At 65.0% G+C, this 52,332-nt stretch carries 50 protein-coding genes, 1 pseudogene and 1 riboswitch; of the genes and pseudogenes, 23 read left to right on the top strand and 28 right to left on the bottom strand.

Translation table 11 applies throughout. The annotated features are described in order from the left end of the window. Positions 1-239: hypothetical protein (locus PVW46_RS04400; RefSeq protein WP_274574863.1), on the top strand; the 239-nt coding region annotated here is incomplete at its 5' end. Between the two features lie 353 nt (positions 240-592). Here the strand turns inward: PVW46_RS04400 and PVW46_RS04405 are convergent. The 4 genes from PVW46_RS04405 to PVW46_RS04420 all read right to left on the bottom strand — a co-directional run bounded on the left by PVW46_RS04405 (position 593) and on the right by PVW46_RS04420 (position 5,013). Further along, the gene (locus PVW46_RS04405; protein ID WP_052244739.1) at positions 593-1,066 is read right to left on the bottom strand and encodes a RidA family protein; all 474 of its coding nucleotides are present in this window, start codon (positions 1,064-1,066) and stop codon (positions 593-595) included. Beyond that, positions 1,063-2,970, bottom strand: a complete 1,908-nt coding sequence (locus tag PVW46_RS04410; protein ID WP_069210658.1) for a TRAP transporter permease — start codon at positions 2,968-2,970, stop codon at positions 1,063-1,065. The genes PVW46_RS04405 and PVW46_RS04410 overlap by 4 nt, the downstream gene beginning before the upstream one ends. A gap of 3 nt (positions 2,971-2,973) precedes the next feature. Then, positions 2,974-3,987, bottom strand: a complete 1,014-nt coding sequence (locus PVW46_RS04415) for a TAXI family TRAP transporter solute-binding subunit (protein WP_157903762.1) — start codon at positions 3,985-3,987, stop codon at positions 2,974-2,976. 123 nt (positions 3,988-4,110) lie between these two features. Then, positions 4,111-5,013 (bottom strand): LysR family transcriptional regulator, encoded by a 903-nt coding sequence (locus PVW46_RS04420; RefSeq protein WP_069210659.1) that lies wholly within the window; start codon positions 5,011-5,013, stop codon positions 4,111-4,113. Positions 5,014-5,113: 100 nt separating this feature from the next. Between PVW46_RS04420 and PVW46_RS04425 the strand changes: the two genes are divergently transcribed. Then, complete coding sequence (locus PVW46_RS04425; RefSeq protein ID WP_069210660.1) at positions 5,114-6,100, top strand: membrane dipeptidase; 987 nt, start codon at positions 5,114-5,116, stop codon at positions 6,098-6,100. Continuing rightward, positions 6,097-6,657, top strand: coding sequence for a HutD/Ves family protein (locus PVW46_RS04430; protein WP_083242416.1), 561 nt, complete (start codon positions 6,097-6,099; stop codon positions 6,655-6,657). The genes PVW46_RS04425 and PVW46_RS04430 overlap by 4 nt, the downstream gene beginning before the upstream one ends. Before the next feature lie 92 nt (positions 6,658-6,749). On the opposite strand, the gene PVW46_RS04435 is transcribed toward PVW46_RS04430, so the two are convergent. The 4 genes from PVW46_RS04435 to PVW46_RS04450 all read right to left on the bottom strand — a co-directional run bounded on the left by PVW46_RS04435 (position 6,750) and on the right by PVW46_RS04450 (position 9,230). Then, positions 6,750-6,992, bottom strand: a complete 243-nt coding sequence (locus PVW46_RS04435; protein ID WP_069210662.1) for a DUF2798 domain-containing protein — start codon at positions 6,990-6,992, stop codon at positions 6,750-6,752. A 4-nt stretch (positions 6,993-6,996) separates the two neighbouring features. Next, positions 6,997-7,536 (bottom strand): NADPH-dependent FMN reductase, encoded by a 540-nt coding sequence (locus PVW46_RS04440; RefSeq protein ID WP_069210663.1) that lies wholly within the window; start codon positions 7,534-7,536, stop codon positions 6,997-6,999. Between the two features lie 133 nt (positions 7,537-7,669). Further along, positions 7,670-8,302 (bottom strand): isochorismatase family protein, encoded by a 633-nt coding sequence (locus PVW46_RS04445; protein ID WP_069210664.1) that lies wholly within the window; start codon positions 8,300-8,302, stop codon positions 7,670-7,672. Between the two features lie 61 nt (positions 8,303-8,363). Then, positions 8,364-9,230, bottom strand: coding sequence for a pirin family protein (locus tag PVW46_RS04450; RefSeq protein ID WP_069210665.1), 867 nt, complete (start codon positions 9,228-9,230; stop codon positions 8,364-8,366). 114 nt (positions 9,231-9,344) lie between these two features. On the opposite strand from PVW46_RS04450, the gene PVW46_RS04455 reads away from it, so the two are divergent. Continuing rightward, positions 9,345-10,253: a LysR substrate-binding domain-containing protein gene (locus PVW46_RS04455; protein WP_069210666.1), complete on the top strand. Its 909-nt coding sequence runs from the start codon at positions 9,345-9,347 to the stop codon at positions 10,251-10,253. A gap of 147 nt (positions 10,254-10,400) precedes the next feature. Continuing rightward, positions 10,401-12,650, top strand: coding sequence for a molybdopterin-dependent oxidoreductase (locus tag PVW46_RS04460; protein WP_069210667.1), 2,250 nt, complete (start codon positions 10,401-10,403; stop codon positions 12,648-12,650). Positions 12,651-12,728: 78 nt separating this feature from the next. On the opposite strand, the gene PVW46_RS04465 is transcribed toward PVW46_RS04460, so the two are convergent. The 4 genes from PVW46_RS04465 to PVW46_RS04480 are packed head-to-tail and all read right to left on the bottom strand — an operon-like array spanning position 12,729 to position 16,129. Then, positions 12,729-13,493, bottom strand: a complete 765-nt coding sequence (locus PVW46_RS04465) for an ABC transporter ATP-binding protein (RefSeq protein ID WP_274574887.1) — start codon at positions 13,491-13,493, stop codon at positions 12,729-12,731. Next, positions 13,483-14,490, bottom strand: a complete 1,008-nt coding sequence (locus tag PVW46_RS04470; RefSeq protein WP_274574889.1) for a FecCD family ABC transporter permease — start codon at positions 14,488-14,490, stop codon at positions 13,483-13,485. The genes PVW46_RS04465 and PVW46_RS04470 overlap by 11 nt, the downstream gene beginning before the upstream one ends. After that, positions 14,491-15,423, bottom strand: coding sequence for an ABC transporter substrate-binding protein (locus tag PVW46_RS04475; RefSeq protein ID WP_069210668.1), 933 nt, complete (start codon positions 15,421-15,423; stop codon positions 14,491-14,493). Further along, positions 15,410-16,129 (bottom strand): (2Fe-2S) ferredoxin domain-containing protein, encoded by a 720-nt coding sequence (locus PVW46_RS04480; protein ID WP_069210669.1) that lies wholly within the window; start codon positions 16,127-16,129, stop codon positions 15,410-15,412. Before PVW46_RS04480 ends, PVW46_RS04475 begins: the two co-directional genes overlap by 14 nt. Before the next feature lie 91 nt (positions 16,130-16,220). After that, positions 16,221-16,432, bottom strand: a riboswitch (cobalamin riboswitch). A 208-nt stretch (positions 16,433-16,640) separates the two neighbouring features. Between PVW46_RS04480 and PVW46_RS04485 the strand changes: the two genes are divergently transcribed. The 4 genes from PVW46_RS04485 to PVW46_RS04500 all read left to right on the top strand — a co-directional run bounded on the left by PVW46_RS04485 (position 16,641) and on the right by PVW46_RS04500 (position 19,737). Next, positions 16,641-17,831 (top strand): benzoate/H(+) symporter BenE family transporter, encoded by a 1,191-nt coding sequence (locus tag PVW46_RS04485; RefSeq protein ID WP_069210670.1) that lies wholly within the window; start codon positions 16,641-16,643, stop codon positions 17,829-17,831. Positions 17,832-18,193: 362 nt separating this feature from the next. After that, positions 18,194-18,736 carry a phage tail protein gene (locus tag PVW46_RS04490; RefSeq protein ID WP_069210671.1) on the top strand — a complete coding sequence of 181 codons (543 nt, stop codon included), beginning with the start codon at positions 18,194-18,196 and terminating at the stop codon, positions 18,734-18,736. A gap of 27 nt (positions 18,737-18,763) precedes the next feature. Next, on the top strand, positions 18,764-19,249 hold the full coding sequence (locus PVW46_RS04495; RefSeq protein ID WP_069210672.1) for a DUF6916 family protein: 486 nt from the start codon (positions 18,764-18,766) through the stop codon (positions 19,247-19,249). Positions 19,250-19,251: 2 nt separating this feature from the next. Further along, positions 19,252-19,737, top strand: coding sequence for a GNAT family N-acetyltransferase (locus PVW46_RS04500; RefSeq protein WP_069210673.1), 486 nt, complete (start codon positions 19,252-19,254; stop codon positions 19,735-19,737). Here PVW46_RS04500 and PVW46_RS04505 read toward each other — a convergent pair. Beyond that, complete coding sequence (locus tag PVW46_RS04505; RefSeq protein WP_069210674.1) at positions 19,734-20,030, bottom strand: DUF6916 family protein; 297 nt, start codon at positions 20,028-20,030, stop codon at positions 19,734-19,736. The genes PVW46_RS04500 and PVW46_RS04505 overlap by 4 nt on opposite strands. Before the next feature lie 151 nt (positions 20,031-20,181). Here PVW46_RS04505 and PVW46_RS04510 point away from each other — a divergent pair, with 151 nt between their 5' ends. Together PVW46_RS04510 and PVW46_RS04515 are read left to right on the top strand one after the other, a co-directional pair. After that, entirely contained in the window at positions 20,182-21,243 is a 1,062-nt protein-coding gene (locus tag PVW46_RS04510) for a Hint domain-containing protein (RefSeq protein WP_069210675.1), read from the top strand. A 108-nt stretch (positions 21,244-21,351) separates the two neighbouring features. Continuing rightward, positions 21,352-23,184 carry a tetratricopeptide repeat-containing sulfotransferase family protein gene (locus tag PVW46_RS04515; protein ID WP_069210676.1) on the top strand — a complete coding sequence of 611 codons (1,833 nt, stop codon included), beginning with the start codon at positions 21,352-21,354 and terminating at the stop codon, positions 23,182-23,184. A gap of 11 nt (positions 23,185-23,195) precedes the next feature. On the opposite strand, the gene PVW46_RS04520 is transcribed toward PVW46_RS04515, so the two are convergent. From PVW46_RS04520 to PVW46_RS04540, 5 genes are all read right to left on the bottom strand, one after another. After that, positions 23,196-24,710 (bottom strand): sugar ABC transporter ATP-binding protein, encoded by a 1,515-nt coding sequence (locus PVW46_RS04520; protein ID WP_043145104.1) that lies wholly within the window; start codon positions 24,708-24,710, stop codon positions 23,196-23,198. After that, a complete protein-coding gene (locus PVW46_RS04525) occupies positions 24,707-25,708 on the bottom strand; it encodes an ABC transporter permease (protein WP_069210677.1) in 1,002 nt (333 codons plus the stop codon). Before PVW46_RS04525 ends, PVW46_RS04520 begins: the two co-directional genes overlap by 4 nt. A gap of 12 nt (positions 25,709-25,720) precedes the next feature. After that, on the bottom strand, positions 25,721-26,695 hold the full coding sequence (locus PVW46_RS04530) for an ABC transporter permease (protein WP_043145107.1): 975 nt from the start codon (positions 26,693-26,695) through the stop codon (positions 25,721-25,723). A gap of 82 nt (positions 26,696-26,777) precedes the next feature. Beyond that, the gene (locus PVW46_RS04535; protein ID WP_069210678.1) at positions 26,778-27,575 is read right to left on the bottom strand and encodes an SDR family NAD(P)-dependent oxidoreductase; all 798 of its coding nucleotides are present in this window, start codon (positions 27,573-27,575) and stop codon (positions 26,778-26,780) included. Positions 27,576-27,652: 77 nt separating this feature from the next. Then, positions 27,653-28,603 carry a sugar ABC transporter substrate-binding protein gene (locus PVW46_RS04540; RefSeq protein ID WP_043145336.1) on the bottom strand — a complete coding sequence of 317 codons (951 nt, stop codon included), beginning with the start codon at positions 28,601-28,603 and terminating at the stop codon, positions 27,653-27,655. A 293-nt stretch (positions 28,604-28,896) separates the two neighbouring features. Between PVW46_RS04540 and PVW46_RS04545 the strand changes: the two genes are divergently transcribed. From PVW46_RS04545 to PVW46_RS04585, 9 genes are all read left to right on the top strand, one after another. Further along, complete coding sequence (locus PVW46_RS04545) at positions 28,897-30,630, top strand: ABC transporter substrate-binding protein (protein ID WP_083242417.1); 1,734 nt, start codon at positions 28,897-28,899, stop codon at positions 30,628-30,630. Positions 30,631-30,663: 33 nt separating this feature from the next. Continuing rightward, positions 30,664-31,473, top strand: coding sequence for an SDR family NAD(P)-dependent oxidoreductase (locus tag PVW46_RS04550; protein ID WP_069210680.1), 810 nt, complete (start codon positions 30,664-30,666; stop codon positions 31,471-31,473). Between the two features lie 67 nt (positions 31,474-31,540). Further along, positions 31,541-32,839, top strand: a complete 1,299-nt coding sequence (locus PVW46_RS04555; RefSeq protein WP_043145113.1) for a M24 family metallopeptidase — start codon at positions 31,541-31,543, stop codon at positions 32,837-32,839. Positions 32,840-32,913: 74 nt separating this feature from the next. Next, positions 32,914-33,909: a thiamine pyrophosphate-dependent dehydrogenase E1 component subunit alpha gene (locus PVW46_RS04560; RefSeq protein WP_069210681.1), complete on the top strand. Its 996-nt coding sequence runs from the start codon at positions 32,914-32,916 to the stop codon at positions 33,907-33,909. Between the two features lie 12 nt (positions 33,910-33,921). Further along, a complete protein-coding gene (locus PVW46_RS04565; RefSeq protein ID WP_069210682.1) occupies positions 33,922-34,917 on the top strand; it encodes an alpha-ketoacid dehydrogenase subunit beta in 996 nt (331 codons plus the stop codon). After that, positions 34,907-36,196, top strand: coding sequence for a biotin/lipoyl-containing protein (locus PVW46_RS04570; RefSeq protein ID WP_274574915.1), 1,290 nt, complete (start codon positions 34,907-34,909; stop codon positions 36,194-36,196). The genes PVW46_RS04565 and PVW46_RS04570 overlap by 11 nt, the downstream gene beginning before the upstream one ends. Positions 36,197-36,211: 15 nt before the next feature. Beyond that, entirely contained in the window at positions 36,212-37,642 is a 1,431-nt protein-coding gene (locus PVW46_RS04575; RefSeq protein WP_069211702.1) for an NAD-dependent succinate-semialdehyde dehydrogenase, read from the top strand. Between the two features lie 10 nt (positions 37,643-37,652). Continuing rightward, a complete protein-coding gene (locus PVW46_RS04580) occupies positions 37,653-38,531 on the top strand; it encodes a 2-oxo acid dehydrogenase subunit E2 (RefSeq protein WP_069211689.1) in 879 nt (292 codons plus the stop codon). 172 nt (positions 38,532-38,703) lie between these two features. Next, complete coding sequence (locus tag PVW46_RS04585; RefSeq protein WP_069211688.1) at positions 38,704-39,099, top strand: hypothetical protein; 396 nt, start codon at positions 38,704-38,706, stop codon at positions 39,097-39,099. A 26-nt stretch (positions 39,100-39,125) separates the two neighbouring features. On the opposite strand, the gene PVW46_RS04590 is transcribed toward PVW46_RS04585, so the two are convergent. Next, complete coding sequence (locus PVW46_RS04590; protein ID WP_069211687.1) at positions 39,126-41,837, bottom strand: calcium-binding protein; 2,712 nt, start codon at positions 41,835-41,837, stop codon at positions 39,126-39,128. A 242-nt stretch (positions 41,838-42,079) separates the two neighbouring features. Between PVW46_RS04590 and PVW46_RS04595 the strand changes: the two genes are divergently transcribed. Both PVW46_RS04595 and PVW46_RS04600 read left to right on the top strand, forming a co-directional pair. Further along, on the top strand, positions 42,080-42,454 hold the full coding sequence (locus PVW46_RS04595; RefSeq protein WP_069211686.1) for a hypothetical protein: 375 nt from the start codon (positions 42,080-42,082) through the stop codon (positions 42,452-42,454). Beyond that, a complete protein-coding gene (locus PVW46_RS04600; protein ID WP_069211685.1) occupies positions 42,451-43,308 on the top strand; it encodes an alpha/beta fold hydrolase in 858 nt (285 codons plus the stop codon). The genes PVW46_RS04595 and PVW46_RS04600 overlap by 4 nt, the downstream gene beginning before the upstream one ends. On the opposite strand, the gene PVW46_RS04605 is transcribed toward PVW46_RS04600, so the two are convergent. The 5 genes from PVW46_RS04605 to PVW46_RS04625 are packed head-to-tail and all read right to left on the bottom strand — an operon-like array spanning position 43,309 to position 47,502. Then, positions 43,309-44,211 carry a LysR family transcriptional regulator gene (locus PVW46_RS04605; RefSeq protein ID WP_069211684.1) on the bottom strand — a complete coding sequence of 301 codons (903 nt, stop codon included), beginning with the start codon at positions 44,209-44,211 and terminating at the stop codon, positions 43,309-43,311. A gap of 55 nt (positions 44,212-44,266) precedes the next feature. After that, positions 44,267-45,445 (bottom strand): muconate/chloromuconate family cycloisomerase, encoded by a 1,179-nt coding sequence (locus tag PVW46_RS04610; protein ID WP_069211683.1) that lies wholly within the window; start codon positions 45,443-45,445, stop codon positions 44,267-44,269. Positions 45,446-45,505: 60 nt separating this feature from the next. Continuing rightward, positions 45,506-46,375, bottom strand: a complete 870-nt coding sequence (locus tag PVW46_RS04615; RefSeq protein WP_069211682.1) for a dioxygenase family protein — start codon at positions 46,373-46,375, stop codon at positions 45,506-45,508. A gap of 39 nt (positions 46,376-46,414) precedes the next feature. Then, positions 46,415-46,936, bottom strand: coding sequence for a flavin reductase family protein (locus PVW46_RS04620; RefSeq protein ID WP_069211681.1), 522 nt, complete (start codon positions 46,934-46,936; stop codon positions 46,415-46,417). Further along, the gene (locus PVW46_RS04625; protein WP_069211680.1) at positions 46,933-47,502 is read right to left on the bottom strand and encodes an FAD synthetase family protein; all 570 of its coding nucleotides are present in this window, start codon (positions 47,500-47,502) and stop codon (positions 46,933-46,935) included. Before PVW46_RS04625 ends, PVW46_RS04620 begins: the two co-directional genes overlap by 4 nt. Before the next feature lie 218 nt (positions 47,503-47,720). On the opposite strand from PVW46_RS04625, the gene PVW46_RS04630 reads away from it, so the two are divergent. After that, positions 47,721-49,289, top strand: coding sequence for a 4-hydroxyphenylacetate 3-hydroxylase N-terminal domain-containing protein (locus PVW46_RS04630; protein WP_069211679.1), 1,569 nt, complete (start codon positions 47,721-47,723; stop codon positions 49,287-49,289). A gap of 33 nt (positions 49,290-49,322) precedes the next feature. Here the strand turns inward: PVW46_RS04630 and PVW46_RS04635 are convergent, their stop codons facing one another. From PVW46_RS04635 to PVW46_RS04650, 4 genes and pseudogenes are all read right to left on the bottom strand, one after another. Beyond that, complete coding sequence (locus tag PVW46_RS04635; protein ID WP_069211678.1) at positions 49,323-50,210, bottom strand: NAD(P)-dependent oxidoreductase; 888 nt, start codon at positions 50,208-50,210, stop codon at positions 49,323-49,325. Further along, the gene (locus PVW46_RS04640) at positions 50,203-50,862 is read right to left on the bottom strand and encodes a dienelactone hydrolase family protein (RefSeq protein WP_069211677.1); all 660 of its coding nucleotides are present in this window, start codon (positions 50,860-50,862) and stop codon (positions 50,203-50,205) included. Before PVW46_RS04640 ends, PVW46_RS04635 begins: the two co-directional genes overlap by 8 nt. Before the next feature lie 55 nt (positions 50,863-50,917). Continuing rightward, positions 50,918-51,892 (bottom strand): TAXI family TRAP transporter solute-binding subunit, encoded by a 975-nt coding sequence (locus tag PVW46_RS04645; protein WP_069211676.1) that lies wholly within the window; start codon positions 51,890-51,892, stop codon positions 50,918-50,920. Beyond that, positions 51,889-52,332 (bottom strand): annotated as a pseudogene (locus PVW46_RS04650) (C4-dicarboxylate ABC transporter permease); the annotation flags it as partial. The gene PVW46_RS04645 and the pseudogene PVW46_RS04650, both read right to left, overlap by 4 nt.

Here is a 52,332-nt window from a genome sequence, read left to right on the forward strand (position 1 = left end):
CAACCAAATCAATGGGTCCTGACCCTAGACTCGATCCGAACTGCCGAAACAGCCGAATTAATGTGCGAGCCATTCCCTCCGCCACTAACAATTTTATAATTGATGTGAAATTTGGGAAGTCCGTGGCCGAGGCCGCCACTCTGCCCGTCATCCCATCTGCGCTTGAAAACGGCGTGAAGCAACATGCACCGCGTCCGACGCGCTGGCATGTGCGCGCGGATCAAGTCTGGATGCTGTAATTTTGCATCTGGTGACGATGTCGCTGCCCGACAGGGGCGCGCCGGGTTCGACTTGCCGGTTGGCGACGGAGCCGGGATCTTTCACACCGCTGGTTCCGCAGGGATCCATCGGCTGTCTGCCGATTTGACCCGCGAAGGAGTGTTGCTGCTTTTCGGAGGGGCCGGCAGACCGTTCCAAAACCGCTTGGGCCCTGATGGTCTTCGAAAGACACCAGACATCACGATATGGACCAACGACGTCTATCGATTATACCGCACGATCTTTGACCCCGAACCGGACGGCTTTGTTGGGTGGGCGCGGGCAATTAGAGGCACCTCCCGCGCCAGTCCCTGCGGGCAAGCATGATCGGTGTCTATGGGCCCCGAGCCTTGTCCCCCGGCTCGACAGCTTTCAGGGCAACCGTCGCCTCCAGCATCACCGGCGCATTTCGTGGCAGGCGGCTGACGCCCAGGACCGTCCTGGGGTGCCGTCCCGCCTGCCCCAGCGCGGCAATGATCCTCTCGGATGCGGCATCGGCCACGGTGGAGATGTCGAAACCGTCATCCCCGACGGCAACATAGACCTGCAAGCGCAGCACGCGGTCGACCTCCTCGTCGGGTCGGCGCTCCTTTGCAAGCCAGGCCAGAACCTGCCCGGCCGCGAGCCGTGCACTTTCGCAAGCGGTCTCCATGTCGATCGCTTCTCCGCACCGGCCCGCCGCATGGATCGTCCTGGGATCGGTCTTCGGGATCTGGCTGGCCAGCAGGATGACACGACCGTGCCGTGCGGCCATGACGTATTGGTATTCGGTCCCGATGGGGTCAGGCAGAACGACGTTTTGACTCATTGGGAAAGGCTTTCTTTCATGTGCAGGCTGCGACGCTGGAGGCCATAGACCCCGGCCAGCAGGACTAGCCCCGTGAGTGATGTCCATCCGCCCGGGTGCACCATCAGGATTGCCGTGCCGACCAGCCCTGCCCGCCCGACGAGCGACAGCCGCGCGCCGAACAGCCAGCCGATCACGACCGCCGAGAGGGCGCCGACCGCCAGGACAGAGCGGCCCAGGGTGTAGATCAGGTCCAGCGACCCCTCGGGGGTCAGGAGCACCGTGTTCGAAACGAACATGAACGGCACGATGTAGATCGGCAGGCCGATCAGGAAGGCGGTCCAACCGACCCGGCTGGCCTTTTCACCGGCTATCGGCGCCGCGGCATAGGCGGCCACGGCCAGCGGTGGCGTGATCTGGCCAAGGACGGCGTAGTAGAAGACGAACATATGCGCGGCCAGCGGATCGGCCCCCAGTTTCGTCAGGGCAGGCGCGACCAGCGTGGCCTGCACGATATAGGCCGCTGTCGTCGGCATCCCCATGCCAAAGATGAAGGCCGCGATCATCGCCAGAACCAGGGCAACATCCAGCGACCCGCCGGCAAACCCTGTCACCACCGAGCTGAACTTGAACCCAAGCCCCGAGATCTGGACGATCCCGACGATGATCCCGGCCGAGGCGCAGGCGACGGCGACCACGGCCGCGCCTTCGACCCCCAGGCGGACACCGGCAACCAACTGGCGCCAGCCGATAAAGGTGGAGGGCCGCAAATAGGGCACGACAATCGCCGCCAGGACCCCGAAAAACGCGCTGTATCCCGGCGAATAGCCCTGCAACATCAGGGTGACCAACAAGACGACCGGGATCAGGAAGGTCCAGCCCGAGGCCAGCACGCGGCGGGTCGACCCTGCCTCGGCCTTGGCCAGAGGCTTCAGGTCCAGCTTGAGAGAGGCCAGGTGCACGGCCAGCAGCAAGGCGACGTAGAACAGCACCGCAGGCAACAGCGCGGCGGCAACCACCTCGAGATAGGGAATGCCCAGGATCGCGGCCATGAGAAAGGCGGCGGCCCCCATGATCGGCGGCGTGATCTGGCCCCCGGTGGAGGCGATGGCCTCGACCGCGCCAGCGAACCGCCGAGGGTAGCCCAGCTTGAGCATCATCGGGATGGTCAGCGAACCTGTCGTGGCCACGTTGGCCACGGAACTGCCGGACATCATGCCCATGAGGCCGCTGGCCACGACGGCGATCTTGGCCGGTCCACCCCGCGTCTGCCCGGTCATGGCTCGCGTGATGGTGATGAAGAAATCACCGCCACCAGCAACTTGAAGCACGGCGCCGAACATCACGAAAAGAAAGATATATTCCGCCGACACGCCAAGGGCCGTGCCGAAGATGCCCTCGAAGCTGAAGTACATCTGGTCGACGAATTCGCTCAACCCGACGCCGCCATGCGCCAGCGGACGCAGCCAGCTCACGAACCTCAGGTCCGGGCCGACGAAGGCATAGGCGATGAAGATCAGGCAAAGCCAGACGATGGCCATGCCAAGCGCGCGCCGCGTCGCTTCCAGCACGACGACCAGGGCGCTGAGCGCCACGAACACTTCGACCGGCGTGGCGTCCTGTGTCCAGGGAGGCCGGACCACGATCGACGGTTCGAACAGGACAGCGTAGCCCAGCGAGACCACCGCCAAGCCCCCCAGGACCACATCGACGAAGACCCCCGCCCGGTGTCGGGCGGCGGGCATCAGCAAGAGGATCACGATGACCGCCATCAAGGCATGAGCGGCCCGCAACACCAGGTTCGGCGCCAGCCAGAACGGCGAGGCCGCGGCAAGGTGAAATGCAATCATGACCAGGGCCAGGACGGTGATCGCACCGTTCCTGTAGCCTTTCCCCTGATCCGGACCTGCCGCGACCTCCGTCATGTGTCAGGCTCCCAGCGACGATTCAGAGTAAGGGATGCCCATCTCTTCGAAATAGGCCTTGGCGCCGGGATGCAGCGGGATGATCATGCCGCGGCCCACCGTTTCCTTGGAGATATTCCCAAGAAGCGAGTGCACCGCCTTGAAATCATCGAGGTTTTCCCAAAGCTGCTTGACGATGGCATAGGCCGTGTCGTCCGGCATGTCCGCCGAGGCGAAAAGGATCGTGTTGGTGCCCACCGTCTCGGCCGGCACATCCTGCCCTTCGAACAGTCCTGCGGGCAGGGTCACGCGCTCGAACCCGGCGCCGCTGTCTGCCATGAACTTGTCCAGAACCGCCGAGTCGAAGGACAGCGCCCGCATCTTGCGCACGGTTTCGTTCTGCATCACCGTCGGATGCGGCCAGAGCGACAGCCACATGACCGCGTCCAGCTGGCCATTGCGCAGCGCCTCGTGGGACTCGCTCCAGCTGAGCGGGTGCAGCTTGCCGCCGTCAGCCTCGATGTCGTCGGTGGTCATGCCGGCTGCGGCCAGCAGGTTTTCAAAGGCAAGCCACGAGGTCTGCCCCGGCTGACCGGCGCTGACCTGCTTGCCGCGCAGATCGTCGAGCGAGCGAATGTCGCTGTCGGCATCCACCCAGATCTGGATGGCACTTTGCATGATGTTCATCAGGCCGCGCGCGTTCTGCACCGGACGGTCCGGAGTGGCCGGGTCGCGGCCTTCCCATGCGTCCAGGGCGTTGTTGGCCGAGGTGATGCCAAGATCCGCCTTGCCATCCCGCACCCGCAGGAGGTTCGGGCCGGAGCCACCGGGCTGGACATCGATGATCGACGAGGGAAAGACCCGGGACAGGATGTCGGCCACGCCGGTGCCGACGATGCCAAAGACGCCGCCCGAAGGGCCGCCGCCGATGGTCAGGAAATCCGGCGCCTGGGCAGCAGCCAGCCGCGGCATCGCGGCAAGAGGCAGCGCGGCGGCAGCCGTGGCAAGCAATCTGCGGCGGGTGAGTGTGTCGGTCATTTTGGTCTCCATCATCACAAGCACGGGATCGCCCGTGCGGCCGAAGGTATTGGACACAGGAGACGCGGAGGCGCCGCTTCAATCAATTAAAAACTTATGTCCTCAACTTCAGGATTCCTGAAGTCAGCTGGGAATGATCCGATCTTCGCGCTTGGCGCGCTCGATCCCCTCGATCACTGCCTTCTCGAAGGCACTGGCGACCGGGACCATTTCAGACTGGGCGCGGGTCATGATCTCGACGTGGCGGCGGGCTGTCGGATCGGCCAGCGCGACAAAGACAAGTCCCGGCCCCAGCCCCTCGATCGCGAGCCGCGGCAGGACCGTCACGCCAACCCCTGCCCTGACCATGCCCAGAACGGAGGCCGTGTTGCGGATGCGCAGGTTTGCCGCCTCGTCGATGGCCCGGAAGGCCGCGTTTTCGATCACGTCGCCGGATGCGTTCGAGATGACAGGCACCTTGGCCAATTCTTCCCAGGACAGCGGTGCCTTCGCGGCCGCAAGCGGATGATCGACCGCGCAGATCACTCCGAAGGGTTCCGAGAACAGGACGACCCGCCTCAGCGCACCTGTCGGCCCCCGGCAGGATCCTATGCCAATGTCGATGCGCCCCAACTCGACCTCGCGCTGGACCGTGCCGGAATCCATGTCCCGCACCTGGATCACCACGTCCGGGCGGTCGTGAACGAAGGTTTGCACCACGTCCGGCAGGATCGCCGTCGTCACCGAGGGAACCGCGCCGACCCTTACGATACCGCTGCGGGCCTGCGTCATCTGCACGATGGAATCGATGCAGCGGTCGAATTGCGCCGTCCCCGCACGGGCCTCGGTCAGGACCAGCTGCCCCAGCGTCGTGAGACGGTTCTTGCGGTCGCTTTCGAACAGCGGCGCCCCCAGATGGTCCGTCAGTTGCTTGAGCGACATGGACACCGCCGAGGGCGTACGCCCCAACCGGTTCGCGGCATCATTCAGGTTCCCATGCTCGGCGACGGCGACAAAACAGCGAAGCATTTCGATCTTGATGGCCATAGAGTTTCAACGATTCTTAAGTTGGGTTCAGATAATTGAGTGTGACTGAAGTCACTCTGGCGCGCCATAGTTGCATGACCTTTGCAGACTAGAGAGTTCCATGCCCCAGACTTACCGGATCGACTGCCTCCAATACGCCAATTGGTCTCCGAAAATCTTTGACCAGATGCGCGAGGGCGGCCTGGACGCAGTGCATGTCACCATTGCCTACCACGAGGATTTCCGCGCCACCGCCGCGAACATCGCGGACTGGAACCTGCGCTTTCAGCGTCACAGCGACCTGATTTTCAAGGGACGCACCGGGGATGACGTGCGTCGGGCCCGGGAAACGGGGCGCACGGCGATTTTCCTTGGCCTTCAGACCCCTGCCCCCATCGAGGCCGACATCGGCCTGGTCGAGATCCTGCACGACCTGGGGGTGCGTTTCATGCAGCTCAGTTACAACAACCAATCACTGCTGGCGACGGGCTGTTACGAGGCTGACGACCCCGGCATCACCCGGATGGGCCGGCAGGTCATCAAGGAAATGAACCGGACCGGACTGGTGGTGGACATGTCGCATTCCGCCGACCGTTCGACGCTGGAAGCGATCGAGATTTCGGACCGCCCCATCGCGATCACCCATGCCAACCCCTCGGCATGGCATCCCGCCAAGCGCAACAAGTCCGACGATGTGCTGCGGGCGCTGGCGCAAAGTGGCGGCATGCTGGGCTTTTCACTCTACCCCCATCACCTGAAGGGTGGCAGCGACTGCACGCTCGACGATTTCTGCAAAATGGTGGCGCGCACCGCGGACCTCATGGGTCCTGAACACATCGGGATTGGCAGCGACCTGTGCCAGGATCAACCGGACAGTGTGGTGGAATGGATGCGCGTGGGCCGCTGGACCCGCGAAATGGACTATGGCGAAGGATCTGCCTCTGCTGCCGGCTTCCCGCCGCAACCGGAGTGGTTCCGGGACAATCGGGACTTTGCCAACCTCGAGACGGGCCTGCGCCGCGTCGGTTTTTCGGACGAGGACATCTCTGGTGTCATCGGTGGGAACTGGCTCCGGTTCTACGACGAGAGTTTCGGGCCCGCCACATGAGCCAGGCTCTACAGCTCATCGGTCCCGACCACTGGACCGAAATGGCATGGCGCAACGGAGGTGGCACCACCTCCGAGATTTGCGCGGAAACCCGCGACGGCGCCCTGCTCTGGCGTCTGAGTACGGCCATCGTCGAACGCGATGGCCCGTATTCGGTCTTTCCCGGCCTTACGCGGATCAGCACCGTGATCGAAGGCCAGGGCACCAGGATCACGGAAGCTGGCGCGGACAATTGGCGCGAGATTGCGCCGCTCGTCCCGAGCCGCATCGACGGAGACCGGCAAATCGAAGGGCGTCTGGTGAACGGCCCAGTCCGCTATCTGAACCTGTTCTTCGACCCTGCGCGTCTTGCGGCGCAGGTCTCGGTCATGCGGCTGAACGGCGGCGCCAGGACGGGAAGCTCCCCAAGCGCGATATTCTGTGTGGCCGGTGACTGTGCAATTGCCACGTCCCCAAGCACCTCGATCAGCGCGATGACCCTTGTGAGGGACATTCCGGCGGAGACACATCTCACCGGAGAGGCAACCCTGGTATCTGTGGTCCTGCAGCCCACCTGAACTTTTCCGGCCGATGGCATTGAGTGGAGAGGCGCGCGGGCCGCAGGAACGCCAGGCCGGAAGGGTTGCCTGACCCTTCCGGCCTTCATGCGTCACGGCCAAACACTTGCTGCCTTATCCGCCAGTTTGCCCGACAGAAAGCGCAGCTTGTCTCCGAACACCATGTCCAGCGAGAACGCGATCGGCAAGGCGATCAGGATGCTTTGCCCCCAAACCTGCAGCCACTGGATCGAGAGTCCGAATTCCAGCAGGCTGAACACGCCCGATAGCGCGGCGGACATGAAGGTCGACATGACCAGAGAGCCTGAAAGGCGTTGAAGGCGCTGACGATACATCTTTTCAAGCGACCTCCTGCAGGGCCAGCGCCTCGGCTGCGGCGGTCAGGTCTTTCAGGGCGTCCTTCTCGGTGATGTGCCCGGTCGCGGCATCAAAGACGTCATGAAAACTGGGCACCGAAACGGCCGCGCGCAGGTCTGCCCCGAAGAACCCGGCAGACCCTTTCGCGGACGCCAGCACACTGCCCGCACCGCCGGGACCCGGCGAGGTCGACAGGAAAACCGCCGGCTTGTCCTGGTACACTTTCTGATCGATGCGGCTCGCCCAGTCGAAGAGGTTCTTGTAGGCGGCGGAATAGGATCCGTTGTGTTCCGCGAAGGAGACGATGACCCCCTCGGCGGACCCGATCTTGTCGAAGAACGCCCGCGCCGCCGGGGGCAGACCGATTTCCTGCTCGAGATCCGTACTGAAGATCGGCAGATCGTAGTCCCGCAGGTCCAGGACCTCGATCTCGGCCCCCGGGACCAGTGTTGCGGTGAACTGCGCCAGGGCCTTGTTGATGGATTTCTTGCTGGTGCTGGCACCAAATGCGATGATTTTCATGGATGGTTTTCCTTCTATGTCAGAGTATTGCGTGGATTTTGTCATGTCGAAGCGGCGCCCGCCCGGCATTTTCAGCGCGGGAGGGTGCCGCCCCGGACGGCCTGCCGGGAACGGCCAACGGCCTTGGCAGAGGTCAGGCGGCCTTGTCGGTGGACACGACACTTCTGCGCACCTGGCCGACCAGCATTGCCCAGTCCATGTCGAGCGCGCCGTAGACCTCGGCTGCAACCGGACGGGCATTGTCGGCGAGGATCTCGACCATCAGGCTTGCCCCGTCGGCGACGACCACACCGGCCTGCGACAGGCGCAGCAGCCCGGTCTCGCGCTTGGTCTGGCTGAACGTCCCCGAGGCATCCATTGCGACATAGGCATTGTAGCCCTTGCGCTGCGCTGTCATCGCCGGGAAAGCCGCGCAGACCTCCAGCGAGACGCCGGCAAAGATGAGGTTCTGCCGCCCGGTCGCCTCGATCGCCGCGGCCACGCGCGGATCATCCCAGGCATTGACCGAGGTGCGGTCGATGAACTCATGGCCCGGCAGCGCGGCGACCAGCTCGGGGAAGGCCGGGCCCCAAAGCATCTCCGCAGAGGTCGTGGTGGTAACAATCGGCAGGCCCAGGGCCTTGGCAGCCTTGGCCAGCCCGACGACGTTGTGCTTGAGCTCGGCGACCGAGTAGTCGCGGACGCCGGTCATCAGGCCGACCTGGTGATCCACCAGAACGAGGGCCGTGTTGTCCTGTGTCATCGGTTCTGGATTGGCATAAGTCATTACATTTTCCTTTTATCTGAGGGTGTTGTGTGGTGTTTGTGATTCCACAGGCCGCTGCGCTTCAGTCGATGGAGCCCAGTTCACCGGCCTCATGGGCGGCGATCACCTGTGCCAGCTGATCGGCATCGCGCATCGCGAACGGACCCTTTTGCACGAAGGGTTCGCGCAGGGGTGTTCCGCCAAGCAACACGGCCTGTCCGCCTTCACCGCTGAGCAAGTGGATCTCCTCGGCGCCGTGGATGGCCAGCGCCGTGTCGCTGCTCAGCCGGTGGCGGACCCCGTCAAGCTCCGCCTCGACCTCGCCACTGATAACATGCAGCCAGGCGGCCTCTCCGGGATCGGCGCGATGGGTGAAACTGCCGCCCGCCCGCAGGGCGATATCGAGAATGGTGAAGGGCAAGGCGGGCGGGGTGGCCCCGACCACGCCGTTGCTTTGGCCGGTCATCACCCGCACCCGATGGCCGGGGCCTTCGATCACCGGCATCTCCGTGGCGGCGACATGGCGCGCATCGGGTGCGTCCAGCTTCTGCGCCGACGGCAGGTTGACGAAGATCTGCAGGGCGTGGGTACGCGACCCCGGCGTGGGCGCCTCGTCGTGTACGGCACCGCGGGCGGCCTTCAGCCAGTATAGATCGCCCGGGGCCAGGTCGATGTCGTTGCCCAGCGAATCCCGGTTGCGAAAGCTGCCGGTGCTGTCCTCGAAGAGCACGCTGACCGCCGAAAGCCCGGCATGGGCATGGGGCGCGAAGGTCGGTGCGGTCATGGTGAAGTGGTCGACCATGATCAGCGGGTCCATCAGCCCGTCAAGCTGGCGGTGGATGAAGCTGAGCGCCTCGAAGCCCTCGCCCCGGGTCATCTTCTCCCCGTGCTGGACCGCGATGATCGCGGTGCCCGGTTCTTGGGATTGAAGTCTGTGTTGCAGGGTCATATTCGCCTCCTTTGCTGAACATGAACCTACTTTCGGAACGAACGTCCGAAAATCCGTTGATCTTGGAACCCTTCGTTCTGTATTTGGAACGAAAGCCGTGATCAAAAAGGCCGGATGATGGACCTCAATCAAGCCTACTACCTGGTGCAAGTCGTTGAGAAACAGGGGTTCTCGGCAGCGGCGCGGACCTTGGGCATTCCCAAGTCGCGGATCAGCCGGCAGGTCAAGAGCCTCGAAGAAACGCTGGGCACGCGGCTTCTGAACCGGGACTCGCGGCAGATGTCCCTGACGGAGGCGGGCGAGGCCTACTACCGTCATGCTAGGATGGCGCTGGAATGCATGCTCGCCGCCGAGGCAGCGGTCCGCAAGGACAAGGATGCGTTGGAGGGCACCGTCACCCTGTCCAGTTCGGTTGGCGTCGCGCAATTCGCGCTTAGCCGCATCCTGCCGCGTTTCCTTGACGAGAACCCGCGTGTCGTCCTGCGGCTACAGGCCTCGAACGACTTTGCGGACATGATCGGCGATGGCATCGACCTGGCCATTCGGGGACATGTCAGGTTGCTGCCGGACTCCGGGTTGATCCAACGGCGCATCGCGGACGTCCCCTGGCACCTGTTCGGCTCCCCGGGCCTTGCGCAGCAGCTCGGACGCGGGGCATCACCGACGGACCTCGAAGGCCAGCCCGGTCTGGCGCTTGGCTGGCGGCCCGGGGGCAGCAGCTGGTCGCTGCAGGGGCCTGGCGGCAGCAGTGCCTCTGTTCCCTTCGCGGCGCGGATGCGCAGCGATGACATGGTCAGCCTGAAGGAGGCCGCCGCGGCGGGGCTGGGGGTGGTGGCCCTGCCCGCCTATGTCTGCGCCGAGGAAGTCGCGGCGGGTCGGTTGTGCCGCCTCTTGCCGGACTGGGTCGCCGGACTGCCCGAGATCAGCCTGCTGATGCACGAACGCCGGGGCAACCCGCCTCAGGTCGACGCCCTCGCCGACTTTCTGCGCCGCGAATTGCCGGCGGTCATGGAGGATAGGTGACCCTTTTGCGCCCGCCGGTCTCGCCAAAGGCATTCCGGAGCGGGTACAGGCGGCCCTGTGAATGTGGCAGGATGCCGGGAATCTTCGCCCGTATCAGTCTGTACTTTCCGGGCGGTCGAGGACCCGGCACCAATATGGAGAAGGCAAATGGCCGACAAAACCGCGCCATCGACAAAGGTAACCTCCAGCCATTGGGGTGCCTTCGAGGTCGACGTGGAAGGTGACCGGATCGTTGCGACCCGGCCGTTCTCCCAGGATCCGCATCCCTCGCGAATCCCCGACAGCCTCCCGGCCGCGGTCCATCACAAGACTCGCGTCGCCCGCCCCTCGATCCGGCGTGGCTGGCTGGAGGCGCGGGAACGCGGTGGACGGGGCGCGCAGGAGTTTGTCGAACTCCCCTGGGATGAAGCGCTGGACATCGCGGCAGCAGAGATCGACCGCGTCCGCCACCAACACGGAAACGAGTCGATTTTCGGTGGCTCCTACGGTTGGGGATCGGCCGGACGCTTTCACCACGCCCAAAGCCAGGTGCACAGGTTTCTGAATTGCATCGGCGGATATGTCGCCTCCTTTGGCAGCTACTCGACCGGATGTGCGCAATCCATCATGCCGCATGTGCTGGGCGTGAATTTCCTGCAGTTGCTCTATGAGCATCAGGACGGATGGCAGACGATCCACGACAACACCGAGACCCTGGTGATGTTCGGCGGGATCAACCCGAAGAATTCGCAAGTCAGCATGGGCGGCATCACCGAGCACGAGACCGCCGGCTGGTTCGATCGGTTGGCGACCAGAGGCACGCGTTGCATCAACATAGGACCGCAACGCACCGATGCGCCCGAAGGCTGCGAATGGCTGCCCGTCCGGCCCGGATCGGACACCGCGCTGATGCTGGCGTTGGCCCATGTGCTCGAGGAAGAGGGGCTTGTCGATCGTGCCTTCCTGGCCAGCCATACGGTCGGTTACGAACGGTTCCGGCCCTACCTGATGGGCGATACGGACGGTGTGCCCAAGACCCCGGACTGGGCGGCGCCCCTGTGCGGCGTGGGCGCCGACACGATCCGGGCGCTCGCGCGGCGCATGGCTTCGACCCGGACGCTGATCACCGTGGCATGGTCGCTGCAGCGCGCCGAACATGGCGAACAGCCCTACTGGATGTCTGTTGTCCTGGCCGCAATGCTGGGCCAGATCGGCCTGCCGGGCGGTGGCGTGGGCTATGGCTACGGGGCGATTGGCGGCGTTGGCAAGTCGCTCCTTGGGCTGCGCGGCATGACCTTCCCGCAACTGTCGAACCCGGTCGAGGACACAATCCCGGTGGCGCGCATCGGCGACATGCTTCGCAATCCCGGGCGCCCCTATGATTTCAACGGGCAACGCAAGACCTATCCCGACATCCGCCTGGTTTACTGGGCGGGCGGCAATCCCTACCATCACCACCAGGATCTCAACGCCCTGCACGAGGCCTGGCAGCGGCCCGAGACAATCATCGTGAACGAACCCTGGTGGACAGCGACCGCCAAACGCGCCGACATCGTCTTTCCCGCCACCACCCCCTACGAACGCGAGGACATCGGCCGCACCAATATGGACGACTATCTGTTCCACATGCCACGGCTGATCCCGCCCGTAGGCCAAGCGCGCGACGATTACGACATATTCAGCGGGCTTGCAGAGCGCTGCGGCGTGGGCCACCAGTTCACCGAAGGCCGCAGCGCCGATGACTGGATCGCAACGCTCTACGCCGAGTACCGGGACGCGGCGGCGAATGTTGGTATCGACGTGCCTGATCTGGACGCGCTGCGAGAGCGCAACTGGATAAAGCTGCCAATCAAGGCCGAGGGACCGAACCGCACGTTCTTTGCCCCGTTCCGCGAAGATCCCGATGCGTTCCGCCTGGGCACTCCGTCTGGCCGGATCGAGATTTTCTCGGCAACAATCGACAGTTTCGGATACGACGATTGTCCCGGTCACCCGGTCTGGTTGCCGCCAACGGAATGGCTGGGCACCGCCAGCACGGCGGCACCCCTGCACCTGGTTTCGCCCCAACCGGGGGACAAGCTTCACAGCCAGCTTGAAGCCGCGCTTGCCGATGTCGAGGGTGCCCGCCCCGAAACACTGGTCATCCATCCGGACGATGCCGCGGCACGCGAGATCACCACGGGCGATCTGCTGCGGGTCTTCAACGCACGCGGCGCGTGCCGCGCCCGGGCGTCTGTATCAAGCGACATCAATCCGGGGGTCGTGGCCCTGCCGACAGGGGCATGGTTCGGGGCCCCGGGCGGCAACATCGACCCTGACGGCAACCCCAATGTGCTGACGCTGGATGTGGGCACCTCCCGCCTTGGACAGGGATGCAGCGCCCATTCTGCCCTGGTGCAGGTCGCGCGTCTGTCGTGATCGCGGACAAGGGCCCGGACTGGCAAGATACCGTGGACGGGCAAAGCGGTTTGCCCGCCCTCTGGTCCCGCCGAAGGGTCAGACCGGCCCGGTGACGTCCAGCGACGTGCCGCGAAACTGAGCATCCACCCTGTAGTGGGTCATGAGCATGTCGCGGCTCAACAGGGTCGCAGGCGCTCCGCTGGCCACGATCCTGCCGGACTGCATCAGGTAGACCTTGTGGCAATAGCGCATCGCAAGCGTCAGGTCATGCAGGCACATCAGCACGGTCCGCCCCCGGCGCCGGACCTCGTCCAGCAGCACCAGCTGATAGTGCAGGTCCAGGTGATTGGTCGGTTCGTCCAGCACGTAGACCTGCGGATCGCAGGCCAGGAGCTGGGCAAAGTAGCAGCGCTGCAGCTCTCCGCCGGACAGCCGCTCGGCGGATTGGTCCGCCTTGTCGGTCAAGCCGACGATCCCCAGCGCCTCGTCGAGGCGCCTCCGGATTTCGCCCCGTCCCAGGCCTTTCGCCTCAAGCCCGATTTCCACGATGTCCCGGGGCGTCAATCCCGCCAGCAACCCCGCGCTTTGCACAAGGGCGCCCAGCACCTGCGCCCATTCCACGTGGCTATGGCAGTCCATCTCCCTGCCAAAGGCCTCAATCCGCCCCGAAGCTGGCCGCGTGGCCCGGTAGAGCGTGCGTAATAGCGTTGTCTTGCCGGCGCCGTTCGGTCCCAGCAAGCCGTGGATTTCCCCTTTGGGCACGCTCAGGGATGCGTCCTGTACAACGCCCCTGCCCTCGACAGAGACGCTGAGGTTCCGGATGCAAAGGGCAGCATCCCGGCAAACAGGGTCATGCAACACGACGGATCCCCCGCAGGATAAGGATGAAGGGCGGTGCCGCGAACAGCGCCAGCAACACCCCAAGCGGCAGTTCCTCGGGCGCCAGAAGCACCCGGCACAGCAGATCGACGGCGATCAGGACCACCGCGCCAAGGGCCATCGTCAGGGGCAGCAGCACCCGGTGCCGGGCACCGGTCAGCAGCCGCGCCATATGCGGCACGATCAGGCCCACGAAACCGACGATGCCCGCCACCGATACCGCCAGCCCGGTCAAGAGCACCGTCGCCACGAAGATCAACAACCGGATGCGGCCGATGCGAAACCCAAGCGCCTGCGCCCGTTCCTCGCCCAGCAGGGTCGCGTCCAGCGCGTTTGCGTTGCGCAGCGCGACCGCCCCAACCACGACAAGACTCAGGCCCAGCATCGGCACCTCATGCCAGTGCGTGCCCGCCGCCGTCCCCATCAGCCAGCCCATCGCGTTGCGGGTGGCGTGCGGATCACCGACATAGAGGAAAAAGGCCGTCAGCGACTGGAACATCAGCGACACGGCGACACCTGCAAGGATCACCACCAGAGGGTCGGGCATCCTGCCGCGTCTCTGCGACAGGCCAATGGTCATGACAAAAGCCAGCGCCGCCCCGAGAAAGGCGATGAGCGGCACGCCAAGCCGGTCGGTCATGCCCGTGGGCAGCCAGATGATCGCCGCCACCGCAGCGGCCGAGGCGCCCGACGACAGCCCCATCAAGTAAGGGTCCGCCATCGGATTGCGCAGGGCCGTCTGCATCAACGCCCCTGCCAGGGCCAGCCCGGCCCCGATCAGCCCCACCGCCAGGACGCGAGGGATTCGCCACTGCCAGACGATCAGGGACAGTCCGCGCGGGGCGGTCTCATCCCGCATCAGGATGGCAAACCGGTCGGCCCAGGAGATCTGGGCCGTGCCCCAAAGGACACCGGCCAGGGCCACGAACAGCAGCCCCCCAAGGGTCGCGACCAACAGGATCGGAAATCGGGCGGGCACTTAGTCCAATGCCTTGAGCTGCGCATTCACACGCTCGACCCCATCGGCGAAGCGCATGCCAAGCAGGGTCTCCGAGAAGGGCACGACCACGTAGCGACCGTTCCTGACCGCCGACAGCTCTGCCAGTACCGGATCGTTTTCCAGGTAGGCCCGTTTGTCCGCAGCGGTGGACCAATCCGCCTCGATCAGCAGGATCACCTCGGGATCGGCGGCGACGACGCGTTCCCACGAAAGGTCGATCCAGGTGCCCTGAACCTCGGAACTGATGCTGTGCAGGCCGGCGGTACGGGCCAGCAGCGCCGGGCCGCCGCAACAGCCGATGGAATAGGGCGTATCCGTCCCGCTGTCATAGATGAACGCGGTCCGACCGCCGCCCGCCGGGTCATTCTGAACCGCGTCGATGCGCGCCCGGGTTTCGGCGATCAGCGCGTCGGCACGGTCCGCCACGCCAAAGATGTCACCGATCACCTCGATGTCGCGCAGGATCGGGGCCTGTGTCAGGGGAACGTCCTTCGGATGCGCATCCTTGCAGGAGGCATCGGCCAGGTAGGTGCCCACCCCAAGGTCATGCCACTTTTGCGCGGCACCCAGGTTGTCCTCGGAAAAGGCGGACCCGAATCCCGCGAACAGGAAGTCAGGCTCTTGCGCAAGGACGACCTCGGCGGCGGGGTATTTCTCTGCCAGCACGGGCACGCTGTCATAGGCCGCTCGCCATTGCTCGGGGATGGCGTCGTCCATGTAGGCGGTTCCGACTATCCGATCCTGCAGGCCAAGCGCCAGCATGACCTCGGTGGCCTGCTGGTTGAGCGTGATCGCCCGGCTGGGGGGCGCGTCATAGGTAAAGGACGCGCCGCAGCTTTCGACAGTCACCGGGTCCGCCACAGCAGCTCCGGCGGCCATTGCAAGGACGAAACTGAGTTTAAACGGGTTCATGGGTATCTCCGGTCCTGTGAATCAAAAGATGTCGGGGGAGTGCGCCGGCGCCGATCGCCTTGGTGACGACCGCGCGGACATCGGCCACGTCGGTCACCCGGTACCAATGGCCTTCGGGGTAGTGCACGATCACCGGGCCGGCGTTGCAGGGAAACAGGCAACCGGTCGTCGTCACGAGGCAGTCGGCGCTGACGCCCGCCCGGCGCAGTTCGTCCTTGAGAACATCGGCCAGATGAGGCGCGTCCTTGAGGTGGCAACGCGGACCGGCACAGACCAGCAGGTGATGGCGAAACTCCGGCGGCGCATCCCAGCCCTTGCCCAACTCGCCGTCCGGCAAAGGGGCGATGCGCGATGCCGGGACCCGCGCCCGCGCGGCATTCCGCACCAAGCCGGCGTCTTCCTCTGCCGGGCGCGCAAAAAACAGCTCGGGCGCCGCTTCGCCGCGCTTGTGCAACCAGCTTGCCGCCGCCCCGGGCAGCCACCGTTCCAGGCTTTGTGAAAACGGCAAGCCGATGGGCCGCAGCTGAATCCGGTTGGCGCCCTCGGCGGCCAGGGCGTCCAGCACCCGCCAGAGGTTCTGCCCCTCGCCTTCGAGACGCAGGGCGACCGCATGGCACGGGGCTTCCTGAACCAGAGCATCGGCCAGCTTGCGGAACCGGGTGGCGCTGACGTAACTCGCTGAAATCAGGAATACATATGCGTCCATGCCCAGCCCTCGTTCAGAGGAAACAGGCAAGCGCACGGGACCGGGCACTGTGGAACTGTCATCTTGTCCTCCTCGGGCCCGCCGCCCGATTGGTTGCGATCAATTGATGGCAGGTCTCCTGACTCGCGGATCAAAGCGCGCCGTCCCTTCCCGGATCGCAGTCGATCCAGTGGATTGACGGGTTGCTCACCGCTTACAGTTGCGGGGGCAGTCACGGAATTGAGAGAGGTCTCTCGCACCGTGTTCCCTTTTCAGCCGCTCCGGGGTTGACCCGAACGCAGCACCATCGCCGCAACTCGTGACATGGAAAACCATCACTGTCCAGAACCTTCGCCGCCCCGTCGCGGAAACCGGCCGGCAGTCATGTCCCTGCGCACGGCAGGGTCGCCGTCGCTGTCACGGGGACGATTTTCGCGGTGAACCGCCCTGCGTTCCGAAGATGTCTGATCTGGAGGTTCGCGCCATCCTCGGTCAAGTAGGGAGCGCGAGTCAGGCAGCAGTGGACCCTTTCATGATCAAGGATTTTTCGTTTTCGGCGCTCAACATGGGGGTGTTGGCCACCTTCGTCGGCTACGCCGCCTCCTTTGCGATCGTTCTGGCCGGGCTGACGGCAATGGGCGCCTCGGAGACCCAGGCCGCGACCGGCCTGTTCTTTGCGACCATCGGCATGGGGATCTGCAGTATCTGGCTGCCCATCGTCACGCGCACCCCCGCCGCGGTTGCCTGGTCGACACCCGGCGCCGCCTTTCTTGCGGCAACGGCGATGCTGGCCGGAGGGTTCGGCGAGGCGGTAGGTGCCCTGATCATCTGCGCCCTGCTGATCGTCCTGACAGGGGTCATCCCCGGCCTGGGGCGCGCCGTCGCGGCAATCCCCAAGCCGATTGCAAGCGCGCTGCTGGCGGGGGTCCTGCTGAAGCTCTGTCTTGCGCCGGCGCTTGCGCTCGGGAACCTGCCTCTGCTGGTCCTGCCCATCGTCGTGGCCTGGGTCGTGGGCCTGGCCTGGAATCGCCTGGCCGCGATGCCGCTTGCGGTGGCGGCCTTTGTCCTGGTGCTGTTCCTGGGGGTCGACCCGTCAGCACATCCCGACGCGTCTGCGATCACCTGGGGCCCGGTGCTCGATATCGTGCCGCCCAGCTTTTCCCCGCTCTCGGCAATCTCTGTGGCCTTGCCGCTCTACCTGATCACGATGGCGGGGCAGAATATTCCGGGCTTCGCGGTGCTCGAACTGAACGGCTATGGCGTCAACCGCCCCTTCCTGCTGCGCAGCACCGGCATCGTCAGCCTGCTCATCGCCCCTTTCGGCGCGATCCCGGTCAACATGTCGGCGATCACCGCCTCGATGATGGCCGGAGAGGACGCCGGGCGCGACCCGTCCGGCCGTTACTGGGCGGCCATTATCTCGGGTGTCTGCTATGTCGCGCTCGCCTTTGCCGCGACAGGTGTCACCGCGATGGCCAGCATTGCGCCGACAGAGGTCATCACCGCCGTTGCCGGTCTGGCGCTGATACCCGCCTTTGTTGCCGCGACAACCGCCGCGTTTTCCCGCGCGGACCAGCTGGAGGCCCCTGCCCTGACCTTCCTGATCGCTGGCAGCGGCATGTCGATGTTGGGGATCAGCGGCGCATTCTGGGGGGTCCTTGCAGGCGTCGCCATCTGGGGTTTGAAGGCGTTTTTGCAGCGAGAGCCGGCCGTCAAGCAGTAACCGGGAAGGCATAACCGCCCCGACGACGACCTTGGCCCGTGTTTCGGCACGAAACACGCACCTGCCATAGAGACCAACCAGACGGTCGGCTCGACCGAGGTCCTGAACGTATGAACATGTCGTTTCCCCCTTGCCCGCCCCCGGGCAAGGGGCGGAGCGTCGGTTGGCCGCCAGTGCCCTGGCCGGCACTTGCCAAATCGCGCAAGCGAGAACGAGCGACCATCGGGGCCACAAGCGAAACAATACGTGTGACCAGGACCGGTGACAAAACGCATAGTTGTGTTAAAGCTTTACACAGGGTTGCGTTAGCCCCTAATGTTTCAACCAATTATAATCACCATCGAAAAACAGGGACATATCTCATGGCAGACCCATTCCTCGGACAGGTCACGATTTTCGCGGGTAACTTCGCTCCGCGCGGCTGGGCGTTTTGCGACGGGCAGCTTATGCCCATCAGCCAGTACAGCGCGCTTTTTTCAATCCTGGGCACGATCTACGGCGGTGATGGCCGCACGACCTTCGCCTTGCCCGACCTCCGCGGCCGGATGCCGATCGGACCGCGTCACGGCCCCGGGCTTTCCGACTATCGCGAGGGCCAGAAGGGCGGCGCCGAAACCCGGACGCTGAACATAACGAACATGCCGTCGCACAACCACGCCGCTACGGCGCAGATGCGGGCCGAGAGCCGCAACGGATCGGTTCCCGATCCGTCGGGCAACATCCTGGCCGCGGGCACGAACATCTTCCGGCCCAACTCCCCGTCCGAAGATGTCGTCATGGATGCGGCCTCCGTGAACGTCACGGTACAGAACAACGGTGGCCAACAACCGTTCAACATCATGAACCCCTATCTTGCGATCAACTACATCATCGCGCTGGTGGGCATCTTCCCCTCGCGCAGCTAAGCCCGCCAGAACAGAAAGGAGAACGCCATGAGTGTTCTGTTGACAGTGTCGCGCCGGGCCGTGCTTGCGGGCAAGGCGGCACTTGCGGGGCTGGCCGCCCTGCCGGGGGCCGCATTTGCACGCGGAGAGGCCGCCGGACCCGAGGCGCTGAACGGCGCACCGGCGGCAGCGACCACCGGCGCGCTGCGCCCGCCACGCTGGCACGACGCCACCGCCGAAGAACTGATGCCGCTGGTCGGTGACAGGTTCCGGATCTCCACGCCCCAGCACGGCAACCTGGTGTTGCGGCTCAAGGCCGTCGAAGCAGGTCGCTCGGGCATGGACCGCCCAAGACATCTGCCGCGCCGTGAAAGCGTGACGGTTGTCTTCGACAGCCCGGACAGCGCGCCGCTGGTGGCCGATGGCGACGGGCTGCACCGGGTCTGGCACCCGCGCATGGGCGCCGCCGATCTCTACATGACGGCTGTGCCGCGCCGTTCGGGCGGCGCCGACATCGAGATTGTGCTGAACTGAACGTGGACACGCAAAGTCCGCGATTGCGCCCGGTCCGCGACGCGGACCGGGCTTTCCTACTGGCTCTCTACGCGGAGACGAGGGAAGACCTGGCCGCCCTGCCCTTGCCGCCTGAGGCTCAGACCCAGATGCTGGAAATGCAGTTCGACGCACAGGGTCAGTCCTATGCACGGGCCTTTCCCGGTCACGACTGGGACATCATCCTGCATCAGGACAGGCCCGTCGGGCAGATTCGGGTTTTGCGCGGGACGGACGAAATCCGCACCATCGACCTGTCTCTGCTGATCGACTTCCGTGGCCAGGGCATCGGCAGCGACCTCCTGCGCAATCTACAGCAGGAAGCCCGAACCGCCGACCTGCCCCTGAGACTGAGCGTCGAACACGGGAACGCCCGCGCGCGGGTCCTTTATGACCGGTTGGGTTTTGTTCCCGTCGACGACCTCGGAGCGCATCTCGAGATGCGCTGGACCCCGCAGACCGGACCCTAGCTGAAGTTGATCTCGTAGCGGGTCTCGTCCCCGACCTGCGCAAAAGGAGACATGAAGAGGGCCGTCTCTCCGAGACCGGGCAATGCCATCGGCCAGGCCCCCTGTTCCAGGATCGGGGTGACAGGCCCGACAAGCGTCAGCGTGAATGGCGCGCGCATCCCCTCCTCGGGGGCATCGCCCTTGGGATCGATCCGCGTGATGCGCAGTTCCATCGGACCTTCCGGGGTTGTCACCGTGACCGGCTCTCCGATCAACGGCTCGAAACTCTCAGGCGTCAGCGTGGCAATGTCCATATCGGGGCGGCTCCGGGGTCAAAGGCGAATGCTCTCCTGTTCTTGCAACCTTGTGGGGGCTTTTCAAGCGCCCCCGAACCGCATAAGAATACGCGAGCGGAAGACCATATAATCTCTTTTAGATTGTTGCTCGAAACAGAAGGTGGATCTGATGGCGGTATTCGATTTCAATGACGGCGGCGCGTTAGTCAACTCGAACGGGGCAACCCCCAGCATCACCTTCGACGAGGAAGGGATCACCTTTGTCCTCAGTTCGGCGGCTGGGAACCCGGGCACGGAAACCGTGGCCTACTCTCCCGACACGATCGAGCAGCTGAGTATCTCCGATTTCACCACGGGCGGTGCCTTTACGCTGAACATCGCGGGGACGGAGCCGAACCAGTATTTCTCGGGCAACGGGCTCCAGTTCACGATCGGCACCTACCTGTCCGGGACCTGGAACATCACCTTCGTCGCGGTCGATCCGAACAATGGCAACGCGCTCCTGCCCGGCAGCAACTACGTCGTCACCAACGCGACGACCTCTGGTCAGGTCATCACCGTTCCGGACAGCGGGGCGGTCTATTCCCAAATCCGCTTCACCGCCAGCAACCCCGGCACCAACACAATCACCATCGACAACCTGACCGCCAACCTGCTTTGTTTCCTCGAAGGCACGCGGATCGCGACCCCCGAGGGCGAAAAAGCGGTTCAGGATCTGCGTGCGGGTGACCGCGTGCTGACCGCCGGGGGCGGGATCAGCACCGTGCAATGGCTGGGCGAACAGCCGGTCGAGACCACGCTGTCCAACCCGTCCAAGGTCAACCCGATCCGCATCCGCGCCGGTGCCCTGGCCGAAAACGTGCCGGCCCGCGACCTGCTGGTGTCGCCCGATCACGCCATCGGCATCGACGGCTACCTGGTGAATGCTTCGGCGCTCATCAACGGCAGCAGCATCACGCGCGAAGCGCAGATGCCGTCCGGCGGCTTCACCTATTTCCACGTCGAAACCGGTACGCATGAACTGCTGCTGGCAGAGGGCTGTGCGGCGGAAAGCTATGTCGACTTCATAGGCCGCGAAGGCTTTGTCAACGGCACCGAGCGGGCCGAGGCGCCGGCGATCCCGGAAATGGCCGCGCCGCGCATTTCGGCCGCGCGCCACTTGCCGCCGGCGATCCGCGATGCCCTGGCCAGGCGCGCCGAGGCACTTGGCCTGGCCTCCCGCGCTGCCTGAGCCGACCGGGACAAGCCCGGCTTGCGACGACGTGACCGACGGCCCGCGGAGTGATCTCCCCGGGCCGTTTTTCCTTGCCCCGCCCCTGACAGAAAGCCCAACCGCCCCATGACCCGGACCGCAGCGCCCACCGATGCCGCCGCCCTGGAGGCCGTCAACGCCGAACTGGCCCGCATCACCCGACACCAGAACGCCGGGCGCTACACCGAGGCCGGCACGGCACTGGACGCGCTGCTGGAGCAATACCCGGGCCATCCCCGGCTGATCCATCTCAAGGCCCTGAACCTCGCGCAATCCGGAGACCCCGAAGCGGGGATGGCACTGTTGCAAGACGTGGTTGCACATCAACCTGACGACGCGGTGGCCCTGGTCGACCTGGGGACCTTGCTGGCCCAGGCAGGCCGCATGGAAGAGGCCCGCGAACAGTTCGAGGCCGCCGTCGAAGCGGCGCCGAACTATGCCCTTGCCCAGGCAAATCTTGGTGCGGCGCTTGTTCTGGCCAAGGACTATGCCCGCGCGATCCCCCGCCTGGAACGCGCCATCGCGCTGGACGGCTCGGTGCTGGACCTGCATCTGAACCTTGCGCAGGCCTACCTGCGCACCGGCAACATCCAGCATTCGGTGGATGCGCTGTTTCGGGCGCTTGCCGTCGATCCCAACGCCATCGCGGTGCATGTGAACCTCGCGGCAGCGCTCTATCGCCGTGAGCGCCACGAAACCGCAGAGCACCATGCAAGACGCGCCATCGAACTGGGGCCGCGCACCGGAGAGGCCTGGCTGCACCTTGGCAATATCCTCGCTGCCTCGGGCCGCATGGACAAGGCCGCCGATGCGCTGATGACTGCCGCCGCTCTGCCGGGCATGGCGCTGTCTGCCCTGGCGCGGCTGGTGCACCTGCGCAAGACCCGCGCGGACAGCCCCGAATGGACGAACCTGCTGAAACTCGCCGAACAGGCCGACAGCCTGGCCGACGAGGCACGGGCCACGCTGGAATTCGCCCTGGGCAAGGGATTTGACGACCTTGGAGAACATGGCACCGCCTTTGCGCATTACGCCGAGGGCAACCGCCTGACCCGCAGGGCCCACCCTTATGACAGCCGCCCCCATACCGAACGTGCGGTGCGGATGCGCGGCCTTGTGACCCCCGCTCTGCTGGACCGCCACAAGAACGCCGGGCTGCGCGGTGTCGCCCCGATCTTTGTTTGCGGGATGCCCCGCTCCGGCACGACGCTGATGGAACAGATGCTGTCCCGCCACCCGGAGGTGCAAGCCGGAGGAGAGATGCTGGCCGCGCAACGGTCTTTCCAGTCCAGTCCGCGCGTGCGCGCCGTGCTGGAGGAACGCGAACCGGACGACAGCCTGCAGGATGACGATTTCACCAGCCTGGGTGAGGAATACCAGGCCTTCCTGCACCGCGAGGGCCTGCGCCGCTCCCGCGTGACGGACAAGTTGCCGGGAAATCAGCTCTATGTCGGCCTGTTGGCACTGGCGCTGCCCGAGGCAAGATTCCTGCTGATGCGGCGGCACCCGCTGGATTGCCTGCTGTCGAACTGGGTCCAGAACTTCGGTACCAACCAGCCGGTCTCGACCGACCTCGCGGACCTGGCAGAGGCCTACCGTCAATTCGACCTGAACGCCAAGCACTGGGCCGCCGTGTTGCCCGATCGCGTCCGCGAAGTGTCCTACGAGGCACTGGTGGCCGATCCCGAAGGCATGGCGCGGGAGGTGCTGGACTTCCTCGGACTGGACTGGTCACCAGAGGTTCTGGATCACACCAGCTCGTCGCGGCAGGTCAACACCGCTTCCGTGGCGCAGGTCCGCGAACCGGTCTATGGCACGTCGGTTGCCCGCTGGCGTCGCTACGGGGCGCATCTGCGCCCGCTGGCAGCGGCCCTTGGCGATCTCCTGTCGGAGGAAGAGCGCGCCGCCTGCGGGCTGTGAGCGGGTGGCCCTCAGGCCACCTGACCTTCGGACCCGATGCCGGAAATCGCCTGGATCAGGTTGTCTTCCGTCACCTCGTCCGAGGTGAAGGTCCGCATGATCCGGCCCGAGTACATGGCGACAATCCGGTCGCTGACGTGCAGCACCTCGGGCATTTCCGAAGATATGACGATCACCGCATACCCCTGCGCCGCCAGTTCGCGGATCAGGTTGTGGATCTCGGACTTGCTACCCACGTCGATCCCCCGTGTCGGTTCATCCACGATCAGCACGTTTGGATGCATCGACAGCCATTTGCCGATCACGATCTTCTGCTGGTTGCCTCCGGACAGGTTGCCCACGGTCTGCTTCCAGCCCGGCGTCCGGATGTCCAGCTTGTCCCGGTACTGATCGAAGATCGCGATTTCCGACCCTTCGGCGACAAAGGGCCCGGCCTTGAGATCGTCGACCTGCGGCAATGTCATGTTGTCCCGGCAATTCATGCCCAGCACCAGCCCCTGTCCCTTGCGGTCCTCGGGCACCAGTGAAATCCCCTTGGCGATGGCATCGACCGGGGAACGGATCACGGTTTCCTCACCGTCCAGCAGGATTGTCCCGGCACTGGGATCGCGCAGCCCGAACAGGGTCTCGGCGATTTCGGTCCGGCCCGCGCCGACCAGCCCGTAGAACCCAAGGACCTCGCCCCGCCGGACCTCGAAACTCACGTCCGCGTAAAGATCGCCGCAGGTCAGGCCACGCACCTCCAGCGCGACGTCGCCAAGCGCGTGGTGGCTGACATTGCGGCTGAGATCCAGCGTGCGCCCGATCATCAACTGCGTGACCTCTTCCTCGTCGGTCTGCGCCGTTTCCAGCGTGCCGCGATACTGCCCGTCGCGCAGAACGCTGATCCGGTCGGTGATCTTGAAGATCTCTTCCATGCGGTGCGAGATGTAGATGATCCCCACGCCCTGCGACTGCAGGTCGGCGATCACGTCGAACAGAACCACCTTTTCCGCATCGGTCAGCGAGGCGGTCGGTTCGTCGAAGATCACCGCCTTGGCCTCGACCGTCAGGGCGCGGGCGATCTCGACCATCTGCTGGTTGGCGATGGACAGGTCGCCGACGCGGGTCCGCGCGTCGAAGGTGACCTTCAGCTTGGACAGGATGTCGTTGGTCCGGCGCTCCAGCGTGGCCCAGTCCACCAGGCCGAAACGCTTGCGTGGCAGTTCCCCCAGGTAGATGTTCTCGGCCACGGTCAATTCCTCGGCCAGGCTCAGTTCCTGGTGGATGAAGACGATGCCCTTGGCCTTGGCCTCCAGCGGCGTCCGCATCACGGCGGGTTCTTCACCGATGTAGATGCGCCCCTCGTTGGGCTGAAGGATACCGCCAAGCACCTTCATCAGGGTCGATTTGCCGGCGCCGTTCTCGCCCATCAGGGCATGTACCTCGCCGGGCATCACGCTAAACGACACGCCGTCCAGCGCCCGAACGCCCGGGAAGGTCTTGACGATGCCCTCGAGGCGCAGGGCCGGGGTTTCAACGCTCATGTCTTCAACTCCTCTTTGCCCTTGAGGTTCAGCTGCCGGTCCAGGAAGAGGACCGCGATCAGGATCAGGCCGATCACGAGGTTCACGGTCTCGGTATCCGCGCCGATATGGGACAGCCCCTTGCGCAAGAGCTGGATCGCCAGCACCCCGCCAAAGGTGGACACGATCGACCCTGCCCCGCCGGTCAGCTTGGTGCCGCCAAGAACCACGGCCGTGATAACCCAGAGCTCGTAGAGCTCACCGTCGTTGGGATTGACCGAACCGCTTTCGGAATAGAACACGACCGCCGACAGCGCCGCCAGGAAGCCGATGATCATGAAGTTGATCATCATGTGCGGCCCCACCTTGATCCCGGCATTGACCGCCGCCTCTCGGTTGTCGCCGATGGCATAGGCGTTGCGCCCATGTACCGTCCGGTTCATCAGGAACCAGATCGCCGCCGTCACGGCCAGAAGGAACCAGGTGGCCGTGTGGATGCCCAGGAACTGCGCTTCGGCGAAATCGACCAGGGTCCAGTTCAGGTGGCTGGTGGGCTGCTCGCCGTTGTACATGAAGACCAACCCGCGATAGCCCAGCATCGAGCCAAGGGTGACGATGAAGGCATCGACCCCGGTCTTCCAGACGATCAGCCCGTTCAGCGCACCCAGCAGCGTGCCGGTGGCCAGCGCCGCCAGCCAGGCCACCGGGATCGCCCAGTCCCCCATGCCGCCGAAGATCGGCCATGTCATGCTGTCCAGCAGGACAATGGCGCTGAGCGCGTAGGTGGCGCCAACCGACAGGTCGATGTTGCCGTTGACCATGATGATCGTCATGCCCATCGCGATGATCCCGATCGGCGCCGACTGCTTGAACAGCAGCAGCATGTTGTCGAGATCCATGAAGGCCTTTTCGCTGAGTGACAGGAATTCGCCCGCCACGGTGAAAAAGACCAGTTCCAGAAGGATGAAGCCCCAGATGGCGCCACGCTTCAGAAAGGTGCTGAGTGTCCCTGCTTCCATGATCTTTCCTCCTCAGGCGATGGGTGACCAGAGGCGGCCGCGCTTGGCCGCGATGTCCAGCCAGACGGCCAGGATGATGATGACCCAGGTCACGACGTACTGGACGTAGAACTGCAACCCGACCAGCAGCAGGCCGTTCTGGATGAACCCCAGGATCAGCACGCCGATCACCGTCTTGAAGATCGTCCCTGACCCGCCCATCAACGAGGCCCCGCCAAGGATGACTGCCGCCAGCACCTCCAGTTCCAACCCCTGCCCCACGGTGTTCTGCGACCCCAGCGAGCGGCTGGCCTGGATCAGCCCGGCGGTGGCCACACAGAAGGCCGAGACAAGGTAGCAGGTAAAGACGACCCGGGCACGGGGAATGCCTGAGAAGGTGGCCGCGGTTCCGTTGCCCCCCACGGCATAGACCTTGCGGCCGAAGGGGGTCTTGGCCAGCCCGATTCCCAGCACCGCGGCCAGCAGAGCAAAGAGGAGGATCGGCACCGGGATGCCGATGATCTCTCCCTGGCCGAAGACACTGAACCAGGTGCCTTCCTTGTCGGCGATGTCCATGTTCTGCCCGCCGGAATAGGTCAGCGTCAGCCCGTGGATGGCCGAGAGCATCCCCAGCGTGACGATCAGGGAATTCAGTTTCAGGTAGCCCACGAGAAACCCGATGAAGGCTCCCAGGCACAGTGTCATGGCGAACATCGCCGGGATTGCCAGCGTCGGGCCGATCTTGTCGTGCAGGTCCAGCACCACGATGGTCGAAAAGGACATCATCGACCCAACAGAAAGGTCGAGGTTGCCGCTGATGACCACGAAGGTCACCCCCAGCGCCATGACGCCCAGGATGGCCGAGGACCGCACGACACCCATGATGTTGTCGGGGTCGAGAAAGCGCGCATTGGCAAGCGAAAAGCCGACCATGAACAGAACGAACGCGATGAGAATGCCCTGCCGGGCAATCTGCCCTCCGAGATCTCTCTTGGTGATGTGAGCCATTGCTCCCCCCTCTTGCCCCAATGCGGGACCATCAGGGAGACCTAGCGCCCCGCGACGGTTCCGCCTCCCTCCGGGGCGTCCTTCAAACCAGTGTCATGCCGCCGTCGATCATCACGATCTGACCGGTCATGTAATCGCTCTCCTGCGAGGCGAGGAACGTCGTCGTTCCGGTCACGTCCGCTGGCGTGGCGACGCGGCCTTTCAGGATCACCGAGGAAAACTCCTCCATCGCCTGGCCCGGATGCTGGGCCGCGCCGATGTCCATCAGGTCACGGTCGACCTGTTCCCACATCTCGGTGGCGACAACGCCGGGCGCAAAGCCGGTGACGGTGATGTCGTGCTTGGCCAGGTCGCGGGCGCCGGATTGCGTCAGCGCGACCACGCCCCATTTCGACGCGCAGTAGGGCGCGACGTTGTCATACCCCTGGCGGCTGGCGACCGAGGCGGTGTTCACGATCTTGCCGAAAGTGCCCTGCCGGATGAATTGCCTGGCCGCCTCCTGCATCCCGATCAGGCATCCCAGCCCGTTCACCCCCATGATGAAATTCCAGTTCTCCTCGGTCACGTCGAGGAAATTCATCGGCTTGTTGACGCCGGCGTTGTTGAACTTGACGTCCAGCTTGCCGAAGGCGTCGACCGTATGCGCGATCATGGCCTGCACGGTGGCGCGGTCGGTCACGTCGACCGGCGCATGGGTCACGCGTCCCCCACCGGCGGTGGCCCTGTCCTGGCTGGCCTCGGCCACGGCGGCCACCTTGCTTTCGTTGATATCGGCGAAACAAACGTCGGCACCCTCATCCAGGAGCGCCTCGCCGATGGCGCGGCCAATCCCCTGGGCGGCACCGGTGACAATGCAGGATCGTCCGGACACGCGGCCCATGTCGACCTCCCAACCAATTCCTGTAGGCAACTGTCAGGCCCGGGCGCGCCGCTCGCGCGCCCGGGACCGGGTCGGTCTCAGAAGACCGGCTTGGTGAAATCGCCCATGTTGTCCTGGGTGATCTTGGGCGTGTCGAAATAGTTGAGGAAGGGTACGTCCTCACCGTTCAGCACGTCCAGCGCGGTCTTGAGCGCGGCCTCTGCGTCATCCACCGGCGACTGGTAGATCGAGCCCCAGTATTCGCCGCGTTCCATCGCCTCGTAACCCACCGCAAAATTGGTGGCGCCGACAAAGATGATGCCGTCACGGCCCGCGGCCTTGGCGGCGTTCAGCGCGCCCACGCCCATGTTGTCATCCCCGGCATAGACCCCGTCGATGTCGTCGTACTTGACCAGGAAAGCCTCCATGACCTTCTGCGACTTTTCACGGTTCCAGTCGCCGGGCTGCGTCTCAAGGACCGTCACGTTCGGGCAGACCTCTGGCAGACGATCGTCAAAGCCCTTGGCCCGTTCGATGGCGGTGGTATAGCCCGGCTGGCCGGTGATGTGCACGATCTGGGCCTCGTCCTCGATGCCCATTTCCTTGAACTTGTCGCACATGATCTCGGCCGAGCGCGCGCCCTGGGTGATGTTGTCCGGTCCCGAGAAGGAGGCCACGAAATCGAACCCCGCATCCGCGATGTTCGAATTGGTCACCACCACCGGGATACCGGCCTTGTGCGCCTTGCGCACCGCGGGGATCACGGCCTCGCCGTTGGTCGGCCAGATGATGATCGCATCGACCGCCTGCTGGATCAGGTCTTCCATCTGGGCGATCTGGCGGGCAACGTCGCCGCCCCCGTCCAGCACGACGACCTCGACGTTGGGATTGGCCTCGGCCGCGGCGATGAAGGCCTTTTCATAGGTGGTCTGGTAGCTGTCTACACCGACGTTGTTCTGGGTGATGCCGATCCTGTAGCTCTCGGCCTGCACGGCCCCGGAAATTGCAACCGTGGCTGCAGTCGCGGCGAGAACGGTACGAAGTTTCATCTGGGTCTCCTCCCGGATTGTCATTTCTTGTCCAATTCCCCACCTCCCAGGGGAATCGTCACCCGGCGCACCGGACGACTGAGGTGAATGTGGGGCTTTTGCCTGTTCCGGACCCCGACAAAATTATCCAGTTTGAACATTATGAAGTCCAGATTGGACAAAATGGCTGTACGCTTATCCCCGCAATTTGAACATCTTGCGGAGGTGTCGAGATGAGCCGGTCAAGGTCATCCGATTTGAACAATTCTGCGCCCGGCGCAGGCAGCAATCCACGAGAGGCCCCGAAGCGACCGATGAACGCGATGGACGGACATACCGAAGACCGGATGCAGTCCCAGCTGGCTACGGGCGACATGCTGCATGTCCTCGCCTATCTCGAGGAATGCGAGAACGAGCGCGAGGATACCATCGAGCTCAGCGCGCCCAACCCGGTGTTTCGCATGGCGATGCATCTGATCAAGGGCCACCTCGAGGCACGGATCACCACGCCGACCTCGCTCATCGCCGCCGCGAACGTGCCCTATGCCACCGCAAACCGGCGGCTGAGGGACATGATCGACGCCGGGATGATCGACCAACGCCCGCGCACCAAGACCGGCAAGAGTTTTTCCATGCATCCCAGCGAAAAGCTGCTGGACCAGTGGGCGCGGCTGTCGGGTCGGGTGCGACGCCTGACCGAAACCTATTTCGGCTCCGACACGAGCGCGGCGGAGGACCGCGATTATTACTTCGGCGGCTCCTACATGACGACCCGCTCGATCCCGCCGATCCAGGTCCTGCCCGAGCCGCTGAAAGTGGCGGGCGGCATCCGCGTGCTGGTGCATGGCGACCCGACCTTCATGGTCATGGAAAACCTCAAGCGCCAGTTCGAACAGGTGATCGGCAGCGACATTCACCAACGCGCCTTTTCCATTGACCGGCTGCGCGAAGAGGCCCTGCGCAACGCCGACCGCAAGACCAGCCGCTACGACATCATCGCGCTGGATCTGCCCTGGGTTGGTGAATTCGCCTCCAAGGGGGTGTTGATGCCGCTCGATGATGCAATGGATGTCGAGCGTCTTGATCCCGCGGATTTCCACACTGCCGGATGGAAGGCGACCCACTGGGGCGGACGCCCCTACGGCGTCCCGGCGCAGACGACGCCCGAATTGCTGTTCTACCGCCGCGATCTCTTTGCCAAGGCGGGACTGGAACCGCCCGCCAGCACCGACCAACTGCTGGAGGCCGCCCGCCACATGCACGACCCGAAAAAGGGCCGCTATGGCATCGCCTGGAACGCGGCGCGTGGCACGGCGCTGGGGCATACCTTTCTGATGACCCTGGCCGATTTCGGCCAGCCGGTCCTGGACTTGCCCGAGGTTGCGGGCGGGTTCGCCACCGAAGACCTGGCCACGCGCCGGCACCGGATCACCATCGACACCGACAAGGGGCTGATGGCGGCGGAATACCTGCTGGAGCTCCTGCGCTATTCCCCGCCCGACATCCTGTCCATGTCCTGGTACGAACGCGTCCGTCCCTTTGCGGCGGGCAAGATCGCGATGGCCTATGGCTATACCTTGCTGGCCCCCTACTTCGAGCTGGACCCGTCCTCGCCCGCCTTTGGCCAGACCGGCTATCTGCCGCATCCCCACGGGCCGGGCGCGGCCAACGTGGCGCCCGTCGGTGGCTATGTCATGGGCATTCCCGCCAACATCGCGCCTGACCGCCTGCCCGCCGCCGCCGAGGCGCTGCGCGTCTTCACCAGCGCCGAGGCGCAGAAGCTTTACGTTCAGAACGGCAGTCGCACCAACCCGCGCTATTCCGTCGCCGCCGATGCTGAGGTGCGCCGCGCCTCGCCCCTCTTCGAGGCGGTGGACGCCATGTCCTGGCGCGACGAGCTGCAGTTCTGGCCGCGACCGCCGGTGCCCCAGATCACCGGGATCATCCAGGTCTGCGGCGAGGAATTCCACGACATGCTGCGCGGGCTGATCCCCCCGCGCGAGGCGTTGCAACGGGCCCAGCAGAGGGCCGAGGCGCTGTTCGCATGACACGGGACATCATGATCCGAGGAGGAGAGACTCATGGACCCCAACCGCCTGCAAGGCAAGAACATCCTGATCACCGGCGCCGCCCGCGGCATGGGTGCCGCCAATGCCGAGGCCTTTGCCGCCCAGGGCGGCAACGTCTGCCTGGGCGACCTTGACGGCGACGCCGCGCAGGACATGGCCGCCAAGATCAACGCGGCCGGGAACGGCAAGGCCATCGGCGTCAGGATGGACGTGACCAAGCGCGAGGACAACGCCGCCGCAGTCGCCGCCACGGTCGAGGCTTTTGGCTCGATCAACGTCGGGCTGTTCAATGCCGGCCTCAACAAGCCCCGGTTCTTCATGGATATCGACGAAGACAACTGGGACATGATCATGAACGTCAACACCAAGGCGATGTGGCTGGGCATGCAGGAAACCGCCCGCCAGATGATCGCCCAGGGACCGATGGAGGATCACCCCTACAAGCTGATCAACGTGGGCAGTATCGCCTCGCGCAAGCCGCTGGTGGACGTGACCGTCTATTGCACCTCGAAATACGGCTGTCTTGCGCTGACCCATTGCGGGGCGCTGGCCCTGTCCGAACACAACATCACCGTGAACGGCTATGCGCCCGGTGTCGTGGTCACGCCGCTGTGGGAACAGCTGGACAAGGACCTGGTCGACATCGGGTTCAAGCAGAAGGCCGGCCAGGCCTACGAGGACATCGCCCGCGACGCGCTGCAGATCAAGCGCGTCTCCTATCCCGACGACATCACCGGCACCGCGTCTTTCCTGGTCAGCGATGACAGCGACTACATGACCGGCCAGATGATCCATATCGATGGCGGCTGGTGCATCCAGTAACCAACTGATTTCCTGAAATTTTCAATCATATGACCGGGACGGCCACGGCCCCCGGAAGGAGAGCCTCATGTCGCGCGCCCTGATGCCGAACCTGCTGACCCCGCAGGATCTTGAACCGAACTGGAAATGGGAGGGCCGTCTGCCCGCCTGGGGCCATACCTCGGTCGATTTCGAACGCCGGATCGACCACGACCGCCTGCGCCGCTACCGGCTGGCCCGCACGCGGCAGGCGCTCCAGAACTCGCCCGCGGGGACGCTGCTGCTGTTTGACGTGAACAACATCCGCTATGTCAGCGCCACCAAGATCGGCGAGTGGGAGCGGGACAAGATGTGCCGCTTCTGCCTGCTGACCGGCGACGACAGCCCCTATGTCTGGGACTTCGGCTCTGCCGCGATGCACCACAAGAAATTCTCCGACTGGCTGGAACCGGATCATTGCCTGGCCGGTGTCGTCGGGATGCGCGGGACGATCCCGCCGGAATTCGGCCTGATGCGGAAATACGCCAAACAGATCGCGGGGCTGATCCGCGACGCGGGCATGGCCGACATGCCGGTGGGGGTCGATTATGCCGAAACCGCCATGTTCCACGCCCTGCAAGAAGAGGGCCTGCACGTGGTCGACGGCCAGCAGATCATGCTGGCGGCGCGCGAGATCAAGAACTGGGACGAGATCCAGCTGCTGACCCAGGCGGCCAGTATGGTGGATGGCGTCTATCACATGATCTACGAAGAGCTGAAACCCGGCGTGCGCGAGAACGACATCGTCGCCCTGTCGAACAAGATGCTCTACGAGATGGGCAGCGACGACGTCGAGGCGATCAACGCGATCTCGGGCGAGCGTTGCAACCCGCATCCGCACAACTTTACGGATCGCTATTTCCGCCCCGGCGACCAGGCCTTCTTCGACATCCTGCAAAGCTACCAGGGTTATCGGACCTGCTATTACCGGACTTTCAACATCGGCCGCGCCACGCCCGCACAGAACGACGCCTACGTGAAGGCGCGCGAATGGATCGATGCCTCGATCGCCATGATCAAGCCCGGCGTGAGCACCGACAAGGTGGCCGAGGTCTGGCCCAAGGCGGAGGAATTCGGCTTTCCGAACGAGGACGCGGCCTTTGGCCTGCAGTTCGGGCATGGGCTGGGCCTTGCCCTGCACGAACGCCCCATCATCAGCCGCGCGGTCAGCCTGGATCACCCGATGGAAATCCAGACCGGCATGGTCTTTGCGTTGGAAACCTACTGCCCGGCGGCGGACGGCTACTCGGCCGCGCGCATCGAGGAGGAAGTGGTGGTGACCGAGACCGGCTGCGAGGTGATCAGCCTCTTCCCCGCCGAAGACCTGCCCATCGCCAACCGTTATTGAGGCGCGGCGGGATACCCCCCCGCCCTACCGGTTCGCGTAGGGCGGGGGCCACCCCGCCGTCCCCGGAGGACATCATGGCCGACACCAAGACAAACACCGAAGACTACCTGCGCATGTACCGCCAGATGGTGCGCATCCGCACCTTCGAGGACAACGCAAACCAGCTTTACCTTTCCGCCAAGATGCCGGGGCTGACGCATATGTATTCCGGCGAAGAGGCAGTCGCCGTGGGCATCTGCGAGGCGCTGACCGATGACGACCGCATCACCTCCACCCATCGCGGTCACGGCCATTGCGTCGCCAAGGGCGCGAATTTCAAGGAGATGTTCTGCGAACTCCTGGGCAAGGAGGAAGGCTATTGCCGGGGCAAGGGCGGCTCGATGCATATCGCGGACCAGGGCCACGGCAACCTGGGCGCCAATGCCATCGTTGGCGGCTCGATGGGCATCGCCACCGGATCGGCCCTGCGCGCGAAACTCCAGGGGTCCGATGACGTGACCGTCTGCTTTTTTGGCGACGGAGCCACGGCGCAGGGCCTGCTTTACGAGGTCATGAACATGGCCGCACTGTGGAAGCTGCCGGTGATCTACGCCTGCGAGAACAACGGTTATTCGGAATACACCCGCACCGACGAGATCGCCGCCGGGTCGATCACCGCCCGGGCCGAGGCCTTTGGCATCGAGGCGCACCAGGTCGACGGTCAGGACGTTTTGGCCGTCAACGACCTGACGCAGAAACTGGTCGCACGGGCCCGCAAGGGCGAAGGCCCCTTCTTCGTCGAACTGATGACCTATCGCTATCACGGCCACCATGTCGGCGACATCAACCGCGAATACTATCGCTCCAAGGACGAGGAAAAGGACTGGCGCGAGAACCGCGACCCGATCACCCGGTTCCGGGCCTGGCTGGTGAGCGAGGGCATCGCGAGTGAGGACGAGATAGAGGCGATGAACGCCGAGATCGCCGAGGATGCCTCTGCCGCCGTCGAATACGCCTTGGCGGCGAAGTACCCCGATGTGTCCGAAGTGGACATGCACGTTTTCACCGACATCGAACACGCCTGCGCCTGAGGGAGAAGAGAGATGCGAAACATCACACTGTCGCAGGCCGTCAACGAGGCCCTGGCCGAGGAAATGCGCCACGACGAGACCGTCTTCATCATCGGCGAGGACGTGGCGGAGGCCGGCACGCCCTTCAAGGTGCTGAGCGGTCTGGTCGAGGAATTCGGCACCGAACGCGTGATCGACACGCCCATCGCGGAACCGGGATTCATGGGGCTGGCCGTCGGCGCGGCCCTGACCGGTGCGCGGCCTGTCGTCGACCTCATGTTCGGCGATTTCATCTTCCTGATCATGGACCAGCTCTGCAACCAGGCGGCCAAGGCGCATTACATGTCGGGCGGCAAACTGAAGGTGCCGCTGGTCCTGCGCACCAACCTGGGCGCCACGCGGCGTTCCGCCGCCCAGCACTCGCAGTCCCTGCACGCATTGGTGGCGCATATCCCGGGGCTGAAGGTGGCGCTGCCGTCCTCGGCCTACGAAGCCAAGGGGCTGATGAAAAGCGCCATCCGCGACGACAACCCGGTGGTGATCTTCGAAGACAAGCTGATGTACAACGACAAGGCGCCCGTCCCCGAAGAGGAGTTCCTGATCCCGCTGGGCCAGGCAAATGTCCTGCGCGAGGGGCGCGACATCACCCTGATTGGTACATCCTCGATGGTGCAGGTCTGCCAGAAGGCCGCAGAGATCCTTGCCGGCGAGGGCATTGATGCCGAAGTCATCGACCCGCGCACCATCGTGCCGCTGGACGAGGCGACCTTGCTGGCCTCCGCGAAAAAGACCAGCCGCGTGATCGTGGTGGACGAAGGCCACCAGAGTTTTGGCATCACCGGGGAAATCGCCAGCCGGATCAACGAAAAGGCCTTTTACCATCTCGACGCGCCGGCGCTGCGCATGGGAGCGATGGACGTGCCCGTGCCCTTTTCGCCGGTGCTCGAGGATATCACCGTACCTACGCCCGAGAGCGTGGCAGAGAACGCGCGCCGGCTGATGTCGGGGGAGATGATCCATGCCGCATGACGTCATCATGCCCGCGCTGGGCATGGCGCAGGACAGCGGGCTGATCGTCGCCTGGCACAAGGAACCGGGCGAAGCCGTCGCAACCGGAGATGTCCTTTTCGAGGTCGAAACCGACAAGGCGACGATGGAGGTCGAAGCGCAGGCCGACGGCTTTCTGAATCGCGTCCGCGCACAGGCGGGCGAAGAGGTCCCGGTGGGCAAGGTGATCGCCGTGATCGGCGACAGCGCCGAGGAGGTGACCGACACCACCCCTGATGAGGCCGCGCCGGAGGATACGTCCGAGGACACGTCGGCCACCGCGGCGATCCCGGACGGCACCAGCGTGATCATGCCCGCGCTGGGCATGGCTCAGGACAGCGGCCTGATCGTCTCCTGGCACAAGGAACCGGGCGCGGCCGTCACGGCAACGGACATTCTCTTCGAGGTCGAAACCGACAAGGCGACAGTCGAGGTCGAAGCCGGGCATGATGGCTATCTCGCCGCCATCCTGGCCGAGGCGGGCGAAGAGGCGCCGGTGGGCGAAACCATCGCCGTGATCTCTGCCGGGAAACCCGCCGCCCCGGTCCGGATCGGCCGGGCCGAGGCGGCGGGCAAAGCGCCTTCTGCCGAACCCCGCCCCCCTGCCCCCGTGGCCGAACGACCCGCGCCCCGGCCGCCTGCCGTGCCAACCGGCGGGCGCATCCTCGCCTCGCCCAAGGCCCGGCGGCTTGCACTGGAACAAGGTCTGGACCTGAACCGCCTCGTTGAAGCGGGCCATCCACAGCCCTACCACGCCGCCGACATCGAAGTGCTGCGCATCCTGCCCGATGAAACGGCGGCAGCCCCGGCGCAGTCCACGCGGCACCTGACCGCAGACCTGCCGCATGAGGGGTTCACGGAATTTGCCGAATGGGCCGCCGGAGAGGCTGACCTGACCGACGCCCAGGCCCTGCTGGCAGGTCTCGTGGCGGCCAGTCTTGACCGGGACAGCGCCACCATCCGCGTCGAAACCGAGGCCAGGGCGCGTTCCTACCATGTCCCCGCGGGTCCCCTGGGCGGGATCACGAGGGTTGAACCCGACACGCCCGCCGACCTCACCCTGCGTGACCTGCGCCAGAGCCGGATCAGCACGCTCGCCCTTGGGGCCGAAAGCCACCCGGTCCTCACCCTGACCGCCAATGCAGGCGGTCTCACCCTCACACTGGAATGCACCGGAGACGCCCTGAGCGCGCCGCAGGCAATTGCGCTGCTCTCCGGTTTCGCGGGCCGGATGGAGCAGCCGCTCCGCCACCTGCTCTGACGCATGGAGACCCTCATGGAATTCACCAATCTCTACATCAACGGCACATGGCGCGAGGGCGCGGAGCAGGAGCGGTTCGAGGTGCTCAACCCCGCAACCGAGGAACCGCTGGCCACGGTGGCCTCTGCCGGGATCGCCGATGCGGATGCCGCGCTGGATGCCGCCGAGGCCGCCATGAAGGACTGGGCCGCGCGCACACCGCGCCAGCGCTCCGAGGTCCTGCGCAAGGCCTGGGAGCTGATGACCGGACGGCTGGAGCATTTCGCCCGGCTTATCACGCTGGAAAACGGCAAGGCGCGGACCGACGCGATCGGAGAGGCGACCTATGCCGCCGAGTTCTTTCGCTGGTTCGCCGAAGAGGCGGTGCGCGCCGACGGGATGATCACCCATGCGCCCGCCAGCGGCGCGCGGATCATGGTCCAGCACAAGCCGGCCGGGCTGGCGGTGCTGGTCACGCCCTGGAACTATCCGGCGGCGATGGGCACGCGCAAGATCGCCCCGGCATTGGCCGCCGGTTGCGCCGTCATCATCAAGCCCGCCTCGGAAACGCCCCTGACCATGCTGGCGCTGATGCCGCTGCTGGAAGAGGCCGGCGTGCCGCCCGGGCTGGTCAACGTCCTGCCCTCGAAACGCACCGGCGCGCTGGTCGATCACATGCTGCACGACCCGCGCGTGCGGGTGGTCAGCTTTACCGGCTCCACAGGCGTCGGGCGCAAGCTCTTGCACTCTGCCGCCGACCAGGTGCTGAAACCGGCGATGGAACTGGGCGGCAATGCCCCGCTGATCGTCTTCGACGACGCGGACCTGGATGTCGCGGTCGAAGGCACGATGCTGGCCAAGATGCGCAATCAGGGCGAGGCCTGCACCGCCGCCAACCGCATCTATGTACACGAAACCGTCGCGGCGGAGTTCACCCGCCGCCTGTCCGCCGCCATGAGCGCGCTGAAACTGGGCGACGGCACCGATCCTTCGGTCGATGTCGGTCCGCTGGTCAATGCCGAAACCCGTGACAAGGTGGCGGACTTCGTGGCCGATGCGGTCGCCAAGGGTGCGCGGATCGAATGCGGCGGAAGGGTGCCCGACGGCCCCGGCTATTACTATCCGCCGACGGTCCTGTCGAACGTGCCGGACAACGCCGAATGCGTCCATGACGAGATCTTCGGCCCCGTCGCCGCGATCCAGACCTTCACCGATCAGGACGAGGTGATCCGCCGCGCGAACGACACCGAATACGGCCTCGTCGCCTATGTCTTTTCCGAGGATTTCAAGCGCGCCCTGCAGGTCTGCGAACGGTTGGACTACGGGATGGTGGGCCTGAACCGGGGGTTGGTCAGCGACCCCGCCGCGCCCTTTGGCGGCACCAAGCAATCGGGACTCGGCCGCGAAGGCGGGCACGAGGGCATGCTGGAATTCATGGAAACCCAGTACATTTCCGCAAGCTGGTAAGGGGACAGGAATGACCGACGTGATTGCAGCCCCCTCGGTGCGGACACTTGCCGCGAAAAAGGGGATCGACCTGGAAAAGCTGGCCCGCGACCTGGGCCGGACCACCATCGCCCGCGAGGACCTGGACCGCGACAGCCCCTCGCCCGCACCCGCCGGGGACAGGGCCTACTGGGAGGTGGATCATGCCGCCTACGGCCCCGTCGCGGAAGAACCGATGAGCCGGATGGGCCAGGTGGCGGCGGCGAACCTCGCGGCGGCCAACAGCCTGATCCCGCAGGTCACGCATCACGACCGGGCCGAAATCGGCGCGCTGGAGGCCTTCCGCAAATCCCTGCGGGCAGAGGCACGGGCGCGGGGCGTCAAGCTGACCTCGCTGGCCTTTCACGTCAAGGCGCTGGTCCGCGCCCTGCGGGAGTTTCCCCGCTTCAACGCCTCGCTCAGCCCGGACGGCAAAACGCTGATCCTCAAGGATTATGTCCATGTCGGCATCGCCGTGGACACGGCGCAGGGGTTGATGGTGCCGGTGATCCGCGACGCGGATCGCAAGGGCCTGTGGCAGATCGCTGCGGAAATCACGGATCTTACCGCGCGGGCGCAGGACCGCAAGCTGGGACCGGGCGACATGGGGGGCGCCTCGATGACGATATCCTCGCTCGGCGGCATTGGCGGCATCGGGTTCACCCCCATCGTCAACCCGCCGGAACTGGCCATCCTGGGGATCACCCGGATCGAAACCGCCACCGCCTGGGACGGCGACAACCCGCGCCCGGTGCAGATGCTGCCGCTGGATCTCAGCTATGACCACCGCGTCATCAACGGCGCCGATGCGGCGCGGTTCATGGTCTGCCTGGTGCGCCTCCTGTCCGATCCCCGGCGCATGTTGATCTAAACCCCATCCGAACGGATAGGGTCCCTCTCCCTTCACGGCCGTCGACCGTCCGGATGTCTGGATGCCCCAGGACACAGCGGCGTGCTACATCAGGTCCGTGGCCAGAACGGCACGCGCGAGCGGAACGCTCACACGGCAAAATGCCGGTTTTCCCAAGACCATGAGGTGAGAGATGACCGTTGTTCTGGATACCGACCCAATCCTTCAAGAAGAGTCGCGGCTGAAGAATGCTCTCTTTGTCATTCTGCTGGATGTCGTCGGCGTTGCCGGGATCACGCTGGGTGCGAACGCGGCGGGTATGAGCTGGGGCTGGTCCCTGGCCGTGGGCGCGGCCGCCGGAGCGGCAGCCACCCTGGCCAGCATGTCCATCCTGATCGCCCTGCTGCCCGTTGCCTCGCTGCGCGCCTGCCTGCCCTGGCACAAGCCGACCGAGGACGAGATCCGACACGTCTGGGCCATCGACCTCTGGGACGCGGACGCCGAGATCGAGCGCCTGCAGGCCCGGGCACGCCGCGCGGCCATGACGACCAGACCCCGGGCGGCGGCGTCCTTGCGCGCCGCCGCCTGATCCCAGCGCCCTGTGGACAGGATTGGTCAGAGCGTGAAGTCATCCGCCGTGAGACCGATGACATTCGCCACGCGGATCTCGGCATCCACGGATCCGTTGCCGTCGATGTCGAACTGCACGATGGTCGAGCCGGTGGGCGTCTCGACCAGGCGCAATTCGGGGTTCCCTGAGGGGGCGAAACCGGCGGTTCCTCGGAACTCGAAGACACCGGGCGCAAGCCCGGCGACCACGATCAGATCGACACCCTGTTCAAAGTCCAGGATCTGATCCCGGGTCGCACCCGGCGCGGTATTGACCGCCGCCCGGAAGACGAACTGGTCCGCGCCTTCGCCACCGGTCAGGAAATCGCGGCCCGCACTGCCGGCCAGCTCATCCTCTCCGGCACGCCCGCGCAGGATGTCGTTGCCATCCCCGCCTTCGAGGATGTCATTGCCCGATCCACCGTCCAGCGTATCCGCGCCCTCTCCGCCATCAAGATCGTCGGCCCCATCCTGGCCAACCAGCGCATCAGCCCCCTGGCCACCCAGCAGCGTGTCATCGCCCGAGCCGCCATTGACCACATCCGCCTCTGATCCGCCGAGCAGAGAGTCGTCACCGGCGCCGCCCATCAGCGTGTCCGCATCACTGCCGCCGTCCAGCGTGTCGTCACCGCCGTGCCCTACCAGCAGGTCGTTCCCGGTGCCCCCGATGAAACTGTCGTTTCCGGTGCCCCCGATCAACGTGTCATTCCCGGCCCCGGCATCGACCGTCCCGCTGACCACGCCCGATCCAAGGTTGCGCAGCATGTCAGCGTCATCGCCAAGGTCCACCTCCGTGATGATGCCCCCGTTCACCACCAGGTCCGCCCCCGCATTCAGTCCAAGAGCGCCGTCGATCAGGCCGGAATTGTGAATGCGGTCGACGCCAAGGTTGCCCACGACATCGCCCACGATCGACCCAGAGTTGACCAGCAGGGACTCGTAGGAAACCCCGGTCGCGAAACGAACGGCGCCGGTCACTCCCGAGATCGCGCCGTGGTTGACCACCACCGCACTCTCTGTCCCGTCGTCAATGATGATGCCAAAGACCTCGCCGTCGATCACGCCCGTGGCGCTGTTGTGGATTCGGGTGCCGGCCGTGCTGGAACTGGAGAGGACCATTATGCCCACCTCTCCCTGCAACAGGCCCGAGTTGACGAACTCGTCCCCGGTCGCTCCCCGGACCGCCGACCCGTTCGAGATCACATCGCCCGTGTTCTGGATGCGGAATTCGCCAGAACTGGCGTTGTGGTAAATCCCGATGGTATCGCCGGTGATGCTGCCCGTGTTCAGGATGCTGCCAAACTCGGACGAGGAATAGATGCCATAGACGCTGGCCGTCACGGAGCCGCTGTTGGTGATAAGCCCCTCGTTCGAGGTGGTCAGCAGGCCCGAGGCCGCACGGGACACGACCGATCCCGAATTGTCGATGCGGCCGTTGACGATGCTCCCACTGACGTAGACGCCAAAAGAGAACGCGGTGACCGCGCCGGTGTTGTTGACCGTCCCGCCGCCGTCCAGGTAGATGCCTTGGCCTTCGGTCGTGACCGCGCCCGCATTGGTGACGTTGCCCCCGGTCCCGTCCAGCAGGATACCCGTGTCCCGGGCCAGGATGTCACCCGAATTGGCGACAATGCCATCGGCACCTTCGATCCGGACACCGTTCGCGCCGCCCGTGATGTCCCCGGAATTGTCCAGGCTGGCATCCGTCCCCCGCAGGTAGACCGCATCGTAGAGACGCCCGGTGATGGTGCCGCTGTTGACGACCCGCTGCAGCCCCAGGCCGGTGCTGAGCCCGTTGTCCGAGGTCGCGTAGATGCCATAACTTTCGCCAAGGATGGACCCGGTGTTGGCAATTGCCAATGCACTGCCAGCCTGGATACCGCTGTCCGCTTCGCCGGTGATGAGGCCCCGGTTGACGACATGGCCACTGTTGACAGCGAACTCGAGCCCGTTGCCCCCGGCGATAGAACCGTTGACGCCGTTGGATATCGAGGTCCAATCGCTCTGGACATAGATCCCGTCCAGCGCCCCGGCGACGATGCCGTTGTTGGTGAAGGTCGAGTTGTCGGCCAGGGAATTGAACTCCATCCCGCGACTCTGGCCGATGATTGACCCGGTGTTCGAGCCGGTGAAATTGGCGCCCGAGATCTGGACGCCGTCGTCGTCGGCATTGATCGTGCCCGAGTTGATGAGGACCGAATTGCCATTGGTCCCGTCGTAGTTCGCTAGGACGACCCCGTCCGAATGCGCCGCGATGGAGCCGGTGTTCGTCACCCGGCCGCCATTGGCCAGGTTGATCCCGATCAGACCGGCGGTCATCGACCCGTTGTTGACGATGACCGGCTCGGTCGATTGCGATCCGCCTGAAAGGACCACCGCCGTACTGGCAGCGACGATACTGCCGTCGTTGGTGATCATGATACTGGAGCCAGTGCCGAAGATGCCGTTGAACCCCACGATCTGGCCGTTGAGGCCGATACCGATCTCGTGGTTCGACGACCCGTTCAGGTTCAGTCCCTGCGCGTTGTCCGACGCCAGGTAACCGTCGATCAGGATGGTCTGCGCGTTGGCCGAGCTGGCCACGTCGATCCCGTCATACCCCGTGCCCGAAGCCGCCAGGTAGACGCCATCACGAACGAGGATGGTGTTGGCGCTGGTGACAACGTCCAATGCGTCATCGGTTGTGGAATTCACGCTGCTCGGCAGGATGATGGCCATGATCTCAATTCCCTTTCAACTCTTAAATCAGGGCGCCGGGCGGCCACCGGAAACGAAAATGCTTCGGTCGGAAATAATGTGCGGATGATCCATCCACCCGGCGCGCATGGCAAAGGTTAACGCGGTTTAAGACGCGGGGCAAAGCGCTATGGGTGACCTTTGGTATCGCGCCATACCGCGGCCAGCATTGCCTTGCTGGCGGCAAGGTCCGACATAGTCGCAAACGCCAGAGGAGGGTCACCATGCAGGACAAACTGGAACACATGAGACAGGAGCTGGCCGAGCGGCCAGACCTCTTGCGCCTGGGCGCGCTCTTCTCGGAAACCGTCCTGCTGGAGGTGGACGCGGCGGAATACTACCTGACCTTCGACAAGGGCCAGCTGACGGCAATCACCCCCGGGCCCAGCCGCAAGACCCCCTGGCGTTTTGCCCTCCGCACCGACGCAGAGGCATTGGCCGCTTTCTGGGAACCGCTGCCCCGCGCGGGCTTTCACGACATCTTTGGCCTGGTCAAGATCGGCCGCGCGCGGATCGACGGAGACATCCTGATGCTGGTCAAGAACCTCCGTTTCTTCAAGGAATTCCTGGCCCTGGGACGCGCGGAGGTGGCAGCATGAGCATCGAGGCCATCACCGGGCGCTATGTCACCGTGACCGTCGCGGGACGCCCCCAGCGCATCTATTTCGAAGAGGCCGGCAGCGGCACTCCCGTCCTGTGCCTGCACACTGCAGGCGCCGACACGCGGCAATGGCGTCACCTGATGAACGACGCCGCCGTGACCGAGACTCACCGCCTGATCGCCTTCGACATGCCCTGGCACGGCAAGTCCCTGCCGCCCGAGGGGTTCGAGCGCGAGGAATACCTGCTGACGACTGAGACCTACATCGACACGGTGCTGGCCCTCATGGACGCGCTGGAGCTGGACAGGCCGATCCTTGCCGGCTGTTCGATGGGCGGACGCATCGCGCTGCAACTGGCGGCATTGCACGGCGACAGGTTCGGCGGCTTCATCGCCATCGAGGCGTCGGACTTTCAACCGGCCTGGTATGACATCGACTGGTTCGACCGGCCCGATGCCCACGGCGGGCAGATGGGCGCGGCTCTTGTCTCGGCGAATATCTCGCCCCATGCCCCGAGTACGGAACGCTGGAACACGCTGTGGATGTTCATGATGAGCGGCCCCGGTGTCTTTCGCGGCGACCTGAGTTTCTACACCCGCGACGATAGCCTGATTGACCGTCTCGACCGGATCGACACCGCGCAAACGCCGGTGCACCTGCTGGTCGGTGCCTATGACCTGACCTGCACCCCCGAGGACGCGCGCCGCACGGCCAAGGCCATCCCCGGCGCCACGATCGAGGTCATGGAAGAACTGGGCCATTTCCCGATGAGCGAACATCCCGAGGGTTTTCGCCCCTTCTTCCTGGATGCGCTGGCCCGCATGAAGACCCGACAGACCGACGCCGCCTGATCAGCCCATATCCTTCCGGACCCTGCGCGCGAATTTCTGCGCCAGGGTCTGGAAGTTACGGGTATGGACCCCCTGGTTGTCGCCGCGCACGGCAAAGGAAATCGCCGTCCCCGGGTTGAACCCCTCGTAAACCCGGAACACGACGCCATGCCGGTCCGATTGCGAGACCGAGCGCGGCACGACCGAGATGCCAACCCCCACCGAGACCAGCGACACCGCCGTCTGGTAGTCCTGCGCCAACACTTCGGAGGCGGGAATGAACCCTTCCTTCTTGCAGATCTCGATGATGTGGTCGGCAAAACTGGGCCGCGGGCGGCGCGGGTACAGCACGAATGTCTCGCGCTTGAGATCCGCCAGCGCGATGCGGTCCTGCCGGGCCAGGTCGGATTCCTCGGGAACCGCTAGGATCAGCGGTTCCTCGTGGATCGGGAAACAGCGGATCTCGTCGTCTTCCAGTGCCGGGCGCGCAAAGGCCACATCGATCTGGCGTTCGATCAGGGCCGTCTTCAGCTCGGCGTTGTTCATTGCCGACAGGGCCAGTTCGATGTCCGGATAGAGATTGCGAAACTCGCGGATCAGCTCTGGCAGCACGCCGTGACTGGCCGAGCCGATGAAGGCGATGCGCAAGCGTCCTGCCGCGCCCTCGCCGATCCGGCGCACCTCGCGTTCGGCCTGTTCCATCCGGTCGAGGATGTCGCGCGCTCGGGTCAGCAGGGCGTCGCCGGCCTGGGTGCGCCGGATCGCGCTGCGCGAGCGGTCGAACAGCGTCACGCCCAGTTCCGCCTCCAGCTGAGCGATCTGGCGACTGAGCGGCGGCTGGGCGATGCCCAGACGCGTGGCGGCACGGCCGAAATGCAGTTCCTCGGCCACGGCCACGAAATAGGTCAATCGCTTGAAGTCCACGGCACTCCCCCCTTGGACCAACATCATCGGCCCGGCGGGGCGTGCCGACAAGGGATCATGCGGCGCGCACCGCCTCGCGCAGGCGGTCCTCGTCCAGATGCACGCCCAGGCCCGGCCCCTCGGGGAGGCACAGTTCAAAGTTCTCGAATTTCAGCGGATCTCTCACGATCTCCGACACATGCAGGCGCGGGCCGAAATGTTCGCAGCCCCAGTGCAGGCGCGGCAGGCTGGCAAAGACCGCCAGGTGTGCCGCCGCCCCGATGGATCCTTCCAGCAGGCACCCGCCATAAAGTTCCATCCCCGCGGCCTCGGCCACGTGCGCGGCCTGCCCCAGCGCCAACAACCCGCCGCTCTTGACCAGTTTCAGCGAATAGACACTGCCGCAGCCCATGTTGCCTGCGCGGGCAATCTCGCGGTGGGTAAAGGCGGCCTCGTCCACCATCAGCGGGATCGGGCTGTGCGCGGCGACCCGGGCCATGCCCTCGAAGTCATCGCCGGGGAGCGGCTGTTCGATCAGGTCGACGCCCAGTTCCTGCAGGTGCGGCAGGTAGCGGCGGCAGGCGGCCTCGGTCCAGCCCTGGTTCACGTCGACGACCAGCCGCCGCATCCCCGGCACGCCCTCACGCAGGCGGGTCAGGCGGCGCATGTCCTCTTCGGGGCTGGCAAAGCCAAGCTTGATCTTGAAGTCCCGGTGTTCGCGGCGGTCCAGCTTGTCCTGCGCCTCGGCCACCTCCTGGTCCGCATCGCCCGAAGCCAGCGCCCAGAGCACCGGCACGCGCGACCGCAGAGCACCGCCAAAAAGTGTCGCCAACGGCACGTCCAGCGTGCGGGCGAGCGCGTCGAAGATAGCGGTTTCCACCGCTCCCTTGGCGGAATTGTTGCGAAAGGCCGCCCGCCCCATGCGGACCGCCGCCTCGGCGGGGTTCGAGGCGGAACAGCCCTCCAGCGCCGGGGCAAGATAGCGCAGGATCACCGACTGGATGGATTCCACCGACTCCTCTGCCCAGCGAGGCCCGCCCAGAACCGCCGCCTCACCGATGCCCTCGATGCCGTTTTCCAGCCGCACCCGGACCAGCACGAATTCCCGGGTCGAGAACTCGGTGTTGGACAGACGGTGCTTGCGAATACTGGGCAGGGCAAGGATGTCGGCCCGGATCTCGCGGATCGCCGTCTCGCGGGCCAGGTCACGCCCGGCGGCAAGAGTGTCGACGATCTGGGCAGCGGTTTGCGCCATGTCAGGTTCCTTCTACTGGCAAGAAACGGGCGCTCCGCAGAGCGCCCGAGGTGGGGAGGATCATTCGGCGGCAACCGCCTCTGCCGCGGCTGCCGGTTTCAGGCGGAAATCGAACTGCATGACCAGGTCGGTATCCGCGCCTTCGGGCGCCGGGGTCATGTCGCCGATCAGGCTTTCCTTGACCGCGAACACCGCATCGTTGTCCAGGTATTCTGTCTCACTGTCGTAGATCTGGCTGATGAGCGGCTTGTAGCCCTCTTTCGAGATCATGAAGTGGATGTGCCCGGGCCGCATCGGGTGGTGGCCCATGTAGTTGAGCAGTTCACCCGCCGCGCCATCATAGGGGATCGGATAGGGTTCGGGACGCAGGCCCACGAATTCATAGCTGCCGTCGGCCTCGGTCAGGAAACGCCCGCGCAGATTGTAGTCCGGCTGATCCGGGTCCTGCTGTTCATAAAGCCCGTTCGGCGCGTCCTCCCAGACGTCGATCCGCACGCCCTCGATCGGGTTGCCGGCCACGTCGACGATCCGACCGGAGACGCGTACCGTCTTCTGGTTGTCGAAATCCTTCTGGACGATGCTGGCGCCCTTGGGCAGGACCGGCGGGTTCTCACGGTAAAACGGTCCCAAGACGGTGGATTCGCTTTCGCCATCGGTCACAGTGTTGTCCAGCATGTCGACCAGCACCTCGACACCTAGAATGTCGCAGATCAGGATGAACTCGTTGCGGGCCTCGCTGGAAATCTCGCCCGCGCGGCGCATCCATTCGCAGCCTTCCAGCCATTCGCCGTGCGTCAGGTTCACTTCCTTGGCGAAGGCGTGGAAATGCTTGATGGCGGCGGTCATGATCTCGCGGTTGCGGTCGGGGATGTCGGGCTTCATCGCCCCGGTGACGGCTTCGGTGATGTTGTCGAGTGTGATGTTACGCATGTCGGTCCTCCCATTGCGTGATGATGTTCTTTGCCCTGCTCACCAGATCGCCTCGGCCAGGGGATCGCAGAGCTCTGGCGCCGGTGCCTGCCCGGCGACGGCGCCGAAACGCCCCTTGTAAAAGATCAGCGGACGGGCGCCCGGATCGGTGGCGATGTTCCGGACATGGCCCAGGAAAACCGTGTGGTCGCCGGCCCGGATCTCGTTCGCGATGTCACAGGCGCAATGGGCCAGCGCGCCCCGGATCACCGGCAAGCCACCCAGGGTTTCGAAGGGATTGGCCAGGTCCTCGGCGGGACGCCCCGCGAAATGCCAGGCCAACCCTTCCTGCCCCTCGGCCAGGGTGCTGACGCTGAACTGCCCGGCCACTTGCAACAGCGGCAGGATCCTGGCGCGCTCTCCGATGGATATGGCGATCAGTGGCGGGTCCAGCGAGATCGACATGAAGGCATTGGCCGTCATGCCGTGGTCGCCGTCGGCGTGCCGCGTGGCGATGACGTTAACGCCGGTGCCAAAGAGACCGCAGGCGTCGCGCAACTGGCGGGGGTCAAGCGTGCTCATACCCGCACCTCCCGCGGCGCCGACATGGGGCGCAACAGCGTCTCGGCGGCGGCCAGGTCCCCGGCGGCGCGCAGGCCGCGGATGCGGGTGCTGGAGACCACCTCGCCCGCGGCGCAACGCACAGGGGTTTGCAGGTCTACGTCGAACCGCTGCGCCAGCAGGGTCACATCCCCGGCCTGTTTGCAGCCAAAGCGAAAGTCGCCGCCGACGCGGATCTCCAGCGGGCGGAGCCATGCCAGCCGATCCATGAACGCCGCAGGGGACAGTTCCCGCAGCGCCTCGTCAAAGGGCAGAACGACAAGGTGATCCGGCCCCAGCGCTGTCAATCGCGCCAGTTTCTCGTCCAGCGGGCAAAGCTGGGCGGCGCGTCCGAAAAACACCTTGGGCGGTGGATCGAATGTACAGACGACAGAGGCAACCCCCAGCTCCTGCGCCCGCCGCACCATGCCTGCGATCAACTGTTGATGGCCCGCGTGCACCCCGTCGAAGGCCCCGATGGTGACCACGCTGGCCCCGAGGCGCGGCATCGCGGCGTGACACCGGGTGGTCGGGTTCAGATCGAACATCCTGGTTTCCTCCTCCTGTGCGTCCCTCCCCTGGCACGCACCCTTTTCGCGTTGATCCCACCCTAGCCGCGCCAGCACCGGTCAGGCGATACCCGGCCCGGTATCCGGTGATACCTAGCCGGTCGGCCCCGCGATGCGCAGGCTGTCTGTGCGGCAGGGCACGATCGACGCGCGACCCTGCACAGAACACATCAGGTGCATTTGGAGGAGGAAACGCCATGCCCAGAGATGCGATCGCCGGAGGCGCAACAGAGGTCTTTACCGGACAGGAATTCCTGGAAAGCATCCAGGACAGCCGCGAAATCTACATCTATGGAGAGCGGGTCAGGAACGTCACCGAACACCCGGCCTTCCGCAATTCGGCGCGGATGGTTGCGCGCTGGTACGACACGTTCCACGCAAAGCGGGACATGATCGGCGTCCAGGCCGACAACGGCACCGAGAACGTCACGCACCCCTTCTTTCTGGGGTCCAAGACCAGTGGCGACCTGGTCAAGAGCCGCGACGCCATCGCCGAGTTGCAGAAGGTCTCATACGGCTGGATGGGCCGGTCGCCGGACTACAAGGCCGCCTTCCTGGGGACTCTGGGGGCGAATTCCGGCTTTTACGGAGAATACGCCCAGAACGCGCTGAACTGGTATCACAAGACGCAGAACCGCCTCGACTACTGGAACCACGCCATCGTCAACCCGCCCATCGACCGTGACCGCGCCATCGAAGAGGTGCGCGACGTCTTCATGCATGTCGAAAAGGAAACCGACGCGGGCCTGGTGGTCTCGGGCGCCAAGGTGGTGGCCACAGGTTCGGCGCTGACGCACTACAACTTCATCGCGCATTACGGCATCCCGGTGAAGGACAAGGAATTCGCCCTGATCTTCACCGCGCCGATGGATGCCGAAGGCGTCAAGCTGATCGCCCGGTCGTCCTACGAGTTCAACGCAGCCGCCACCGGCTCGCCCTTCGACTACCCGCTGTCTTCGCGAATGGACGAGAACGACTCGATCCTCGTTTTCGACAAGGTGCTGGTGCCCTGGGAGAACGTCTTCGTCTACGGCGACACGGACAAGATCAACAGCTTCTTCCCGGCCTCGGGCTTTGTCCCGCGCTTTACGCTGCACGGTCTGACCCGGCTGTCGGTCAAGCTGGACTTCATCGCCGGGCTGTTCTCGATGGCGGTCGAGGCGACGGGTTCCAAGGATTTCCGCGGCGTGCAGACGGCGGTGGGAGAGGTCCTGGCCTGGCGCAACCTGTTCCACGGCCTCAGCGACGCGATGGTGAAATCGCCGATCCCCTGGGAGGGCACGGACGGGTTCAACCTGCCCAACACCAACGTGGGCCTCGCCTACCGGGTCTTTGCGCCGATGGCCTATGGCCGCATCAAGGAGCTGATCGAACGGCATGTGGCCTCCGGCCTGATCTACCTGCCCTCATCGGCGGCCGATTTCGAAAGCGACGCGATCCGCCCCTATCTCGACCGTTTCGTGCGCGGGTCGAACGGCTATGCCGCCATCGACCGGGTCAAGCTGCTGAAACTGCTCTGGGACGCGATCGGGACGGAATTCGGCGGACGGCACGAACTCTATGAGCGCAACTATGCCGGCAACTACGAGAACATCCGCATCGAAACCCTGCTGACCGCCACTGCGACGGGCGACCTGGCCAACCTGCAAGGCTTTGTCGCGCAGTGCATGGGAGAATACGACCTCTCCGGCTGGACGGGCAACGATCTCATCAATCCCGATGACATCAACCTTGTCGGGCGCGGCATGACGCAGAGCTTCGGCTGACACATACGGGGTGCGGGCCGCCGCGGCCCGCGCCTACCCCTTTTGCAAGCGTTTCAGGTATTCGCGCGCGAACCACAGGTGATCCGGCACGTCGCCCTCGGGCAGTTCCAGCCCGGTGGTGGCCAGCGCACGCTGCCAGTTCGCCGCAGCGGCGGACATGCCCCCGTCCAGGCCCATGTCCGACAACATGCGTGCCGCCTCGTCCATTTCCGCCCCGCGCCGCACGCCATGCACAAGGCTGCGTTCAAAGTTGTAGGCGGCACGGCTGGGCACGTCGATCTTGGGATGCCCCTCCTTCAACGAGGGAAAGACCTCGTCCTCGACCCCTGCGGCCACAGCCGCCAGCACGCATTCCGCCGTCAGCGCCTCCATCCCCTTGACCATGATCGAGCGCACCAGCTTGATCGACGAGGCCCGGCCGACCGTGTCCCCCGCGACCTTCACGTTCATCGGCAAGGCCTGCAACAGTGGTGCGACCTCCCGTGCTTCCGGCCCGGCCAGCAGGCAGGGCACCATGTTGCGTTTGGGATAGACCGGCGCCATGACCGCCACGTCCAGATAGCGCCCGCCCGCCGCGATCACCGCCCTGGCGGCGCGCGCCTTGGAGGCCGGCGCACAGCTGTTCAGGTCGCACCAGAGCGCACCATTCGGCAGGTCAGGCGCATAGGATTCTGCCGCCGCAACGGCCTGGTCGGCGGTCACGGTGCAAAAGACCAGGTCCGCCCCGTCCAGCGCCTCGGCGGCGCTGGCGCAGGCGGTGACACCCAGTCGTGCGGCCCGGTCGGCGATCTCCGGCGCGGTGTCGGCGGAGGCCGACTTGATGTCATAGGCCCGGACCGACGCCGCCCGCCCGGCGCCCCAGCCTTCGACAAGGGCAGAGGCCGCCTCTCCAAGCCCGATGAAAGCGATACGTTCAGACATGGCGCGCAATGAACTCCGCTGTTCTGTCATGGGCCAGCTCGGCGGCCTCGGGGACATGATCGGCGGGCCGCGCCTCGTTGGCAAAGGCATGGCCGGCGTGCTCGTAGGTAAAGACCTCCATCCCCGGCCAGTAGGCCCGTGCCGCCTCCAGCATCTCGGGCGGAACATGGCTGTCCTCTGTCCCCCAGTGCCCCTGCACAGGCGCCACCAGCGGGGCGGTCTGGTAGGCATCCAGCCGTGTTCCGTAAAAGGACACCGCGCAGGCCACGGGCAACCCTTGCGCCGCCCGCAATGCCAGCCCGCCGCCCCAGCAAAAGCCGATCACCGCCACCTTGCCACCGCGCGCTGCCAGCATCGCAATGCTCGCCTCGACGTCCATCATCACCTGCTCCGGGTCCGAGGCCAGCATCAGGTCCCGCCCCCGGGGCGCCTCGGAAAAGGGGATCACCATGCCCTTTGCCTGGCGGTCGAAGAGCGCGGGCGCCGCCACGTCATAGCCCTGCGCCGCGTAGCGCGCCGCAACCGCCTTCAGCTGGTCCGTCACGCCAAAGATCTCTTGCAGGACCACGATCCCGCCCTTTCTTTGGCCCTCGGCCTCTGCCAGCCAGCAGTCCAGCACATGGCCGTCCCCGGCCGTCACCTGGGTCATCATGCCCGTCCCTTTCCTGTATGATCGGCGCGCGGAACCGGCCCGCGCGCCGTCCCTGTCATTGACCGACCGCGATCCCGGCTTCTTCGAAATATTTCAGCGCGCCGGGGTGATAGGGCACCTCCGAGGCCGGGGCCATCGTCGCGGCATCCGCGCGGGCAAAGGCGCCAAAGCTGGCCTTGAGCGCCTCCTTGCCCTCAACCACGGCCTTGGTCATCTCGTAGACAAGGTCATCGTCCACGTCGCCATTGGTCAACAGTACCCACGGGATCGCCATCAGGTTGGCGCCGTAATCCTGCAGCCCGTTGATCTTGTCGTTCTGCGGCAGGGACACGATGTTGCCCGCCGGCAGGAATTCCTTGAAGGCCGCCTGCCCTGCCTCGGATTTGTCCAGCGAGATGTAGCAGAGCCCGCCACGGTCCTGCAGCTTGACCGCCGCCTGTTGACCGGCCCCCGAGTTCAGGCTGACCAATGCCACATCGACCAGCTCGTCCCCCAGCGCGTTGATGCCGGCCACGAAACTGGCCACCGGCACCTGCTGGAAATCGTTATAGCCGAGGCCCGCATTGGCAAGGCCACCGGCGATATAGAAGGGGATGATGGTGGACGAGGTATATTCGGACGCGATGCGCAGGTCCCCGGCCTGTTCCTTGAGTTCCGCGACAGAGGTCAGGCCCAGGTCGCAGGGCGCCATGATCGAGGTGGTCAGCGGGAACATCGTGCCCACCAGCCGCATGTTGGGATGGGCGCGGTCATAGTTTCCGGTGCCGGTATAGGCATATTCCGCTTCGACCCCGTTAGAGAACCCGAAGTCCACCTCGCCCGAGTTGATCAGTGGCAGGTAGCCCACCAGCGGCTGGGTCCGGGCGATGATCCCCGCCTCGTTCGCCACCTTGGCCACCGCCTGCCCGGTGTTGTAGGCCAGCGATCCCTGCGCACCGCTGGCCACCGTCACCACCTGTGCCGTCGCCGCCCCGACGCCAAGCGTCAGCGCAAGCGCGCCGCCCAGCATCGTTCCCTTGAGACATGTCATGTCGTTCTCCTCCCTTGATTTGTTTTTTCACCTGCGCGGGCGCGCAGTCTCAGAACCACGGCCAGCGCGATCACCGCCAATGCCGCCGGAATGTGCCAGGCCGCCGCGCCGGGCAGGAACCCCAGCGGCAGGGTCACGATCCCCAGCGCCACCAGTCCCAGCCGCAGGACCATGGACAGGCGATTGCCCCAGAATCCAACGATTCCGGCGGTCACCGCGCCGACCCCGATCAGCGCAAGCCCCAGGTTCAACGCGATCCCGGCCCAGCCGCCCTGCATCAGGATCTCGGGCGTGGCGACAAAGACAAAGGGCAGGATGAAGGCCGCCCAACCCACCCGCATCGCCGCCAGCCCGGTGCCAAGCGGATCGTCCCTGGTGATCGTCGCGGCGGCAAAGGCCGCCAATGCCACGGGCGGCGTGATCATCGACATCATGCCGAA

Source organism: Mameliella sp. AT18 (assembly GCF_028807275.1).
Taxonomy (GTDB): Bacteria; Pseudomonadota; Alphaproteobacteria; order Rhodobacterales; family Rhodobacteraceae; genus Antarctobacter; species Antarctobacter albus.

Excerpts from the sequence above, each read along its gene's own strand:
- PVW46_RS04480 (WP_069210669.1), bottom strand. The coding sequence starts at position 16,129 with ATGGACGCATATGTATTCCTGATTTCAGCGAGTTACGTCAGCGCCACC.
- PVW46_RS04540 (WP_043145336.1), bottom strand. The coding sequence starts at position 28,603 with ATGAAACTTCGTACCGTTCTCGCCGCGACTGCAGCCACGGTTGCAATT.
- PVW46_RS04580 (WP_069211689.1), top strand. The coding sequence starts at position 37,653 with ATGACCGACGTGATTGCAGCCCCCTCGGTGCGGACACTTGCCGCGAAA.
- PVW46_RS04495 (WP_069210672.1), top strand. The coding sequence starts at position 18,764 with ATGAGTGTTCTGTTGACAGTGTCGCGCCGGGCCGTGCTTGCGGGCAAG.
- PVW46_RS04595 (WP_069211686.1), top strand. The coding sequence starts at position 42,080 with ATGCAGGACAAACTGGAACACATGAGACAGGAGCTGGCCGAGCGGCCA.
- PVW46_RS04460 (WP_069210667.1), top strand. The coding sequence starts at position 10,401 with ATGGCCGACAAAACCGCGCCATCGACAAAGGTAACCTCCAGCCATTGG.
- PVW46_RS04555 (WP_043145113.1), top strand. The coding sequence starts at position 31,541 with ATGTCGCGCGCCCTGATGCCGAACCTGCTGACCCCGCAGGATCTTGAA.
- PVW46_RS04565 (WP_069210682.1), top strand. The coding sequence starts at position 33,922 with ATGCGAAACATCACACTGTCGCAGGCCGTCAACGAGGCCCTGGCCGAG.
- PVW46_RS04415 (WP_157903762.1), bottom strand. The coding sequence starts at position 3,987 with ATGACCGACACACTCACCCGCCGCAGATTGCTTGCCACGGCTGCCGCC.
- PVW46_RS04405 (WP_052244739.1), bottom strand. The coding sequence starts at position 1,066 with ATGAGTCAAAACGTCGTTCTGCCTGACCCCATCGGGACCGAATACCAA.
- PVW46_RS04490 (WP_069210671.1), top strand. The coding sequence starts at position 18,194 with ATGGCAGACCCATTCCTCGGACAGGTCACGATTTTCGCGGGTAACTTC.
- PVW46_RS04545 (WP_083242417.1), top strand. The coding sequence starts at position 28,897 with ATGAACGCGATGGACGGACATACCGAAGACCGGATGCAGTCCCAGCTG.
- PVW46_RS04475 (WP_069210668.1), bottom strand. The coding sequence starts at position 15,423 with ATGAACCCGTTTAAACTCAGTTTCGTCCTTGCAATGGCCGCCGGAGCT.
- PVW46_RS04410 (WP_069210658.1), bottom strand. The coding sequence starts at position 2,970 with ATGACGGAGGTCGCGGCAGGTCCGGATCAGGGGAAAGGCTACAGGAAC.
- PVW46_RS04455 (WP_069210666.1), top strand. The coding sequence starts at position 9,345 with ATGATGGACCTCAATCAAGCCTACTACCTGGTGCAAGTCGTTGAGAAA.
- PVW46_RS04510 (WP_069210675.1), top strand. The coding sequence starts at position 20,182 with ATGGCGGTATTCGATTTCAATGACGGCGGCGCGTTAGTCAACTCGAAC.
- PVW46_RS04560 (WP_069210681.1), top strand. The coding sequence starts at position 32,914 with ATGGCCGACACCAAGACAAACACCGAAGACTACCTGCGCATGTACCGC.
- PVW46_RS04570 (WP_274574915.1), top strand. The coding sequence starts at position 34,907 with ATGCCGCATGACGTCATCATGCCCGCGCTGGGCATGGCGCAGGACAGC.
- PVW46_RS04420 (WP_069210659.1), bottom strand. The coding sequence starts at position 5,013 with ATGGCCATCAAGATCGAAATGCTTCGCTGTTTTGTCGCCGTCGCCGAG.
- PVW46_RS04535 (WP_069210678.1), bottom strand. The coding sequence starts at position 27,575 with ATGGGCCGCGTGTCCGGACGATCCTGCATTGTCACCGGTGCCGCCCAG.
- PVW46_RS04445 (WP_069210664.1), bottom strand. The coding sequence starts at position 8,302 with ATGACTTATGCCAATCCAGAACCGATGACACAGGACAACACGGCCCTC.
- PVW46_RS04645 (WP_069211676.1), bottom strand. The coding sequence starts at position 51,892 with ATGACATGTCTCAAGGGAACGATGCTGGGCGGCGCGCTTGCGCTGACG.
- PVW46_RS04505 (WP_069210674.1), bottom strand. The coding sequence starts at position 20,030 with ATGGACATTGCCACGCTGACGCCTGAGAGTTTCGAGCCGTTGATCGGA.
- PVW46_RS04575 (WP_069211702.1), top strand. The coding sequence starts at position 36,212 with ATGGAATTCACCAATCTCTACATCAACGGCACATGGCGCGAGGGCGCG.
- PVW46_RS04515 (WP_069210676.1), top strand. The coding sequence starts at position 21,352 with ATGACCCGGACCGCAGCGCCCACCGATGCCGCCGCCCTGGAGGCCGTC.
- PVW46_RS04485 (WP_069210670.1), top strand. The coding sequence starts at position 16,641 with ATGATCAAGGATTTTTCGTTTTCGGCGCTCAACATGGGGGTGTTGGCC.
- PVW46_RS04520 (WP_043145104.1), bottom strand. The coding sequence starts at position 24,710 with ATGAGCGTTGAAACCCCGGCCCTGCGCCTCGAGGGCATCGTCAAGACC.
- PVW46_RS04525 (WP_069210677.1), bottom strand. The coding sequence starts at position 25,708 with ATGGAAGCAGGGACACTCAGCACCTTTCTGAAGCGTGGCGCCATCTGG.
- PVW46_RS04615 (WP_069211682.1), bottom strand. The coding sequence starts at position 46,375 with ATGCGTAACATCACACTCGACAACATCACCGAAGCCGTCACCGGGGCG.
- PVW46_RS04550 (WP_069210680.1), top strand. The coding sequence starts at position 30,664 with ATGGACCCCAACCGCCTGCAAGGCAAGAACATCCTGATCACCGGCGCC.
- PVW46_RS04430 (WP_083242416.1), top strand. The coding sequence starts at position 6,097 with ATGAGCCAGGCTCTACAGCTCATCGGTCCCGACCACTGGACCGAAATG.
- PVW46_RS04585 (WP_069211688.1), top strand. The coding sequence starts at position 38,704 with ATGACCGTTGTTCTGGATACCGACCCAATCCTTCAAGAAGAGTCGCGG.
- PVW46_RS04620 (WP_069211681.1), bottom strand. The coding sequence starts at position 46,936 with ATGAGCACGCTTGACCCCCGCCAGTTGCGCGACGCCTGCGGTCTCTTT.
- PVW46_RS04450 (WP_069210665.1), bottom strand. The coding sequence starts at position 9,230 with ATGACCCTGCAACACAGACTTCAATCCCAAGAACCGGGCACCGCGATC.
- PVW46_RS04425 (WP_069210660.1), top strand. The coding sequence starts at position 5,114 with ATGCCCCAGACTTACCGGATCGACTGCCTCCAATACGCCAATTGGTCT.
- PVW46_RS04640 (WP_069211677.1), bottom strand. The coding sequence starts at position 50,862 with ATGATGACCCAGGTGACGGCCGGGGACGGCCATGTGCTGGACTGCTGG.
- PVW46_RS04590 (WP_069211687.1), bottom strand. The coding sequence starts at position 41,837 with ATGGCCATCATCCTGCCGAGCAGCGTGAATTCCACAACCGATGACGCA.
- PVW46_RS04440 (WP_069210663.1), bottom strand. The coding sequence starts at position 7,536 with ATGAAAATCATCGCATTTGGTGCCAGCACCAGCAAGAAATCCATCAAC.
- PVW46_RS04435 (WP_069210662.1), bottom strand. The coding sequence starts at position 6,992 with ATGTATCGTCAGCGCCTTCAACGCCTTTCAGGCTCTCTGGTCATGTCG.
- PVW46_RS04630 (WP_069211679.1), top strand. The coding sequence starts at position 47,721 with ATGCCCAGAGATGCGATCGCCGGAGGCGCAACAGAGGTCTTTACCGGA.
- PVW46_RS04625 (WP_069211680.1), bottom strand. The coding sequence starts at position 47,502 with ATGTTCGATCTGAACCCGACCACCCGGTGTCACGCCGCGATGCCGCGC.
- PVW46_RS04600 (WP_069211685.1), top strand. The coding sequence starts at position 42,451 with ATGAGCATCGAGGCCATCACCGGGCGCTATGTCACCGTGACCGTCGCG.
- PVW46_RS04530 (WP_043145107.1), bottom strand. The coding sequence starts at position 26,695 with ATGGCTCACATCACCAAGAGAGATCTCGGAGGGCAGATTGCCCGGCAG.
- PVW46_RS04610 (WP_069211683.1), bottom strand. The coding sequence starts at position 45,445 with ATGGCGCAAACCGCTGCCCAGATCGTCGACACTCTTGCCGCCGGGCGT.
- PVW46_RS04635 (WP_069211678.1), bottom strand. The coding sequence starts at position 50,210 with ATGTCTGAACGTATCGCTTTCATCGGGCTTGGAGAGGCGGCCTCTGCC.